44 protein-coding genes (1 of these 44 cut by a window edge) are annotated in these 57,671 nt (G+C 59.5%); 21 read left to right on the top strand and 23 right to left on the bottom strand.

Features of this window, described 5'->3' with window-relative positions; genetic code table 11:
* A protein-coding gene (locus tag BSF40_RS33530; protein WP_371918094.1) for a methyl-accepting chemotaxis protein crosses the window boundary here: on the top strand, positions 1 to 832 show its 3' portion. Its footprint begins 98 nt before the window's first position; only the last 832 of its 930 coding nucleotides appear in the window; the start codon falls outside the window, past its left edge; its stop codon occupies positions 830 to 832.
* Between the two features lie 124 nt (positions 833 to 956).
* Here BSF40_RS33530 and BSF40_RS17005 read toward each other — a convergent pair whose 3' ends face one another.
* Entirely contained in the window at positions 957 to 1,736 is a 780-nt protein-coding gene (locus BSF40_RS17005; protein WP_095965937.1) for a TatD family hydrolase, read from the bottom strand.
* Positions 1,737 to 1,739: 3 nt separating this feature from the next.
* Positions 1,740 to 2,735: a catabolite repressor/activator gene (cra, locus tag BSF40_RS17000; protein WP_095965936.1), complete on the bottom strand. Its 996-nt coding sequence runs from the start codon at positions 2,733 to 2,735 to the stop codon at positions 1,740 to 1,742.
* Between the two features lie 290 nt (positions 2,736 to 3,025).
* On the opposite strand from cra, the gene ptsP reads away from it, so the two are divergent.
* The 6 genes from ptsP (at position 3,026) to BSF40_RS16970 (ending at position 13,884) form a co-directional block, all read left to right on the top strand.
* Positions 3,026 to 5,887 (top strand): phosphoenolpyruvate--protein phosphotransferase, encoded by a 2,862-nt coding sequence (gene ptsP / locus BSF40_RS16995; protein ID WP_095965935.1) that lies wholly within the window; start codon positions 3,026 to 3,028, stop codon positions 5,885 to 5,887.
* Positions 5,887 to 6,828 carry a 1-phosphofructokinase gene (gene pfkB, locus BSF40_RS16990; protein ID WP_095965934.1) on the top strand — a complete coding sequence of 314 codons (942 nt, stop codon included), beginning with the start codon at positions 5,887 to 5,889 and terminating at the stop codon, positions 6,826 to 6,828. Before ptsP ends, pfkB begins: the two co-directional genes overlap by 1 nt.
* 11 nt (positions 6,829 to 6,839) lie before the next feature.
* Complete coding sequence (locus BSF40_RS16985; protein WP_095965933.1) at positions 6,840 to 8,579, top strand: PTS fructose-like transporter subunit IIB; 1,740 nt, start codon at positions 6,840 to 6,842, stop codon at positions 8,577 to 8,579.
* Positions 8,580 to 8,759: 180 nt separating this feature from the next.
* Positions 8,760 to 10,349 carry an alkaline phosphatase gene (locus tag BSF40_RS16980; protein WP_095965932.1) on the top strand — a complete coding sequence of 530 codons (1,590 nt, stop codon included), beginning with the start codon at positions 8,760 to 8,762 and terminating at the stop codon, positions 10,347 to 10,349.
* A 283-nt stretch (positions 10,350 to 10,632) separates the two neighbouring features.
* A complete protein-coding gene (locus BSF40_RS16975; protein ID WP_095965931.1) occupies positions 10,633 to 12,879 on the top strand; it encodes an alpha-xenorhabdolysin family binary toxin subunit A in 2,247 nt (748 codons plus the stop codon).
* 105 nt (positions 12,880 to 12,984) lie between these two features.
* Positions 12,985 to 13,884 (top strand): hypothetical protein, encoded by a 900-nt coding sequence (locus BSF40_RS16970; protein WP_095965930.1) that lies wholly within the window; start codon positions 12,985 to 12,987, stop codon positions 13,882 to 13,884.
* A 38-nt stretch (positions 13,885 to 13,922) separates the two neighbouring features.
* Here BSF40_RS16970 and BSF40_RS16965 read toward each other — a convergent pair whose 3' ends face one another.
* The 3 genes from BSF40_RS16965 to BSF40_RS16960 are packed head-to-tail and all read right to left on the bottom strand — an operon-like array spanning position 13,923 to position 19,035.
* Positions 13,923 to 16,451, bottom strand: coding sequence for a sulfite reductase flavoprotein subunit alpha (locus BSF40_RS16965; RefSeq protein WP_095965929.1), 2,529 nt, complete (start codon positions 16,449 to 16,451; stop codon positions 13,923 to 13,925).
* 43 nt (positions 16,452 to 16,494) lie between these two features.
* Positions 16,495 to 16,662, bottom strand: a complete 168-nt coding sequence (locus tag BSF40_RS33085; RefSeq protein WP_158247842.1) for a hypothetical protein — start codon at positions 16,660 to 16,662, stop codon at positions 16,495 to 16,497.
* Positions 16,663 to 16,710: 48 nt separating this feature from the next.
* A complete protein-coding gene (locus tag BSF40_RS16960) occupies positions 16,711 to 19,035 on the bottom strand; it encodes a TonB-dependent siderophore receptor (protein WP_095965928.1) in 2,325 nt (774 codons plus the stop codon).
* Positions 19,036 to 19,241: 206 nt separating this feature from the next.
* Between BSF40_RS16960 and BSF40_RS16955 the strand changes: the two genes are divergently transcribed.
* A complete protein-coding gene (locus BSF40_RS16955) occupies positions 19,242 to 19,922 on the top strand; it encodes a Fe2+-dependent dioxygenase (protein WP_007973074.1) in 681 nt (226 codons plus the stop codon).
* Positions 19,923 to 20,684 carry a tetratricopeptide repeat protein gene (locus tag BSF40_RS16950; protein WP_256589542.1) on the top strand — a complete coding sequence of 254 codons (762 nt, stop codon included), beginning with the start codon at positions 19,923 to 19,925 and terminating at the stop codon, positions 20,682 to 20,684.
* A 157-nt stretch (positions 20,685 to 20,841) separates the two neighbouring features.
* On the opposite strand, the gene BSF40_RS16945 is transcribed toward BSF40_RS16950, so the two are convergent.
* From BSF40_RS16945 to BSF40_RS16925, 5 genes are all read right to left on the bottom strand, one after another.
* Positions 20,842 to 22,005 carry a type III PLP-dependent enzyme gene (locus BSF40_RS16945; protein ID WP_015093460.1) on the bottom strand — a complete coding sequence of 388 codons (1,164 nt, stop codon included), beginning with the start codon at positions 22,003 to 22,005 and terminating at the stop codon, positions 20,842 to 20,844.
* A 654-nt stretch (positions 22,006 to 22,659) separates the two neighbouring features.
* Entirely contained in the window at positions 22,660 to 23,817 is a 1,158-nt protein-coding gene (locus BSF40_RS16940; RefSeq protein ID WP_095965926.1) for a betaine/proline/choline family ABC transporter ATP-binding protein, read from the bottom strand.
* Positions 23,814 to 24,467, bottom strand: coding sequence for an ABC transporter permease (locus tag BSF40_RS16935; protein ID WP_095965925.1), 654 nt, complete (start codon positions 24,465 to 24,467; stop codon positions 23,814 to 23,816). The genes BSF40_RS16940 and BSF40_RS16935 overlap by 4 nt, the downstream gene beginning before the upstream one ends.
* Positions 24,468 to 24,479: 12 nt before the next feature.
* On the bottom strand, positions 24,480 to 25,373 hold the full coding sequence (locus tag BSF40_RS16930; RefSeq protein WP_095965924.1) for a glycine betaine ABC transporter substrate-binding protein: 894 nt from the start codon (positions 25,371 to 25,373) through the stop codon (positions 24,480 to 24,482).
* Between the two features lie 20 nt (positions 25,374 to 25,393).
* Entirely contained in the window at positions 25,394 to 26,083 is a 690-nt protein-coding gene (locus BSF40_RS16925) for an ABC transporter permease (RefSeq protein WP_172435721.1), read from the bottom strand.
* Positions 26,084 to 26,549: 466 nt separating this feature from the next.
* Here BSF40_RS16925 and BSF40_RS16920 point away from each other — a divergent pair, with 466 nt between their 5' ends.
* The 3 genes from BSF40_RS16920 (at position 26,550) to BSF40_RS16910 (ending at position 30,139) form a co-directional block, all read left to right on the top strand.
* The gene (locus tag BSF40_RS16920) at positions 26,550 to 28,133 is read left to right on the top strand and encodes a peptide chain release factor 3 (protein ID WP_007973058.1); all 1,584 of its coding nucleotides are present in this window, start codon (positions 26,550 to 26,552) and stop codon (positions 28,131 to 28,133) included.
* Positions 28,134 to 28,505: 372 nt separating this feature from the next.
* A complete protein-coding gene (locus BSF40_RS16915) occupies positions 28,506 to 29,741 on the top strand; it encodes an MFS transporter (RefSeq protein WP_095965922.1) in 1,236 nt (411 codons plus the stop codon).
* A gap of 146 nt (positions 29,742 to 29,887) precedes the next feature.
* Complete coding sequence (locus BSF40_RS16910) at positions 29,888 to 30,139, top strand: hypothetical protein (RefSeq protein WP_095965921.1); 252 nt, start codon at positions 29,888 to 29,890, stop codon at positions 30,137 to 30,139.
* Positions 30,140 to 30,326: 187 nt separating this feature from the next.
* On the opposite strand, the gene BSF40_RS16905 is transcribed toward BSF40_RS16910, so the two are convergent.
* The 10 genes from BSF40_RS16905 to BSF40_RS16860 all read right to left on the bottom strand — a co-directional run bounded on the left by BSF40_RS16905 (position 30,327) and on the right by BSF40_RS16860 (position 43,684).
* Positions 30,327 to 31,514, bottom strand: coding sequence for a hypothetical protein (locus BSF40_RS16905; protein ID WP_095965920.1), 1,188 nt, complete (start codon positions 31,512 to 31,514; stop codon positions 30,327 to 30,329).
* A gap of 230 nt (positions 31,515 to 31,744) precedes the next feature.
* Entirely contained in the window at positions 31,745 to 32,725 is a 981-nt protein-coding gene (locus tag BSF40_RS16900) for a peptide ABC transporter ATP-binding protein (protein ID WP_007973052.1), read from the bottom strand.
* Positions 32,725 to 33,693 (bottom strand): ABC transporter ATP-binding protein, encoded by a 969-nt coding sequence (locus tag BSF40_RS16895; RefSeq protein WP_007973051.1) that lies wholly within the window; start codon positions 33,691 to 33,693, stop codon positions 32,725 to 32,727. Before BSF40_RS16895 ends, BSF40_RS16900 begins: the two co-directional genes overlap by 1 nt.
* A gap of 10 nt (positions 33,694 to 33,703) precedes the next feature.
* Positions 33,704 to 34,615 (bottom strand): ABC transporter permease subunit, encoded by a 912-nt coding sequence (locus BSF40_RS16890; RefSeq protein ID WP_095965919.1) that lies wholly within the window; start codon positions 34,613 to 34,615, stop codon positions 33,704 to 33,706.
* Between the two features lie 10 nt (positions 34,616 to 34,625).
* Complete coding sequence (locus BSF40_RS16885) at positions 34,626 to 35,636, bottom strand: ABC transporter permease subunit (protein ID WP_015093471.1); 1,011 nt, start codon at positions 35,634 to 35,636, stop codon at positions 34,626 to 34,628.
* Positions 35,637 to 35,709: 73 nt separating this feature from the next.
* Positions 35,710 to 37,305 carry an ABC transporter substrate-binding protein gene (locus BSF40_RS16880; RefSeq protein ID WP_095965918.1) on the bottom strand — a complete coding sequence of 532 codons (1,596 nt, stop codon included), beginning with the start codon at positions 37,303 to 37,305 and terminating at the stop codon, positions 35,710 to 35,712.
* A 78-nt stretch (positions 37,306 to 37,383) separates the two neighbouring features.
* On the bottom strand, positions 37,384 to 38,817 hold the full coding sequence (locus BSF40_RS16875; RefSeq protein ID WP_095965917.1) for an OprD family porin: 1,434 nt from the start codon (positions 38,815 to 38,817) through the stop codon (positions 37,384 to 37,386).
* Positions 38,818 to 38,990: 173 nt separating this feature from the next.
* Positions 38,991 to 40,592, bottom strand: a complete 1,602-nt coding sequence (locus BSF40_RS16870) for an ABC transporter substrate-binding protein (protein ID WP_095965916.1) — start codon at positions 40,590 to 40,592, stop codon at positions 38,991 to 38,993.
* Between the two features lie 303 nt (positions 40,593 to 40,895).
* The gene (locus BSF40_RS16865; RefSeq protein WP_007973045.1) at positions 40,896 to 42,521 is read right to left on the bottom strand and encodes an ABC transporter substrate-binding protein; all 1,626 of its coding nucleotides are present in this window, start codon (positions 42,519 to 42,521) and stop codon (positions 40,896 to 40,898) included.
* Between the two features lie 446 nt (positions 42,522 to 42,967).
* Positions 42,968 to 43,684 (bottom strand): SIMPL domain-containing protein, encoded by a 717-nt coding sequence (locus BSF40_RS16860; protein ID WP_095965915.1) that lies wholly within the window; start codon positions 43,682 to 43,684, stop codon positions 42,968 to 42,970.
* A 230-nt stretch (positions 43,685 to 43,914) separates the two neighbouring features.
* Between BSF40_RS16860 and BSF40_RS16855 the strand changes: the two genes are divergently transcribed.
* The 9 genes from BSF40_RS16855 (at position 43,915) to BSF40_RS16815 (ending at position 55,536) form a co-directional block, all read left to right on the top strand.
* The gene (locus BSF40_RS16855; protein ID WP_015093476.1) at positions 43,915 to 45,177 is read left to right on the top strand and encodes an ATP-binding protein; all 1,263 of its coding nucleotides are present in this window, start codon (positions 43,915 to 43,917) and stop codon (positions 45,175 to 45,177) included.
* Positions 45,170 to 45,730, top strand: coding sequence for a response regulator transcription factor (locus BSF40_RS16850; RefSeq protein WP_007973041.1), 561 nt, complete (start codon positions 45,170 to 45,172; stop codon positions 45,728 to 45,730). Before BSF40_RS16855 ends, BSF40_RS16850 begins: the two co-directional genes overlap by 8 nt.
* Before the next feature lie 97 nt (positions 45,731 to 45,827).
* Complete coding sequence (locus BSF40_RS16845) at positions 45,828 to 47,555, top strand: ABC transporter ATP-binding protein/permease (protein ID WP_095965914.1); 1,728 nt, start codon at positions 45,828 to 45,830, stop codon at positions 47,553 to 47,555.
* A 194-nt stretch (positions 47,556 to 47,749) separates the two neighbouring features.
* Complete coding sequence (locus BSF40_RS16840; protein ID WP_178081985.1) at positions 47,750 to 48,499, top strand: FadR/GntR family transcriptional regulator; 750 nt, start codon at positions 47,750 to 47,752, stop codon at positions 48,497 to 48,499.
* Between the two features lie 416 nt (positions 48,500 to 48,915).
* Entirely contained in the window at positions 48,916 to 49,827 is a 912-nt protein-coding gene (gene kdgD / locus BSF40_RS16835; RefSeq protein WP_007976489.1) for a 5-dehydro-4-deoxyglucarate dehydratase, read from the top strand.
* 61 nt (positions 49,828 to 49,888) lie between these two features.
* Positions 49,889 to 51,334, top strand: a complete 1,446-nt coding sequence (locus tag BSF40_RS16830) for an aldehyde dehydrogenase family protein (RefSeq protein ID WP_095965913.1) — start codon at positions 49,889 to 49,891, stop codon at positions 51,332 to 51,334.
* A gap of 168 nt (positions 51,335 to 51,502) precedes the next feature.
* Positions 51,503 to 52,870, top strand: a complete 1,368-nt coding sequence (locus BSF40_RS16825) for an MFS transporter (RefSeq protein ID WP_095965912.1) — start codon at positions 51,503 to 51,505, stop codon at positions 52,868 to 52,870.
* 11 nt (positions 52,871 to 52,881) lie between these two features.
* Positions 52,882 to 54,435: a galactarate dehydratase gene (gene garD, locus BSF40_RS16820; protein ID WP_095965911.1), complete on the top strand. Its 1,554-nt coding sequence runs from the start codon at positions 52,882 to 52,884 to the stop codon at positions 54,433 to 54,435.
* 159 nt (positions 54,436 to 54,594) lie between these two features.
* Positions 54,595 to 55,536, top strand: a complete 942-nt coding sequence (locus tag BSF40_RS16815) for an AEC family transporter (protein ID WP_095965910.1) — start codon at positions 54,595 to 54,597, stop codon at positions 55,534 to 55,536.
* A gap of 156 nt (positions 55,537 to 55,692) precedes the next feature.
* Here BSF40_RS16815 and BSF40_RS16810 read toward each other — a convergent pair whose 3' ends face one another.
* From BSF40_RS16810 to BSF40_RS16800, 3 genes are read right to left on the bottom strand one after another with little or no spacing between them, the layout of a single operon-like run.
* Positions 55,693 to 56,073, bottom strand: a complete 381-nt coding sequence (locus BSF40_RS16810) for a carboxymuconolactone decarboxylase family protein (RefSeq protein WP_095965909.1) — start codon at positions 56,071 to 56,073, stop codon at positions 55,693 to 55,695.
* Positions 56,070 to 57,131: a calcium/sodium antiporter gene (locus BSF40_RS16805; RefSeq protein WP_095965908.1), complete on the bottom strand. Its 1,062-nt coding sequence runs from the start codon at positions 57,129 to 57,131 to the stop codon at positions 56,070 to 56,072. Before BSF40_RS16805 ends, BSF40_RS16810 begins: the two co-directional genes overlap by 4 nt.
* Before the next feature lie 50 nt (positions 57,132 to 57,181).
* Positions 57,182 to 57,556 (bottom strand): septal ring lytic transglycosylase RlpA family protein, encoded by a 375-nt coding sequence (locus BSF40_RS16800; protein WP_008051680.1) that lies wholly within the window; start codon positions 57,554 to 57,556, stop codon positions 57,182 to 57,184.
* Positions 57,557 to 57,671: the final 115 nt, after the last annotated feature.

Below are 57,671 nucleotides of genomic sequence, written 5' to 3'. Positions count from 1 at the left end.
GGTGGGGCAGACCGTCAGTGAAGTCGAGCGCCAGGCCGGTCAGGTGCAAAACGTTTCCGCGCAAAGCAACCAGGCCGTCGCCGGGCAGCGCACACAGATCGAACAAGTGGCTACGGCGATGAACCAGATGTCGGCCACTTCCCAGGAGGTCGCGCGCAGTGCTGCGGCGGCGGTGAGCAGCGCCCACAGCGTCAACGACGAAACCATCAGCGGTCGCGGTCTGGTGGAGTCGCAGCAAGGCAGCATTGCCGCACTGGCCATCGAAATCGATCAGTCGGTGCGGGTGATCAATCAACTGGCCAGCGACAGCCAGTCCATCAGCCGTGTTCTGGAAGTGATCAAGAGCATCGCCGAGCAGACCAACCTGCTGGCACTCAATGCCGCTATCGAGGCCGCCCGGGCCGGTGAGCAGGGGCGCGGTTTCGCCGTGGTCGCCGATGAAGTCCGGACCCTGGCCAAGCGTACCCAGCAATCGACCGAAGAAATCGAGCAGATGATCGCCAAGCTCCATGGCGGAGTCGGCGCGGCGGTCAAGGCCATGGGCACCAGCCATGAAATGGCCAACGGCACGGTGGGGCAGTCGGAGAAGGTCCAGCGGGCGCTGGAAAATATTCTGGGAGCGGTCGGCATGATCGTCGACCAGAACCAGCAGATTGCCGCCGCGGTGGAGCAACAAACCGCCGTGGCCCACGACATCGACCAGAACATCGTCGAGATCAATCGTGCCGGCGAGCGTACCGCAGAAGGTGCGCACCAGACCGAAGACGCCAGTCGGGCGTTGTCGGCTCAGGTCGTGGAGTTGAAACAGTTGATCAGCGCATTCCGGGTCTGAAATTCTCCTCGGGACCCTGTGGGAGCGGGTTTGCCCGCGAAGACGGCGGCACATCTAACATTAATGTGACTGAAAGATCGCTTTCGCGAGCAAGCCCGCTCCCACAGTTGGCGGGTGCTGGCAGTTATGACCAGTTAAACAACTCGCAGGCATTGGCTGTACTGGTCGCGGCCAATTGCTCGGGGCTGATCACCATGATGCCGGCCAGCGTCGCGCAGATCGCCGGCAAGTGTGCCGGGCTGTTGCGCTGGCCCGGGAACATCGCGGGCGCCATGTCCGGCGAGTCGGTTTCCAGCACCACCGAATCCAGAGGCAGCTCAGCGAGCACGCGGTGCATGCGCAGCGCCTGTGGCCAGGTCGGGGCACCGCCAAGGCCGAGCTTGAAACCGAGCTTGATGTATTCCCGCGCCTCCTCCTTGCTGCCGGCAAAGGCGTGGATGATCCCGGCACGTTTCAGGCGAAACCGTTTGAGCGTGGCAATCGCCGCCGCGTGGCTACGCCGCACATGGATCAATGCCGGAAGATTGAAGTCCGCCGCCAGTTGCAATTGTGCCTCGAACAACGCCTGTTGGCGGTCGCGGTCGAGGGATTCGATGAAGTAGTCCAGGCCGATCTCGCCCACTGCACACAGTTGCCGATGGCCGGCCAGACGGGTCAGCCAGTCACCGAGTTCGCTCAGGTGTTGCGGGCGATGATCGTCCAGATACACCGGATGCAGCCCGAACGCGGCGTGCAGGTCGGGGTCACTCTGCACCAACTCCCAGACCCGTTGCCAATTGGCCTGGTAAACCCCCAGCACCACGATCCGCCGCACCCCGAGGGCGCGGCTTTCGGCCAGCAACGCCTGGCGGTCAGCGTCGAAGTCCGGAAAATCCAGATGGGTGTGGGTATCGATCAGCTCCACGGTTCAGTCCTGGCGAATACGCTGCTTGAACGTGCGCGCAATGGCTTGTACGCCGGGCCGGTAATCCGACTGCTCAATGGCCGCCAGAGCGAGTGCGAGGGCTTTGTCGGCGATCAACTGGTGTTGTTGCGCCATGGCATTGACCGGCAATGGCAGGAAGTCCAGCAACTGGGTGTCGCCAAATGTGCCGAGGCGCAGCGGGCGGTTTTTCAACGGGAAGTCGTGCAGTGCATCGAACACGCCCTGAAGCAGCACGTAGGAGGTGGTCACCAACGCATCGGGCAAATGGCCCAGGCGCAGCAGCAACTCTTCCATCAATTGTTTGCCGCACTCGCGGCTGAAGGATTCGCCTTCTTCGATCAGTACTTCGCCGTTGAACCCGGTGAGGGCCTCATTGAAGCCCGCGGCGCGTTCCCGGCTGATGCTCAGTTCCGGGCGGGCACCGATCAGGGCGATCTGTTTGGGCTGCGGCTCCAGCAGGCTGCGGGTCAGTTGCAGGCTGGCCTCGCGGTCGTCGCTGATCACGGAGCAGAAGTGCTCGGGCTCCATGACCCGGTCGATGGCAATGATCGGTATGCCCTTGGCTTGCAACTGATGATAGCTGTCGTCGCCGGCCGGCAGGCAGCTGGCAACGATCAGCGCGTCGCAGCGCCGGGCGCGGAACAGTTGCAGCAATTGCCGCTCGCTGTCCGGGGCATCGTCGGAACTGGCGATCAGCAGCTGATAACCGCGGGCGCGTGCGCCTTGTTCGAGCAATTTGGCGATTCGCGCGTAACTGGGGTTTTCCAGATCCGGCAGAATGAACCCCAACGTGCGCGTGTGTCGGCTGCGCAAGCCGGCGGCCTGTGGGTTAGGCGTGAAGCCATGTTGTTCGACGACCGCGCGCACGCGTTCGACGGTGGCGCTACTGATGCGCTGTTGTTCGGCCTTGCCATTGATGACATAGCTGGCGGTGGTGACGGACACACCGGCCAACTGGGCAATATCACTGAGTTTCAACCCGCTGTTTCCTTGTTTTTTCGAGATTGCCTCGACATTTTCGTCAATCCTAACCGATTAAGGCAGGCGACCATTGTCGCAACGCATCCGACAAGTTGGACTTCAAGGATGGGCCAATATCGAGTAACGTGCCAATCGATCTAGATTAAACGTTTCAGCAGGCGTATTTTCTACGTATTAGGTGCCTTTGGCCGGTTCTGCCGTGAAACCGCCAAAAGCGATGACCAAGCGCCTAAGCTGACTCATTCAAAACAATACCTGGTGCCCCAAGGCGCCAAAAAGGAGAAAGCATGCTCGAGCTCACTGTAGAGCAGATTTCCATGGGCCAGTCGGCTGTGGATAAATCCGCAGCGCTGCAATTGCTGGCTCGGCATCTGGTCGCCGACGGCCTGGTTGCCGAGGGTTATCTGGCCGGTTTACAGGCGCGGGAGGCCCAGGGCTCGACCTTTCTCGGTCAAGGTATTGCCATCCCCCACGGTACCCCCGAAACCCGCGACCTGGTGTTCACCACCGGTGTGCGCCTGATGCAGTTCCCTGAAGGTGTGGACTGGGGCGACGGTCATATCGTTTACCTGGCGATCGGTATCGCTGCCAAATCCGATGAGCATCTGCGCCTGTTGCAATTGCTGACCCGCGCCCTCGGCGAGACTGACCTGGGCCAGGCCCTGCGTCGCGCCGGTTCCGCTGAAGCGCTGCTGAAATTGCTGCAAGGCGCGCCGCAGGAGCTGGCGCTGGATGCGCAGATGATCGGCCTCGGTGTGGCGGCCGAAGATTTCGAGGAGCTGGTGTGGCGTGGCGCACGTTTGTTGCGCCAGGCCGACTGCGTGAGCAATGGTTTTTCCGCCGTGCTGCAACAGGTTGAAGCGTTGCCGTTGGGCGATGGCCTGTGGTGGCTGCACAGCGAGCAAACGGTGAAGCGTCCCGGCCTGGCCTTCGTCACCCCGGACAAACCACTGCGCTATCTCGGCCAGCCGCTCAATGGACTGTTCTGCCTGGCCAGCCTCGGTGAAGCCCATCAAGCCCTGCTCGAGCGCCTGTGCGCGTTGTTGATCGAAGGCCGTGGCCATGAGTTGGGGCGGGCCACCAGCAGTCGCAAAGTTCTCGAAGTGCTCGGTGGTGAAGTGCCCGCCGACTGGCCCAGTGCGCGCATTGCCTTGGCCAATGCCCATGGTTTGCATGCGCGGCCGGCGAAGATCCTCGCGCAACTGGCGAAAAGTTTTGAGGGTGAAATCCGCGTGCGGATCGTCGACGGCCACGACAGCGCGGTGTCGGTGAAGAGCCTGAGCAAACTGCTCAGCCTCGGCGCCCGTCGCGGGCAGGTCCTGGAATTCATCGCCGAACCGGGCATCGCGGCTGATGCATTGCCGGCCCTGTTGGCCGCCATCGAAGAAGGCCTCGGTGAAGAAGTCGAGCCGCTGCCGCCAGTCAGCCAGGTACGGGAAGTCGTTGCCGATATGGCCGAAGTGATCCTCGCCCCAATATCCGGCAGCGTGGTCCAGGCCATTGCCGCCGCCCCGGGCATTGCCATCGGTCCGGCGCATATTCAAGTCCTGCAAAGCATCGATTACCCGTTGCGCGGTGAATCCGCCGCCATCGAGCGTGAACGTCTCCAGCACGCGCTGGCGCAGGTGCGCCGGGACATCCAGGGATTGATCGAACGCAGCAAAAGCAAAGCCATTCGCGAAATCTTCATCACCCACCAGGAGATGCTCGACGACCCGGAACTGACCGATGAGGTCGATACGCGTCTCAAGCAGGGCGAAAGCGCGGAGGCTGCGTGGATGGTCGTGATTGAAGCGGCGGCCCTGCAGCAGGAAGCGTTGCAGGATGCCTTGCTCGCCGAGCGCGCTGCCGACTTGCGCGACATTGGGCGTCGGGTTTTGCTGCAACTCAGTGGTATCGAAATCCCGAGTGAACCGGATCAGCCGTACATTCTGGTGATGGACGAGGTCGGCCCGTCCGACGTCGCGCGTCTGGACCCGGCTCGCGTGGCCGGGATTCTCACCGCACGGGGCGGCGCTACGGCGCACAGTGCGATTGTTGCCCGGGCCCTGGGAATTCCGGCATTGGTCGGCGCCGGCCCCGGCGTGTTGCTGCTGGCGTCGGGTACGCCATTGCTGCTCGATGGCCAGCGTGGGCGTCTGCATGTGGACGCTGACGCGATGACCTTGCAGCGCGCCACGACCGAACGCGATACCCGCGAGCAGCGCTTGAAGGCAGCCGCCGAGCAACGCCACCAGCCGGCACTGACCACCGACGGCCATGCCGTCGAAGTGTTCGCCAATATCGGCGAAAGTGCCGGCGTCACCAGTGCGGTGGAGCAGGGCGCCGAAGGTATCGGCCTGTTGCGCACCGAACTGATTTTCATGGCCCACCCGCAAGCGCCCGACGAGGCGACCCAGGAAGTCGAGTACCGCCGCGTCCTCGACGGTCTGGCCGGGCGACCGCTGGTGGTGCGTACTCTCGATGTCGGTGGCGACAAACCGCTGCCGTACTGGCCGATTGCGAAGGAAGAAAACCCCTTTCTCGGCGTGCGTGGCATTCGCCTGACCTTGCAGCGCCCGCAGATCATGGAAGCGCAACTGCGTGCCTTGCTGCGGGCTGCCGACAACCGTCCGCTACGGATCATGTTCCCGATGGTCGGCAGCGTTGACGAGTGGCGCCAGGCCCGTGACATGACCGAACGTCTGCGCCTGGAAATCCCGGTTGCCGACCTGCAACTGGGGATCATGATCGAAGTGCCGTCGGCGGCCTTGCTGGCGCCTGTACTGGCCAAAGAGGTCGACTTTTTCAGCGTCGGTACCAACGACCTGACCCAATACACGCTTGCCATTGACCGTGGCCATCCGACGCTGTCGGCCCAGGCCGATGGCTTGCATCCGGCGGTGCTGCAACTGATCGACATCACCGTACGCGCGGCCCATGCCCACGGCAAATGGGTCGGCGTGTGCGGCGAGCTGGCAGCCGACCCGCTGGCGGTGCCGGTACTGGTCGGCCTCGGGGTGGATGAGCTCAGTGTGGGCGCGCGCAGTATTGCCGAGGTCAAGGCGCGGATTCGCGAACTGGGCTTCACTCAGACTCAAACCCTTGCCCGACAGGCCTTGGCCGTGGGCAGCGCCAATGAAGTGCGCGCACTCGTGGAGGCCCTGTAATGGCACGGATTCTCACCCTGACCCTCAACCCGGCGCTGGACCTGACCGTGCAGTTGCCGCGCCTTGAAGCCGGCCAGGTCAATCGCAGCGATGTCATGCACACCCACGCCGCCGGTAAAGGTGTGAACGTGGCGCAAGTGCTGGCCGACCTCGGGCATCAGTTGACCGTCAGTGGTTTTCTTGGCGAAGACAACCTGCAAGCGTTTGAAACGCTGTTCGCCAAACGCGGTTTTGCCGACGCCTTCATCCGCGTTCCCGGTGAAACCCGCAGCAACATCAAACTGGCGGAAAGCGACGGACGCATCACCGACATAAACGGACCGGGGCCGCAGGTCAGCGAAGCGGCGCAGCAGGCCTTGATCGATCGACTGGAGCAGATTGCCCCGGGGCACGATGCGGTGGTGGTCGCCGGAAGCTTGCCCTTGGGCGTCAGTGCGCAGTGGTTGCAGGCACTGATTTTGCGCTTGAAGGCGCTGGGTCTGAACGTTGCCCTCGATACCAGCGGCGATGCGTTGCGTGCAGCGCTCAAAGCGGGACCCTGGCTGATCAAACCCAACGCCGAAGAGCTGGCCGAGGTGCTGGACTGCGAGGTCGTGTCGGTCAGTGCCCAGGCCTTGGCAGCGGAGCGTTTGCACGTCCAAGGCATCGAGCATGTGGTGATTTCCCACGGCGCCGAAGGCGTGAACTGGTTCAGCGTCGGCTCGGCTCTGCATGCCACGCCACCCAGGGTCAGCGTCGCCAGCACGGTGGGCGCAGGTGATTCGTTGCTGGCGGGGATGCTTCACGGTTTGCTCAGTGCCGATACGCCGGAGCAAACCTTGCGCACCGCCACGGCGATTGCCGCGATGGCAGTGACCCAGATCGGATTCGGCATTGGCGATGCAGCGCAACTGGCGCAGCTCGAACAGGGTGTGCGCGTGCGTCCCCTGACAGAACAATAAGAGGGTTTGTCATGAAGTTAGCCATCATCACGGCCTGCCCGAACGGCATGGTCACCAGTGTGCTGTGTGCCCGGTTGCTTGATGCCGCGGCCCAGCGTCAGGGCTGGAGCACCAGTGTCGAAATCACCGATGTCGCACATCCGGAAAAGCAATTGTCGGCGGCCACCCTCGATGCGGCCGAGTGGGTGCTGCTGGTGACCAGCGCGCCCGTGGACATGGCGCGGTTTGTTGGCAAGCGAGTGTTCCAGAGCACCCCGGCCCAGGCCCTGCAAGACGTGGAAGCCGTGCTGCAACGTGGTGCGCAGGAAGCGCAGGTTTACGCCGCTTCTGAAGCGGTCATCGAGCCAGTGGCTGTAGCCCGGAACGCGCCGCGACTGGTGGCCGTCACCGCATGCCCGACGGGCGTCGCTCACACGTTCATGGCCGCCGAGGCTTTGCAGCAAGCGGCCAAACGCCTGGGCTATGACCTGCAGGTGGAAACCCAGGGCTCGGTCGGTGCGCGCAATCCACTGAGCGCAGCGGCGATTGCCGAGGCCGATGTGGTGCTGCTGGCGGCCGATATCGAAGTCGCCACCGAGCGTTTCGCCGGCAAGAAGATCTATCGCTGTGGCACCGGCATTGCCCTCAAGCAAGCCGAAGCAACCTTGAAAAAAGCCTTGGCCGAAGGCCAGCAGGAAAGCGCATCAAGCGCTGCCAATACAACGGTCAAACAGGAAAAAACCGGCATTTACAAACACCTGCTGACCGGCGTGTCGTTCATGTTGCCGATGGTGGTCGCCGGCGGCTTGCTGATCGCCTTGTCGTTCGTGTTCGGCATCACCGCGTTCAAGGAAGAGGGCACGTTGGCGGCGGCGTTGATGCAGATCGGTGGCGACACTGCGTTCAAGCTGATGGTGCCGTTGCTGGCAGGCTATATCGCCTATTCCATCGCCGACCGTCCCGGCCTCGCGCCGGGGATGATCGGCGGACTGCTGGCGAGCACCCTGGGCGCGGGTTTCATCGGCGGAATCATCGCCGGGTTCCTCGCCGGTTATGCGGCCAGGGCGATCAATAAATACGCGCGTTTACCCCAGAGCCTTGAGGCGTTGAAACCGATCCTGATCATTCCGTTGCTGGCGAGTCTGTTCACCGGTCTGGTGATGATTTACGTGGTTGGCAAACCGGTGGCCGGGATGCTCGCCGGACTCACGCATTTCCTCGACAGCATGGGCACCACCAACGCGATCCTGCTCGGTGTGCTGCTGGGTGGAATGATGTGCGTCGACCTCGGCGGGCCGATCAATAAAGCGGCCTATGCCTTCTCGGTCGGCTTGCTGGCATCGCAGAGTTACGCGCCGATGGCGGCGACCATGGCCGCCGGCATGGTGCCGCCGATTGGTCTGGGCATCGCCACGTTCATTGCCCGACGCAAGTTTGCGCAGACTGAACGCGAAGCCGGCAAAGCGGCGCTGGTGCTGGGGCTATGCTTCATCTCCGAAGGGGCGATTCCGTTTGCCGCAAAAGATCCGTTGCGGGTGATTCCGGCGAGTATCGCCGGCGGTGCGCTGACCGGTGCGCTGTCGATGTATTTCGGCTGCAAACTGATGGCGCCCCACGGCGGTTTGTTCGTGCTGGCGATCCCGAATGCGATCAACCATGCGCTGTGGTATCTGCTGGCGATTGTCGCGGGGAGTCTGTTGACGGCGGTGGTGTATGCGTTGGTGAAGCGTCCGGAGACGGTGGAGCTGGCACTGGAGCCAGCCAAGGCCTGACACCAATAAGTGTGGGAGCGGGCTTGCTCGCGAAAGCGGAATGTCAGTTGACATCAACTTCGCTGACACTCCGCTTTCGCGAGCAAGCCCGCTCCCACAGGGTGGTAGGGTGTGGGAAGGATTTGTGTCATGTCTGGGTCATAGGGCCATGCATTGGTTTTCCATTTCAGGGAGAACACCATGAGCGATTTCAACCTCGGGCGCCGTCGTGTCGTGCAAGCGGTCGGCGCCGGGTTGTTGTTGCCGGGGCTGGCGCCGGCGGTGATCGCTTCGGTCAAGGATCGGCCGCAACTCACCGACGGCGTGCAGTCCGGCGACCTGCTGGGTGACCGGGCGATCATCTGGAGCCGCTGCGACCGCCCCGCACGGATGGTGGTGGAGTGGGACACCCGCAGCCTGTTTCCCGACCCTCGGCGATTCGTCTCGCCCCTGGCCGATGCGCGCACCGATTTCACTGCCCGGGTCGAACTCACCGGGCTGCCCGCCGACCAGGCGATTTTCTATCGAGTGCAATTTGAAGACGCCCAGAGCGGTGTTGCCAGTGAACCCTGGTTCGGTCACTTGCGCAGCGTGCCGCAGACCCGGCGCGACATCCGGTTTGTCTGGAGTGGCGACACGGCCGGCCAAGGCTTTGGTATCAACCCGGACATTGGCGGCATGCGCATCTACGAGTCGATGCGCCGGCGCCTGCCGGACTTCTTTATCCACAGCGGCGATACCATTTACGCCGACAACCCGATCCCGGCGCAGCTCAGCGCGGAAGGCGGCCGGGTGTGGCGCAACATCACCACAGAGGCCAAGAGCAAAGTCGCCGAGACCCTCGATGAGTATCGCGGCAATTACCGCTACAACCTGATGGACGAAAACATTCGCCGCTTCAATGCCGAGGTCCCGCAGATCTGGCAGTGGGACGACCACGAAGTGATGAACAACTGGTCGCCGGGCAAAAAGCCGGATGCACGGTACCAGAGCAAAGATATCCACAGCCTGGTGGACCGCGCACGTCAGGCCTGGCTCGAATACGCGCCGATGCGCTTGCAGAGTGCCGAGGGTGGCGGGCGGATCTATCGCAAGCTCGGTTACGGGCCGCTGCTGGATGTGTTCGTGCTGGACATGCGCAGTTATCGCGGGGCCAACGACGACAACCTTGGCGAAGCCAGGCCGTATCTCGGGCGTGAGCAACTGGACTGGCTCAAGCGCGAAATGCAGGCCTCGAACGCGCAATGGAAAGTGATCGCTACTGACATGTCCATCGGCCTTGGCGCGCCTGACGGTGAAGTCAGCCCCGGTGTCACGCGGTGGGAAGCGGTGGCCAACGGCGACCCTGGACCTGCCCGGGGTCGCGAACTGGAAATCGCCGAACTGCTCGGTTTCCTGCGGGCGCAGCAGGTGCGCAATTTCCTGTTTCTGACGGCGGATGTGCATTACTGCGCGGCCCATCATTACCACCCGGATCGGGCGGCGTTCCAGGACTTCGAACCGTTCTGGGAGTTTATTGCCGGGCCGTTGAATGCGGGCAGTTTCGGGCCTGACTCGCTGGATATGACCTTTGGCCCTGAAGTGGTATTCGAGAAGGCCTCCCCTGTGCATAACGCCTCGCCGTTTGCCGGATTTCAGTTTTTCGGCGAGGTGAATATCGATGGACAGACGGGGGAGTTGAACGTGGTGTTGCGCGATCTGGATGGCGTGTCGGTATTCGAGCAAAAACTGTCACCGTGTGACTCGGCAGTTGCTCGCTATGTGGGAAGTGATTTTTGCACAAAAAGCTGATACTGGAAGTTGCGGGGTTTTATTTGTCATTACTGTCAAATGCATGGCTCTGGGTATTGGTGTGTAGATGTTGATTGAAGTTTCAGTGACTCTCGTTAGTCGCTGAGTTTGATGTTTTTTGCTGGGGTTTTATCCCGGTTTTCTAGCTATCATATTTTCATATATTTAATCGCTTGATCGACATAGGTGGGTTGCTTACTTTCTTTTCTCAATTTTATGGCGATAAGCAGGCTATGAAAGTTAAATGGTCTGGTTAAGCGTCAAATTTTAGAAAGGAGTCGCTATGTCCGCTATATTGTGGGAAAAGAGCCTGGAAGGCAAAAATCACGAAGAAATTGCAGATCTTGCAGCCGTTGTCCCCCAATCACTAATGTCCTTGTCGACCGGGGGCACGAGTGACATTACTCGCCCAAACGGTTTGATACTGACCAAAGCCCAAATTATTTCCCTGCGAAAGTACGAAGCCGTAGGGCTGGCACTTCCGACCAACGAGCGATCCCTTGCGACCTATCTGAACTTTGGCGACGAAGACGGTGGCAAGGGCTTCACAACCGAAGACTTTCTCGCCTCTTTTACGAAGATAAACTCGCATGCCAGTTTGTGGTCCCCCCTGCGCTCTCGCATCATGCTGACGGGAGCCCACTTGAAAATGTTTGCTTTGAGCATGGAGGTATACCTTACTTCGGTTGAGGAAATTTTCGCTGACATCAAGCTGGCCAAGACGCTGGGCACGCACAAAATCACCAACTACAAGGAATTGCGTGACTGGGAAGTGAAAGAAGGGAAACCGTTCCCGGATCTTGCGTTGGAAGAGGACACCATCCCGAATCTGGGGGATGTTCTGGATCTGATCTTCGAACAGGTCAAGGAGCATCTGCAGACGGCCGTTGAAATCAAAACCGATCTAAATACGTTTAGTCGACAACTGACTAACGATATCATTCCCACGATCAAGTTGCTGGCACTGGCTCTTGAGAGCAATACGTACGCGGCGGATATCGAGAGTTTGAATAACGAGATCAAGGAACGCGCTAATCAGATTGATGAGTTGAATAAAGAGTACAAGGCGCTGGTCATGAAATCGCTTGAGTCGGCGAGCAAACTTTCGCCCATAGGATTGGGGGTTGCCATCTATATCGGAGTCGAAGCCGAAGGTGTTCGATCCCGGCGCAATGATCTGAGGCGCCTCCAGGAAGCAGCCATCAAGAACCTTGAGAGCAAGTCCAAGACCCTGGGCTCGATCGCACGGATCAGAGGTGACATGCAGGATATGCAGACGGTCGCTCTGGATGCTGAAGTGGCGACAAATAACGTGGTTCATACCTGGAATGTGCTCCATACCTATATCGAAAGCTCCGGAAAAGCGATCTCGAAGATCGAAGGCGGCGTTCGGTTGTTCGGCTTCATTACCCAATTTCGTTTGGTCGCTGCGCCATGGCGCGCAATCTACGACAGTGCGGATGAACTTGTTGAATTATTCCGCGAGGCGGAAATGGAATACATGAGGGAGTACGGTTTTCAAGGAAAAAGATCAAGGAGGTCTTTAATGCAAAGTGATATGTACCCTGGCGTGCAAACCGATATCTTGCAGGGCAGCAGTTCGAAGCTGCGTAACATTGCAGTGGAAGCAAAGTTGTTGTTTATGAAAACTGATTATCTTCCGGACTTGAGCGAAAGGTTTAAAACACTTTCGGTCGACATTTCGAGCTGCTCCAATGTGGTCAGGGAAAAGGCTCTGAAAACCGAATTTTTACTTAAATCCACACTTGGACAGTTGATGTCGCTCGATGAAGAGCTGCAAGAAGGTTCCGAAGAGGTCGATGAAATTCATGGCGAGCAGGCTGTGTTGTTGAATGAGGCACAGGCATCCGTCAGTGAAGTCTCCAGCTCGTTGAGTGAGAGCCTCAAGAATATCAACGCAGACTACGATGAGACGACCGTACAGGGATTCAAAGCCTCGTTGATTAATGACGTTTCAGAGCGTGAAGTCGTACTGGAACGTTTGGATTCCAGCCTGACTGATCTTGAAAAAAAACGTGCAGTCATCAACGAAGCTGTGGATGAGCTCAATAAACTCGGAATTTCCGGTATTACAAAAAATATCGAATTGAGTGTTGAAACGGTCAAGAAGCTTGGTGCAAAGCCATCTCAGGTTGATCTTGTGCTGGCAGCGATCGAAAAAGTGAAACAGGACCTGGAGGGCGCAGTTAAGAGTGTTTCCTTTGTCTTGATGGTAAAACAGAATCAGGTACTTCGTGATAAGACTTTGGAGGTGCAGGCGCAAATCGCTGCCGAAAAGCGCAGCGCACGAATCACTGCCGACAAGATCAAGCTGATCGAAGTGTTTGGCGAGATGAATGAGCAGCGCAAGCTCTACGTGGCGGAGTTCGAAAAAATCGACAAAACAGTGTCGGGTTTCTTGAGCTCGATGAAGGCTCATCAGGCTATGCCCTTGAATAAGCAGATTTCAGAATTTTTCTCTACCGCCAATGGTTTTGTCGGTTACCTGAATCAGCTTTCTTATCTGTAAGTATTACATTTCACACCACCCTTGAATGGCCGTGCGTCGAGCCACTCGATGCACGGTTATTTAATGACTCTATGACTCTGGATTGAATGTTCACAGGAGGCGCCTATGAGCGAGGAGAGCAGGGATGCCCTGTTTTTTCAGGAAGATGATTTTATTTCGTTGCGCGCATACAAATTGTTCTTGAACGAGGTGCTCCACAGGGATTTCATCACTCACTCCACCCCTGAGACATCAAAGGTGCTAGGTGCCTATGCGCAAAAGTTGACTGAAGAGGCTGACGCCGATCTCTCCAGATTTCAGTCCTTGGTGGATGGTGTGGAGTCGGTACGGGCGGGAGTGCTTGCCTGCGTCGATCAAGCCCGAGACCTTCGGCAGGTTTTCATTGAGGCCAAGCCAGGCGTGACGCGTTATCGACGGGTGGCTGTTGATACTTTGGGGTGCGCTCCTTTCGACTTCCACCAACCTCACTTTGCCATTTGCAGCTTTTACAACGTTTCCGGAGTCGTCAGCTATTTCATTGACCAGTGCCGCACCAACCTGAAAACAGTTGAACGGTACAGATTGAACGTCTCCTCGATGGAGCGAGGGATTCATCCAATGTTCTACCGCATCGTTGCAGCAAGAAAACAAAAAATAGAGGCGTATGGCTACTCACCGCAAAAGCCTCCTTCGGGTTCCGGGACCTCCCCCTTCGATTTCAGGAGACCGTACAGAGGAAATCCTGAACCGCAAACGCTGGAGCTGTATCGTTTGACAGGCATATACGCGTCCTCCGCTTCCGCACTCTTCAACTTCGGCAATTTTCTGAACAGGATTCAGCTGTTATTGACGGTGATGATTGACAGGCTTTCCTCAATAACAGCTTCCACGACGTATTCGACATTGCTCTTGGTGCTGAACCTGGTTGCCAGCTTGCTGAACCCGCTGCAACTGCGGATAGACAGGTTGCAGGAGTGGTCAGACTTCATGCGCCATAAAGGTAAGTATGCTGTTGAAGAACAATGAGCAACGTGGAGTGGTAGCCGGATGAGATCCGGCTGCACTCAGTAGACGTCGCGGCGATAACGGTTTTGTTCGATAAGCGTTTCTACCTGCGCTGCTCCCAGGACTTCCTGCAACACTTGATCAACCCCGCTGGCCATCCCATGCATACTGCCGCAGATATAAATCACCGCCCCCTCTGCCAGCCATTTTTTCAGTTCCTCGGCCGACTCCTTCAAGCGATCCTGCACGTAGATCTTCTCGGCCTGATCCCGCGAGAAGGCCAGGTCGAGACGCGCCAGATCACCGTTGATCAACCATTCTTCCAGTTCCGCGCGGCAGAGGAAATCGTGCTCACGATTTCGCTCGCCAAACAGCAGCCACTGACGCTGTTGACCGTCAGCAATCCGCGCCTTGAGCAAACTGCGTAACCCGGCCAGACCCGTGCCGTTACCCAGCAGAATCATCGGCACCGGCTCGTTTGGCAAATGGAAACCGCTGTTGCGCCGTACCCTCAGGCTGATGCTGCCACCCACCGGCGTATGTTCGGTTAACCAGCCGGAACCAATGCCGAGACTGCCGTCGGCATGCCGCTCCTGGCGCACGATCAGCTCCAGCACGCCGTCTGCTGCAATTGAGGCGATCGAGTATTCACGCACAGCCAAAGGCACCATCGCATCGACCAATGATTGAGCATGCAGACCTACCAGATGCGCGCGGTGTTCCGGCAGTTGACGCGAGGCCAGCGCTACTTCAAGCGGCTCTTCGAGGCCGTTGATTTTCACTATGGTCTCGCCACGAATACCGAGGCCGTCGAGGAAGTGTTCGATGGCCCACGGGCAGTTGCGCGGCAGCACTTCGACGAGATCGCCGGCCAGCCAACTGCTGGTGTTCGGAGCAATCAGGCCCAACAGATAAACCGGCGAACCGCTGCTGTCAGGGTTCATCAGTTCGCGACGCACCAGTGTCCAGTTGTCGTAGCTCGGTGCCTGCCAGGTATCGACCGGTGCCTGCCCGGTGAGCAGACCGAGCTGGGTTTGCCAGTGACGCAGGGCGTAGGGATCACCACTGTCGACTTCCACTGGCGCGAACAGCGTCTTGCCGCCGTGTTCGTTCAGCCACTGATGCAGGCGTTTGGCGAACCCGCAAAAGTGTTGATATTGACGATCACCGAGACCGAGCACGGCGTAGTTCAGGCTGTCGAGCGTCGAAGTCTTACCCAGTACCTTGCGCTCGAAACCGCGAGCATTGTCCGGTGCATCGCCGTCGCCGAAGGTGCTGACCACGAACAGCGCATTACTGGAGTCACGCAAATCCTGTTCGCTGACATTTGCCAGTGGCTGCACCTTCACCGCTAATCCGGCGGCCTGTAATTGGCCGGCAGTCTGCCACGCCAGCTGCTCGGCAAAACCACTTTGGCTGGCGAAGCCGATCAGCCACGCTGGCACATCGCTGGCGGTTTGCACGAGGTCTTTGCGCGCATCCTTGATCTGGCGTTTTTTGCGACGACGATCCAGGTACAGCATCCAGCCGGTGACGAAGAACAGCGGCATGCTCAGCGCCGTGAGGGTCAGGATGATGCGCCCGACGATGCCGAAGTAACTGCCGACATGCAGTGCATAGATGCTGGTCAGCAATTGCGCCTTGAGGCTCTTGTCGCTATAGCGGTCAACCCGTTTGACCACGCCCGTGGCCGGGTCGAGGGTGATCTGGTTCAGCGCCCGGTCGTGGGGCGAGGTTTTCAGCAGGAAGTAAACGGTCGCTGGCTGGCCGGCCACTGGCGGCATGCGCACGTTATAGGAACTGAGTTGCGGGCCGGCAGCGCTGTAGATGCTGCTCCACATTGCCGCGTAATCGGCTGTTGGTGCCGGACCTTGCGGCGCAGGGCCACGTCCGCCGCGAACGCGTTCGTTCTGCGGTGAGTCGGAGAGCAACCGGGTCAGGCCCTTGTTGTACCACTCGTAGGACCAGGACAACCCGGTCAGTGCTGCCAGGAGGTAAAACACCAGGCACCAGGTGCCGGCCACCGAGTGCAGGTCCCAGTTGAAGCTGCGACCCTTTTTCTTCCAGTCCAGGGTCAGCCAGGCGCGCCAGCTTCTCCACTGGCGCGGCCAGCGCAGGTACAGGCCGGACAGGCAGAAGAACACCAGGATCAGCGTGCACGCGCCGGTGATCTGCCGACCCGTGTCGCCCATGGCGAGGAAGCGGTGAAGTTGCAGCATCAGGCCGAAGAAGCCTTGGCCTGAGGCATCGCCAAGGAGCTCGGCGGTGTACGGGTCGAAGTAGCGCATCTCGCCACGGCGTTCACCCGGCGGCGGGGCGAACCACACTTTGGCGGCGTTGCCGCTGTCGGTTTCCACGGTGAGCATCGAGACTTTTTTGCCCGAAGCGGCTTCGATGTGCTCCACCAGTTCGGCAGGCGGCAGCACACCGGCGAGCTGTTTTTCGACCTGCAACACAGAAGGGTTGAGTGTGCTCAGGATTTCATCCTGAAACGACACCGCCGCCCCGGTAATGCCCATCAGGGCCAGGACCAGCCCGGCGCTGATGCCGAAAAACCAGTGCAACTGGAACAGGGTTTTCTTCAACACGTCACTCGCCTTGTTCGTTCAAGTTGATTCATCACGGCGCGCATTATGCCGTGGGGTTGTCGAGAAGCATTTTTTTACGCGCAAAAGCCCCGTTCATCTGGATGAACGGGGCTTTTGCGCCAACACCGACCTCTGTAGGAGCGAGCTTGCTCGCGATGAACTCAAGAACGACGTGGGGTTTCAGGCTAACCGCGTCATCGTTGACGACCATCGCGAGCGAGCTCGCTCCTACAGAAGAGGTTGCGTATTCAAATGTCCATCAGAAGTGGAAGTTGGTGCTCAGCAACGCGGTGCGACCGGCCGCCTGGTTGGCGAAGTGAGTCGAGAACGCCTTGTCGTAGTAGGTTTCGTCGGTCAGGTTCTGCACGTTCAGTTGCAGGTCGACGTTTTTGCTCAGCTTGTAGGCTGCCATCGCGTCGTAACGAACGTAGGAGTCAACCATGGTGGTGTTGGCTACGTTGCCGAACACGTCATCGACATAGAACGCACCGCCGCCGATGGTCAGCTTCGGCGTGACCTGATAGGTCGTCCACAGGCTGGCGCTGTTTTTCGGCGTGTTCGGCAGTTCGTTGCCGTCGTTGGCTTTGTTGGCCGGCATATCACCGCCATCGAGTTGTTCACTGTCCATGTAGGCGTAACCGGCGAAGACCTGCCATTTGTCGGTGAGCTTGCCGCTGGCCGACAGTTCGATACCTTGAACGCGGGTTTTGCCGGCGTTCTCGTAAGTGGTGGTGTTGGTTTGCACCCGAGCGTTGTCTTTCTCGGTGCGGAAGATATCGGCGGTCACGGACAGACGATCGTTCAACAGGTCCCACTTGGTACCGATTTCGTAGTTCTTGGTGGTTTCCGGCTCCATGTCGCTTTTCAGCAGGTTGCCGTTGCGATCCGGCGTGCCACCCAACGGGTTGCCCTCCGAACCTTCACCCAGGGTGTTGCCCGGTGGAGTGGCAGACGTCGCGTAGGACGCATAGATGCTGCCGTTTTCCGCAGGTTTGTACACCACGCCGAACTGACCGGTAACGAATTCGCTGGTGTCATCGCCCTTGGACGTGGTCACGCTGGAACCGTTGAAGGTTTTGTAGCTGGTATCGAAATGGTCGTAACGCAGGCCCATGTTCACCAGCCACTGTTCGGACAACGTCAGGGTGTCGAACACATACAGTGCGTAGGTGTCGGCCTTGGTGTCGGTGCCGGCGTAGTTACGCGAGATTGCGCCGTTCCACGGGTCGTTCGGGGTCGGGTTGGACAGCGAGGTGCAGTTGTAGCCACTTGGCGCGCCGATCAGGGCTGGCGAGCAGGTGTTGGTTACCGCGGCTGTTCCCGGGGTGGTGTCCGTGTTGACGTTGTACGAGGACTTTTGGTTTTCCTCATGGGTGTACTCGACACCAGTGGAGAAACTGTTCTTGAAGCCGGCGATGTAGACATCACCAAACAGGTCGGTCTGGTTGGTGGTGGTCTCGGTGTTGCTCACGCGGGTGTTCGCGCGGCGCCAGACGGTGCCATTGTTGACGTTGCCTTTACTGTCATCCGGCTGGGTCAGGATGTAATCCTGCATGCTGGTGCCGTGACGCAGGGTGTTCTTGATGGTCAGCGCGTCGCTCAGGTCGTGCTCGATGGCGAAGGTCGCCGTATCGACGCGGGTCTTGCGGAAGTCGCGGTCGTTCAGGCCATAGAAGTTGCTGCTGTCGCCGCCGTCATTCGGCTTGTCCGGATTGGCTTTGGTACGCGCAGCCGAGCCACCGGCCGGGATCGAATACGGAATGCCCGAATCCGGCGTGTCGTTGCTTTCGAGGTGGTAGTAGTCGAGGTTGACGCGAGTGTCCGTACCCAGGCCGAAGGCCAGGGACGGTGCAACACCCCAGCGGTCGTAGTCGACGCTGTCACGCCCGGCGACGTTGCTCTCGTGGCTCAGCAGGTTCAGACGGCCAGCGGCGGTGTCGGTGAACTGGTAGTTGCCGTCGAAGGTGTAGCGCTGGGTCTGGTCGGAACCCCAGGTGAAACCACCGTCGAGCGAATCGCCCAGGTGCGCTTTCTTGCTGACCAGGTTGATGCTGCCGCCTGCTGCGCCACGGCCGCCGATTGCGGAGTTCGGGCCTTTGCTGACTTCAATCGATTCAACGGCGAAGATCTCGCGGCTCTGGGAGCCGGTATCGCGCACGCCGTCCAGATAGGTGTCGCCCTGGGCGTCGAAGCCGCGGATGAACGGACGGTCGCCTTGCGGATTACCGCCTTCACCGGCACCGAAGGTGATGCCTGGAACAGTGCGCAACGCGTCCTGCAGGTTGAGCGAACCGGTGTCTTTCAAGACTTGCTGCGGAACAACGGTCACCGAGCGCGGTGTGTCGATCAGCGGCGCGGTGTACTTGGGCGAGGAGGCTTTCTCTACGTTGTAGCTTGTCTCGTCCTGGGCTTCGCCGGTAATGGCGGTGGCGCCCAGCGAAATCACATTGTCCGGTGCTTTCCCGTCGGTTTTCTCCGCCGCGAAAACCATGTGGCCCGCAGAGCCGGCAGTAATCGCCATGCCGATGGCCGATGCGAGCAGACGTGGTGAACTGACCGGTACTTGTGGTTGTTGACGCGACATTTGAATTCCCCTCCCCAAGGATTTGAGGCCGCGGAATATAGGGTAAATAGGTATTCGTAACAATTGCGAAACATTACTATTCGCACTGAATTTACAATCTTTACAATTTAACCTTACGGTTTCTGCTGACTCATTCGTCAGATGTGTTTTACACAGGCAATAAGAATCAATACCATTGGCACCCCTTTGTATTCAGGTATCTTGTCATGCTGCTGCACATTCCAGGCCTGTTCGAGAAAGACGAGGTGCAGCGCATTCGCGAGGCTCTGGAACAGGCCGATTGGGCCGATGGCAAGATCACCGCCGGCTTCCAGTCAGCCAAGGCCAAGCACAATCTGCAACTGCCGGAAGGCCACCCGTTGGCCAAGGAGATCGGCGCGGCGATGCTGGAGCGGCTGTGGAAAAATCCGCTGTTCATGTCGGCTGCACTGCCGCACAAAGTCTTTCCTCCGCTGGTGAACTGTTACACCGCCGGTGGCAGTTTCGATTTCCATATCGACAACGCGGTGCGTCAGCCCAAAGGCAGCATCGAGCGGGTGCGCACGGATTTGTCCGCCACGCTGTTCTTCAGCGAGCCTGAGGATTACGACGGCGGCGAGCTGGAAATCCAGGACACCTTCGGCACCCAGCGCGTGAAACTGCCCGCCGGCGACATGGTGCTGTACCCCGGCACCAGCCTGCACAAGGTCAACGCGGTGACGCGCGGAACGCGACTTGCCTCGTTTTTCTGGACGCAAAGCCTGGTGCGCGAAGACAGTCAGCGCGCCCTGTTGTTCGAGATGGACGGGGCCATCCAGCAACTGACTCGCGATGTTCCTGATCATCCATCGCTGATTCGCCTGACCGGCACCTATCACAATCTGTTGCGTCGCTGGGTCGAGGTGTAAGTGGCGGATTTTCGTTTACGCCGAGAGGAAATGCTCGACGGCGAACGCCTGCGCTCCATGCTCGACGAAAGTCCGGCCCGCGCCGCCCAGGCCATCCTGATCGCCGCACGTGAAGGTGAAGTCGAGGCCCAGGCCTTGCTCGGGCAGATTCTGCTCGACGGCCAGGGAATCGCGCAGGACCAGCCGCTGGCGATGCGCTGGTTTGGCATCGCCGCGCGCCAGGGGCACCTGATGTCACGCAATATGCTTGGCCGTTGTCATGAGCATGGCTGGGGTTGCGTTGCCGACGCATCGCTTGCTGCACGGCATTATCGAGTCGCGGCGCAGGCCGGACTGGATTGGGCGATGTACAACTACGCCAACCTGCTGGCGACCGGGCGTGGGTTAAACAAGGATCCAGTGCTGGCGTTCAGCTTCTATCAACGCGCAGCACACTTGGGTCATGCCAAGTCAATGAACCTGTTGGGTCGATACCTGGAAGAAGGGCGGGTGTGTCCCATGGATTTGCGCGCGGCCCGCGACTGGTATCGACGTTCGGCCGAGGGCGGGGATTTTCGCGGGCAGTTCAGCTTTGCAGCGGTCTTGACCGACGAAGGGAATATCGAGGATGCGTTGGTCTGGCTACGCAAGGCGTTGGCCGGTGGCAACCTGAATTTTCTGCGGGTGGCGAGTCAGGCGTTGTCGAGCGCGACCGATCCAAGGATTCATGCGCTGGCCAACGAATTTCATCATCGAGTCGTCGAATTGACCCCGGTCTCTTGAATCTTTGTGGGAGCGAGCTTGCTCGCGATGACGTCATGACATTCAACATCAATGTTGACTGACCTGTCGCCATCGCGAGCAAGCTCGCTCCCACAGGGGGTTGCGTAAACAAAAAAGCCCACGACATGTCGTGGGCTTTTTGTTTTCTACGCAGTATTTACACGTAGAACGATTTCAGCGGCGGGAAACCATTGAACTCGACAGCGCTGTAACTGGTGGTATACGCACCGGTCGACAGCCAGTACAGGCGATCACCGATGGCCAGGTTCAGCGGCAGGCCGTACTTGTAGTTTTCGTACATGATGTCGGCGCTGTCGCAGGTAGGGCCGGCGATGACCACTTCTTCCATCTCGCCCTTTTTCTCGGTCCAGATCGGGAACTTGATGGCTTCGTCCATGGTTTCGATCAGGCCGGAGAACTTGCCCACGTCCGTGTACACCCAACGCTCTACCGCGGTGCGGGATTTGCGTGCGACCAGCACCACTTCGCTGACCAGGATGCCGGCGTTGGCGATCAGCGAACGGCCCGGTTCCAGGATGATTTCCGGCAGGTCATCACCGAAGTCTTCCTTGAGGAAGCGGATGATTTCTTCCGCGTAGGTTTCCAGGCTGTTGGTGCGGGTGATGTAGTTGGCCGGGAAGCCGCCGCCCATGTTGATCAGCTTCAGGTGGATGCCGTCTTCTTCTTTCAGGCGCTCGAAGATCACTTTGACCTTGGCGATCGCCGCGTCCCAGACGCTGATGTCGCGCTGCTGCGAGCCGACGTGGAAGGAGATGCCGTAAGGCACCAGGCCCAGGTCGCGGGCGAGGATCAACAGGTCCATGGCCATGTCGGTCTGGCAACCGAATTTGCGCGACAACGGCCAGTCGGCGGTGGTCGAGCCTTCGGTCAGGATACGCACGTAGACTTTCGAACCCGGGGCGGCCTTGGCGATGTTGCGCAGGTCGGCTTCGGAGTCGGTGGCGAACAGGCGCACGCCCTTGTCGTAGAAGTAGCGGATGTCCTTGGATTTCTTGATGGTGTTGCCGTAGCTGATGTGCTCGGCGCTGACGCCACGGCCCAGCACTTTGTCCAGCTCATAGATCGAGGCGATGTCGAAGCTCGAGCCTTTCTCTTTGAGCAGGTCAATGATTTCGACGGCCGGGTTGGCCTTGACCGCGTAGTAGACCTTGGCGAATTCGAAACCGGCGCGCAGGTCGTCGTAGGCCTGGGCGATCATCGCGGTGTCGATCACCACGAACGGGGTTTCCTGTTTGTCGGCGAACGCCTTCATTTTCTGAAAGGTTTCACGCGCGAAATAGTCTTCGACCTGGATCGACATGCTGGGAACTCCTACTGGCAAACTAAAATTATCAATGGGTGCAAATGAACGTCCTCCGTATCCCCACTTTGGTTCGCCTACTTCCCAAGGCATGTCGCCGAAAGCAAAAAGGCCATGGGAAGTGCAGCTTTCCCTTGGCCTTGCTGTCTCGTCGTCAGTACTTGAGCCGGATGGATCGTTTCCAGCATGGACGTTCGGCGCGAACTTTAGGGCGTGAGGGGCTTGAGATCAACAAAAAATGTCGCGTTTTTGCACTCTTCTGACGCGCGTTGCGGGCATCACTCTTTGTAACCGACTCAGATGACAGTCGGATGTTCCCGAAGAATTGCGAAGTGTTAAAAATACCTGCACGTTCGATGCTGTTGTGCGCCAAGTCATAGATAAGTGTGATGGCGTCAACATCGGCGACGTTAGCTGCGAGAAGGTGGGCTGAGGGGGGATTTGGCTATTTCAAAAGGTATGTTCGGATAGCTTTTGCATCCGCTGCTGTTGATATTTTTTTCCGACCTGCGAATCCCTGAAAAATTGCACATAAACTGTGGGAGCGAGCTTGCTCGCGATAGCGTTATGTCAGTCAACTACGATGTTGGCTGTGAAAATGCCATCGCGAGCAAGCTCGCTCCCACAGGTTTTGTATTTTTACCGAGCAAGCTGTCAGGCGACTACTGCCTCGGCCGGCGAGACAATATTGGTTTTCATCCCTCGCGAACGTCCCGAACTCAGGTAGGCCGCAATCGACTCCTGCGTCACCTCACCCAAAAACACCCGCTCGGCATCCATCACCGGCAACCACGACCGGTTGAACTCGTACATGCGCGACAGCAGGATGCGTAAATGCTCGTCGTACGCCGCCGTGGCGTTGAACTCGCGTTGGTATTGCGCGCAGGTGCCGGTCTGACGGTGCAGGTCGCGACGTCTTACGTAACCCAGGGCCTTGTTCTCTGTGCAGGTCACCACCACGTAGCGACGGTCATGTTCGTCCATCAACTCCAGCGCCTCGGCCACCGGGGTTTGCGGGCTGACGGAGGGCGCGTTGTCCGCCGCGTCTTCGGCTTTCACCAGCAGCAGGCGTTTCAGCGTGCTGTCCTGGCCGACGAAGTTGCTGACAAACTCATCCGCCGGGTGCGCGAGCAAGGTGTCCGGGTGATCGATTTGCAATAGCTTGCCGGCGCGGAAGATCGCGATCTTGTCGCCGAGCTTGATCGCCTCGTCGATGTCATGGCTGACCATGATCACGGTCTTGTTCAGCGCCCGCTGCATCTCGAAGAATTCGTTCTGGATCATCTCGCGGTTGATCGGGTCGACCGCGCCGAACGGTTCGTCCATCAACAGCAATGGCGCATCTGCCGCCAGGGCGCGAATCACGCCGATCCGTTGTTGCTGACCACCGGACAACTCCCGTGGATAGCGATGCAAGTACTGCTTGGGTTCGAGCTTGATCATGCTCATCAATTCGCGAGCGCGGTCGTGGCATTTCTGTTTGTCCCAGCCGAGCAGTTTCGGTACGACCACGATGTTCTCTTCGATGGTCATGTTCGGGAACAGGCCGATCTGCTGGATCACGTAGCCGATGTTGCGGCGCAGCGTCACTTCGTCGAGGCCGGTGGTGTCTTCGCCGTTGATCAGGATCTTGCCCGAGGTGGGTTTGATCAGGCGGTTGATCATTTTCAGCGTGGTGCTTTTGCCGCAACCCGATGGCCCGAGGAACACGCAGATTTCGCCTTCATTGACGGTCAGGCTCACCGAGTCCACGGCATTCACATCCTTGCCGTTGCTTTGGAAGGTCTTGCTGAGGTTTTGAAGTTCGATCATTTGAGCAGTCCTTTTGGAGTCAGCGAGCGTTGCAGCATTTGCAGGATCAGGTCGGCGATGATCGCCAGCACACTGACCAGCACGGCGCCGACGATCAGCATCGACATGTCGCTGCGGCTGATGGAAGCGAGGATGAGTACACCGAGGCCACCGGCACCGATGGTGGCGGCGATGGTCATGACACCGATGTTCATGACCACGGCGGTGCGTACGCCGGCAAGGATCACCGGCACGGCGATGGGCAGCTCAACCATGCGCAGGCGCTGGCCGAACGTCATGCCGATGCCGCGCGCAGCTTCGCGGATGCCCGGTTCGACGCTGGTCAGGGCCAGGTAGGTGTTACGCATGATCGGCAACAGTGAATAGAGGAACACTGCGGTGATTGCCGGCATCGGGCCGAGGCCCTGGCCGAATCTGGAGTAGAACGGCAGCAACAGGCCGAACAGGGCAATCGACGGCACCGTCAGCAGCACCGTTGCACTGGCCTGCAAAAGCCCGGCGAGGCTCGGGAAGCGCGTCATCAGGATGCCCAGTGGCACGCCGACCAGAATCGCCAGGGTCACGGCAATGCCGACCAGCGTGATGTGTTGCCCGGTCAGATACATCACCTGTTGCCAGTCGAGATGGGAAAAGGCGTTCAAGAATTCCATGACTTCTCCTTCTCAGTTCAATGGATGCTGGCGCAGGAAATCGGCGGCCACGGCTGAAGGGCTCTGGTGATCGACATCCACCCGCGCGTTGAGCTCGCGCATGGTCTTGTCGTCGAACAGTTCCGCCAGTGGCTTGAGCTGTGCGGCCAGTTGCGGATGCGCATCGAGGCAGGCCTGACGCACCACGGGCGCGGCGGTGTAGTCGGGGAAGTAGTGCTTGTCGTCTTCCAGCAATTTCAGCTTGAAGGCATTGAGGCGACCATCAGTGGTGTAGACCAGGCCGGCAAACACCTGGCCATTGCGCAGCGCGGTATAGACCAGCCCGGCGTCCATCTGCCGGATGTTGTTGCGGGTCAGGTTCATGTCGTACAGCTGCACCATGCCTGCGAGTCCGTCCGAGCGGTTGGCGAACTCGGTATCCAGTGCCACCAGATTGTTGGTCTTGGCCTCCTGGTGCAGCACCTTGTTCAGCTCACTGATGGTGTTGATCTGCGGGTATTGGTCAGCGACGTTTTTCGGCAGGGCAAGGGCGTAGGTGTTGCTGAATTTCGACGGAGTGAGCCAGACCAGGCCTTTTTGTGCGTCGAGTTCTTTCACCCGCGCGTAGGACTGTTCGCTGTCGAGTTTTTCGGTGACATGGTTGTAGGCCACCAGCGACACACCGGTGTACTCCCAGAGCATGTCCAGTTGACCGCTTTCATGAGCGCTGCGGGCGAGGTTGCTGCCGAGACCGCCGGTCACTTGCACGTCGTAACCCTTGGTGCGCAGGTATTGCGCGGTGATTTCCGCCAGCAGGGTCTGTTCGGTGAACACCCGGGCGCCGATGCGGATCAACGGTTTTTCCACGGCCTGGGCAAATCCTGCGCACAGCAGAACGCAGCCTAGTAAAAAGCTTGTTGTTTTCATGAGAGTTCCTTTGCCGAGGCTTAAGACGGGCGCAGGCCGCGTTCGAGCCAGAGGCGACTGCCAAGTGTGACCATGCCGTCCAGCAACAGGGCCAGCAACGCGGTGCAGGCGGCACCGAGCAGCAACTGCGACTGATTGTTCAGGGCAATGCCGGGGAATATCAGGCTGCCAAGACTGTTGGCGCCGATCAGGAACGCCAGCGGCGCCGTCCCGACATTGATCGCCAACGCCACGCGCACGCCACCAATGATGATCGGCACGGCGTTCGGCAGCTCGACTTTCCACAGCACCTGGCGTGGGGTCATGCCGATGCCGACGGCGGCTTCCTTGAGCGAGCCCTGAACGTTTTTCAGGCCCTCATAAGTGTTGCGCACGATGGGCAGCAAGGAGGCGAGGAACAGGGCGAAGATGGCCGGGCCGCTGCCGATGCCGAGGATGCCCAGGGCAATGGCCAGGACGGCCAGGGGCGGAACGGTGTTGCCAATGTTGAAGAACTGCATGAAGCGTTCAGCGCGGCCCACCATGCTCGGGCGGCTGAGGAAGATGCCGGCGGGGATGCCCACAACGAGGGCGGCCAGCATGGAAGCGAGGACGAGAATCAGATGAGCTTGCAGGTAAAACAGCAAATCGTCGCGGTAGTGTTCGATCGTGTTGATGCCGATCCATTGGATCAGCAGGGCCAGAAGGGCGATTACCAGCGCGCCTCCCATCAGCCCTTTGCCATAGCGGATAGCCACAGGCGGACTCCTTTTTTTCAGTCGGCGAACACTTTTTCGCGTGGCAACGCCATTCCTGGCTGCCGAAAAAATGATCGCGAGAAGCAGCTCATGCCGAGCGCGTTCCACTGTAGGAGCGAGCTTGCTCGCGAAAAACGTCCAGGCAACGCATACATTCGGTACCCAGCGTTATCGTTGAAGTCCATCGCGAGCGGGCTCGCTCCTACAGGGGGTTGGCGCAGGGCAATCGAGCCATGAGCACAGCCTCGTCAGGCTGAAATGCGGGTGTTTCAGGCCCCCGACGAGTGGTCGTTACGGGGGAGTGGACGTCTCCGTGCTTTAAAAGGTTCCCATCCAAGGCAGCGTTTGGCCACCCCTGATGTGCTCAACGGTTCGGTTATTGACTCAACTTGGGCTATAATCTGCGCCCTTTTTTGAATCACCTGCCAGGCGATTTCCCATGACCAAACAGGCCGCCGAAGTCGCGAAACGCCGCACTTTCGCCATTATTTCCCACCCCGATGCCGGTAAGACCACCATCACCGAGAAGCTCTTGCTGATGGGCAAGGCGATCGCGGTAGCCGGTACGGTGAAATCTCGTAAATCCGACCGCCATGCCACCTCCGACTGGATGGAAATGGAAAAGCAGCGTGGTATTTCCATTACCACCTCGGTCATGCAATTCCCGTATCGCGAGCACATGATCAACCTGCTCGACACCCCGGGCCACGAAGACTTCTCCGAAGATACCTACCGCACCCTGACGGCAGTGGACTCGGCGTTGATGGTTCTCGACGGCGGTAAAGGTGTAGAGCCACGGACCATCGCCCTGATGGATGTCTGCCGTCTGCGTGACACGCCGATCGTCAGCTTCATCAACAAACTCGACCGTGACATCCGCGACCCGATCGAACTGCTCGACGAAATCGAAGCCGTCCTCAAGATCAAGGCCGCGCCGATCACCTGGCCGATCGGTTGCTACCGTGACTTCAAAGGTGTGTATCACCTCGCCGATGACTACATCATCGTGTACACCGCCGGTCACGGACATGAGCGCACCGAAACCAAGATCATCGAGAAGCTCGACTCCGATGAAGCTCGTGCGCACCTGGGTGACGAGTACGAACGTTTCCTCGAACAGCTTGAACTGGTGCAGGGCGCCTGCCACGAGTTCAACCAGCAGGAATTCCTCGACGGTCAGCTGACCCCGGTGTTCTTCGGTACGGCGCTGGGCAACTTCGGTGTCGACCACGTCCTCGACGCCGTCGTTGATTGGGCTCCGCGCCCGTTGGCCCGGGTGGCCAACGAGCGCACCGTGGAACCGGTGGAGGAGAAGTTCTCGGGCTTCATCTTCAAGATCCAGGCGAACATGGACCCGAAACACCGCGACCGCATCGCCTTCATGCGTATCTGCTCCGGCAAGTACGAAAAAGGCATGAAGATGCGCCATGTGCGCACCGGCAAGGACGTGCGGATCGGCGACGCGCTGACCTTCTTCTCCTCCGAGCGTGAGCAACTGGAAGAGGCGTTTGCCGGCGACATCATCGGCCTGCACAACCACGGCACCATCCAGATCGGCGACACCTTCAGCGAAGGCGAAGTCCTGGGCTTCACCGGCATCCCGCACTTCGCCCCGGAACTGTTCCGCCGCGTGCGCCTGAAGGATCCGCTGAAATCCAAGCAACTGCGCCAGGGCTTGCAGCAGTTGGCCGAAGAAGGCGCGACCCAGGTGTTCTTCCCGGAACGCAGTAACGACATCATCCTCGGCGCCGTCGGTGTGCTGCAGTTCGATGTGGTCGCCAGCCGTTTGAAAGAGGAATACAAGGTCGAGTGCTCCTACGAGCCGATCACTGTTTATTCCGCGCGCTGGATCGAATGCAGCGACAAGAAGAAGCTTGAGGAATTCTCCAACAAGGCTGTGGAAAACCTGGCACTGGACGGCGGCGGTCACCTGACCTACCTCGCGCCTACGCGGGTCAACCTGGCACTGATGGAAGAGCGCTGGCCGGACGTGAAATTCCGCGCGACCCGCGAGCATCATTAAGCGCTGAATGGCGACACCCGAAAGCCCACTGTGAAAGCAGTGGGCTTTTTTTGCTCTTCTCTCTTCTGTAGGAGCGAGCTTGCTCGCGATGGACTTTAACGATGACGCGCAAACTGGATAAACGTGGCGCACTTGAGCCCATCGCCAGCAATCGAGCGTCGACCGGCCGCTCCTACAGTTTCCCGGGATTGCGTGATGAACATTTTTTGGATTGATTTCGCGCTGGAGGCGAATATGTAGGTCTTTTCCTTCGCATTTGTAGCCTGCCTCTGGTTTTTCCCTATGGGGAGATTTGCCCGCGACAAGTCAGTCGTTGGCGTTTAGTGTCCAAGACACATTTCGCAATCAGCGGCCATCTTGATGATCAAGGGAATGACGCATCGGCTGACTCATCTACTGAGGCTGGACGGCTATTTCGGCGTGATGGCCTGGGTGCTCGCGGCGCTGTTGTTCATCAATCGACTGAGCAGCATGGTCAAGTTGTTCATGGCGCTGTACCTGCGTCAGGAACTGGGGCTGGCTATTGAAACCGTTGGCTGGCTGTTGTCAGCCTATGGCGCTGGATTGCTGATCGGCTCGATGCTCGGTGGTTTGCTCAGTGACCATGTGCGCACGGCACGGCTCACCGCGGCGCTGTTCTTTGTGTCGATGTGGGTGCTGATCCTGCTCGGGCTGGTTACGCAGGTGCCGCTGCTGGCCGGGCTGCTGTCGCTCAGCGGGGCCGTCGACGGGGCGATCCGTACGCTGCATCAGCGGCTGATCATGGAGTATTGCGAGGTTGTGCAGCGTTCCCGGGCACAGGCCTTGAGCCGGGTAGCCCGGAACCTCGGAATGGCCGCTGCCGGGGTGGCCGGCGGCGTTTTGGCGCAGACCGATTTTCGCTGGGTGTTCTTCGCCAGTGCAGCCATGACCCTGTTGGCCTTGCTCTGGTTTGTCCGCACGACATGGCGCCGACCGGTGCTGGTGTCTGACGAGAAACCTGATACCGGTTCAGGCTCATGCGTGCCGTATCGCGACAAACCCTTTCTCTGGTTATTGGCGACGACGGTCTTGCTGGGGATGGCATTCGACACGGTCTACAGCACGCTGGGTAACTACCTGCGTGATTACTATCGCCTGAGCACCGAAGCGATCGGCTGGCAGTTCGCATTGAATGCCGTATTGGTGGTGTCGTTACAGATTCCGTTGACCCATTGGGGTGAACGCTGGGGTACGCGTCGCCAACTGGTGGCGGGCAGTCTGTTGCTGGCCTGTGGGCTCGGTATGTTGCCGTTGGGTTCCGGGCTGTTCTATGCCTGTCTGTCGACGGTGGTCTGGACATTGGGCGAGGCGCTGTTCATGCCACCACTGAATGCACGGGTCATGCAGCATGCGCAACGTGGAAAAAGCGGACAGTACTTCGGCGTGTTTTTCATGAGCTGGAGTGCGAGTGCGCTGTTGTCGCCGATGCTTGGCGGTCAGTTGTACGGTCACTTTGGCGGGCACAGTGTGTGGCTGGTCAGTGCGGCACTGGCGCTGCTGTCCATACCCATGATTTATCAGGCTACCCGCCCTCGCGCTCCAGACAGTCTTGAAGGGCAGCCTCGGCGGACTGTTTCGCTTAGTTGATCCGGCTATTGGGTTTATTTGAAACCAGTCTTTCTACCGAGCGCATTTCTGCTCGCTCGTGAGCGTCCAATCTGGAGAACCCGGCTGATCGGAACTAGATTTCACTCAGCGCCAGACAGGCACTCCACGAAAGGAAGGAATCGGCTATGAACAGGTTGTTTCGCGTTTTACTGCTGTTGAAGGTGTTGGTGATGCTATCGCTCGGGACGTCGACGGCGTGGGCCGAGTGCATCGATCACGGGGAGCAGGCTTCGAGCGGGCAAGCGGGATACGCGGGGTTGATGCTTGCCAAATCCGAATCGGAACCGGGAGATCTGGGGCAGGGTGGTGCTGACAACGACGATGACTCGACCACCGACGAGCCGGACTCCGATGAAGAAGGCGACAGCCAGACGTAATCGCTCGATGGGGAGCATGACTGATAGGCAATCGAGGTAGAAGGGGGTTCTGGTTACAACTCCAACCCTGTGGGAGCGGGCTTGCTCGCGAAAGCGGTCTGTCAGTCGACATTGATACTGACTGGCATGACGCCTTCGCGAGCAAGCCCGCTCCCACTGTTTTTATGCCGCGCCGTCGAGAGCGGGATCAGGCCTGAAGCCCGTAGACGACCGGGCCGCGATTCCCTGCTTCGATGAAAGCCTCGCCGCCCACGATAATGCGAGCACCGCTCTGGACCTTCACATCCCACGGCAATCCTCCTGAAGGACCAAAAGAAACCCACCCGGCCCCAGTCCCGCCGAAGTGGGTGTCATAGTCTCCATTGGGCAACAACCTGCCAGCGATAATATGGAGTGCCCGGTTGTAACCAACCACGACAATCTTGCCGTCCGGCTGCTGGGCCAGGGATCGCCAGAAGGTTTCAGGACCGGTGTTGGTGAATACAGGAAGTCCGCCATTCCACTCCTTATCGGGGTGACCGTCCGCGGTAAACCTCATCGCCATGCCCAGGCTCTCCTGGAAACCGCCGGCACATACCAGCTTGCCATTTGCCTGTGCGATGAGTTGACTCATTTTGAGTGAGCCATCCGTTGATGCCAGGAAAGTAAAACCATCGACACCAAATTGGCTATCGACCTGCCCCTCCAGATCAAATCGTGCAAGAACGAGCTGACCGGACGCGGTGGTTCCGCCAACAACGATTTTTCCCTCTTGAATCACTACGCTGCAAAGCCGGATGAAGTCGCCCCCGGTTTCGATCTCGACAAAACCGTTGTTGCCGAAACCGGTATCGAGTTCGCCGTTACTGTGCAGGCGAACCAGCAGTGCCCCTTCGGAGTCACTGATGAAATAGCTGAACGCCACAAGCACTTTTCCATCCCCCTGCAGACAGCCGTCGATCAACGCCACTTGGGAATAATCATGCTGTGCTACAGGAATGACGACACTGCCGAAGTCCAGGTCAGGGCTGCCGTTGGCATGAAAACGTCTCAGTGCTGCCCGGCCAATACCGTCGGGTTCCCGGGTATCACCGATCACCAGGATCTTGCGATCCTCTTGCAGTAGCAAACGCGACGGACTTGCCTTCTTGCCGCTGACGAACTGCCACTCCCCCGTGTTCCCGTCATTGCCAAACGCCTTGTCCTTGATACCGTCAGAATCGGTGCGGTACACAGTGAAACCCTCTCCCTGCCGAGTGGCGTAGGTCAGTTCACCTTCACCCGATAACACAACGGCCCTGACCGAGCCGGCCAGAAAATTGGGCCGGATCTGGCCAACAACACCAAATGCCGGGTCTAGTTGACCAGCGTTTTCGTCTGTTGCTTGAATTTCCATGATGCTTGCACCTGTCCCTGTAGTTTGAATGTTTCCGGGTCTACGCCTTGTGTCACGTGACACATGACTCTCCGACAGGATTCAAACAAAGCAGCTGGGCGTGCGTAACTGTCAGAAATGGCCGTGCGCTTGTGCAAACAAAAGAAAACCCCTCCTCCGTCGATTGATGCGCAATCGCAAGAGAAGGGGTTTGCCTGATTCAAGCGCGCCCCAATGACCGAGGCGTTTTTTTATGCCGCGCCGTCGAGGAATTGCTCGGCGTAGTGGCAAGCCACCTGGCGGTTGTCGAGCAAGCGCAGGGCCGGCTCTTCAGTGCTGCAACGCGCGGTGGCGTAGGGGCAGCGCTTGTGGAAGGCGCAGCCCGGTGGCGGGTTCAGCGGATTGGGCAACTCGCCGACGATCTTGATTTTCGGCTTGTCCGGATCCGGGTGGATGGCTGGCGTCGCCGACAACAGTGCCTGGGTATAGGGGTGCAGGGGACGGGAGTAGATGTCCTCCTTCGTGCCCATTTCCACCGGGCGACCCAGATACATCACCATCACATGGTCGGCCACGTGGCGAACTACCGCCAGGTTGTGGGAGATGAACACGTAGGCGGTGTTGAACTCTTGCTGCAGATCCATGAACAGGTTGAGCACCTGTGCCTGAATCGACACGTCCAGCGCCGAGGTCGGTTCGTCTGCCACCAGCACTTTGGGTTGCAGCATCATCGCGCGAGCCAGGGCGATCCGCTGGCGCTGGCCGCCGGAAAACATGTGCGGATAACGCTGGTAGTGCTCGGGACGCAAGCCCACCTGCTTCATCATCGCCTGGACTTTCTCACGACGTTCCGCAGCGCTCAGGTTGGTGTTGATCAACAGTGGCTCGGCCAACTGATCACCGACTTTCTGCCGTGGGTTCAACGAGGCGTAAGGGCTCTGGAACACCATCTGCACGTCTTTGCGCAGTTGCTTGCGCTGAGCCTTGTCTGCACCGGCGACTTCCTGGCCGGCGATTTTCAGGGAACCCGAGGACGGCTCTTCGATCAGGGTCAGGGCACGGGCCAGCGTGGATTTGCCGCAACCGGATTCACCGACGACAGCGAGGGTCTTGCCGGCTTCCAGTTCGAACGACACGCCGTTGAGGGCGCGCACGGTGGCGTGACCCTTGAACAGGCCTCGGGACACCTCGTAGTGACGGGTCAGGTCGCGGGCGGTAAGAACGACGGCCATTACGCCACCTCCTGGTTCAGCGGGTAGAAGCAGCGAGCGAGGCTGTTGCTTTTCTGGTCAAGGGCCGGACGTTGTTGACGGCAGTTGTCTTTCACGTACGGGCAGCGTGGCGACAGCAGGCAACCCTGCGGGCGGTCGTAGCGACCGGGAACGATGCCCGGCAGGGTCGACAGGCGAGAGGCCCCCAGGCTGTGTTCCGGAATCGCCTTGAGCAGCGCTTCGCTGTACGGGTGTGCCGGAATGTCGAACAGTTGCGGCACCTGACCGACTTCGACCGCCTGGCCGGCGTACATCACGCACACGCGCTGGGCGGTTTCGGCCACGACGGCGAGGTCGTGGGTGATCAGCACCAGGCCCATGTTCTGCTCTTTCTGCAACGCCAGCAGCAGGTCCATGATCTGCGCCTGAATCGTCACGTCGAGTGCTGTGGTCGGTTCGTCGGCGATCAGCAGTTTCGGTTCGCCGGCAATCGCCATGGCAATCGCGACACGCTGGCTCATACCGCCGGACAGTTGATGCGGGTAGGCGTCCATACGACTGGCTGCACCCGGAATTTCAACTTTTTCCAGCAGTTCGATGGCACGCTTGCGGGCCGCCTTGCCGGACATTTTCAGGTGCAGGCGCAGCACTTCTTCGATCTGGAAGCCCACGGTGTAGCTTGGGTTCAGCGCGGTCATCGGGTCCTGGAAGACCATGGACAGGTCTTTGCCGACAATCTGTCGACGCTGGCGATTGTTCAGCTTGAGCATGTCCTTGCCGTCAAAGCTGAGCGAGTCGGCGGTAACGATGCCGGGGTGCTCGATCAGGCCCATCAGCGCCATCATGGTCACGGACTTGCCGGAACCGGACTCGCCAACGATGGCCAGCACTTCGCCCTTGTCCACTTTCAGGTCGAGGCCGTCGACCACGGGCGTGGCGTTCTTGTCGCCGAAGCGAACGTTGAGATTCTTGATTTCTAACAGTGACATGGGAATCTCCTCAGGCGGCGTTCTTGAGTTTCGGGTCCAGCGCGTCGCGCAGGCCGTCACCCATCAAGTTGATTGCCAGCACGCTGAGCAAAATGGTCAAACCAGGCAGGCTCACCACCCACCAGGCGCGTTCGATGTAGTCGCGGGCCGAAGCCAGCATGGTGCCCCACTCAGGGGTTGGCGGTTGTACGCCAAGGCCGAGGAAGCCCAGTGCGGCGGCATCGAGGATCGCCGAAGAGAAACTCAGGGTGGCCTGAACGATCAGCGGCGCCATGCAGTTGGGCAGCACGGTGACGAACATCAGGCGCGGCAGACCGGCACCGGCCAGGCGCGCAGCGGTCACGTAGTCGCGGTTCAGTTCGCCCATCACCGCGGCGCGGGTCAGACGAACGTAGGACGGCAGCGACACCACGGCGATGGCGATCACGGTGTTGATCAGGCCAGGGCCGAGGATGGCGACGATCGCCACGGCCAGCAGCAGGGACGGCAGGGCCAGCATGATATCCATCAGGCGCATGATGGTCGGGCCGAGCACGCGGGGGAAGAACCCGGCGAACAGACCCAGCAGGATCCCCGGGATCAGCGACATCACCACCGACGACAAACCGATCAGCAGCGACAGGCGCGAGCCGGTAATCAGGCGCGACAGCAGGTCGCGACCCAGTTCATCGGTACCGAGCAGGAACTGCAGTTGCCCACCTTCCAGCCAGGCTGGCGGAGTCAGCAGGAAATCGCGGTACTGCTCGCTCGGATCGTGTGGGGCGACCCACGGGGCGAAGATGGCGCAGAAAATCACCAGCAACATGAACATCAGGCCGGCGACGGCGCCTTTGTTCTTGGAGAACGCTTGCCAGAATTCTTTGTACGGAGACGGGTACAGCAGGCTTTGATCGACTGCTACCGATGGAATTGGAGTGGTCATGGTCATGATCTCAGCGCTGATGACGGATGCGTGGGTTGGCAAAGCCGTAGAGGATGTCCACTACGAAGTTGACCAGAATCACCAGGCAGGCGATTAACAGGATGCCGTTTTGCACGACGGGATAGTCCCGGGCGCCGATGGCTTCGATCAGCCATTTGCCGATGCCGGGCCACGAGAAGATGGTTTCGGTCAGGACCGCACCGGCCAGCAGGGTGCCGACTTGCAGGCCGACCACGGTCAGTACCGGAATCAGCGCGTTACGCAGACCGTGCACGAACACCACGCGCGACGGCGACAGGCCCTTGGCCTTGGCGGTGCGGATGTAGTCTTCACGCAGTACTTCGAGCATCGAGGAGCGGGTCATCCGCGCGATCACCGCCAGCGGAATGGTCCCCAGCACGATGGCCGGCAGGATCAGGTGGTGCAGGGCGTCGAAGAAGGCGTCCGGCTCGTTGGCCAGCAGCGTATCGATCAGCATGAAGCCGGTGCGTGGCTCGATGTCGTAGAGCAGGTCGATCCGTCCGGATACCGGGGTCCAGCCCAGGCTCACCGAGAAGAACATGATCAGGATCAGGCCCCACCAGAAGATCGGCATCGAGTATCCCGCCAGGGAGATACCCATCACTCCATGGTCGAACAGGGATCCTCGCTTGAGTGCCGCGATCACCCCGGCCAGAAGGCCCAAGATGCCGGCGAACAACAGGGCGGCCATGGACAGCTCCAGGGTCGCGGGGAACAGGGAAGTGAATTCGTTCCAGACGCTTTCACGGGTACGCAGGGACTCGCCGAGGTCGCCGTGGGCCAGTTTGCCGATGTAATCCAGGTACTGGGCATACAGGGGTTTGTTCAGACCTAGGCGTTCCATTGCCTGAGCGTGCATTTCCGGGTCGACTCTGCGTTCGCCCATCATGACTTCCACGGGGTCGCCAGGGATCATGCGAATCAACGCGAATGTCAGCAAGGTGATGCCGAAAAACGTGGGGATCAGTAACCCCAGTCGGCGGGCAATAAAACTAAACATCGTAAGGTGTACCTCATCAGCCGGTTAGGCGTGCCCGGCATCCCTGCGTCAGGAATGCCGGGAGTTTTCTTATCTACTTCACCTGGGTGGTGGCGAAGTTGTTCGTGGTGAGGGGGCTAATGTGATAGCCCTCTACGTTGTTGCGCATCGCGGTAAACATTCTAGTGTGCGCCATGCTGATCCATGGCTGGTCCTGGTTAAAAATAACCTGGGCCTGCTCGTAGAGTGCTGCACGTTCGGCCGGATCGGTTTTTTCCCGGGCCTGGTCGATCAGCGCCTGGAATTTGTCATTGCACCAGCGCGCGTAGTTTTCTCCGTTCTTGGCCGCTTCACAACTGAGCATAGGCGTCAGGAAGTTATCCGGGTCGCCGTTATCGCCCGCCCATCCGGCGGAAACCATGTCGTGCTCGCCGTTTTTGGCGCGTTTGAGCATCTCGCCCCATTCCATCACACGGATGTCGATCTTGATCCCGACCTTGGCCAGGTCGGCTTGCATCATCTGCGCGCCGAGCATCGGGTTCGGGTTGGTGGCACCACCGCCGTTACGGGTGAACAGGGTGAATACCGTGCCTTCTGGTACGCCGGCTTCCTTGAGCAGGGCGCGGGCCTTGTCCAGGTCACGGGGCGGGTTCTTCAGGTCGTGGTTGTAGCCCAGCAGAGTGTCCGGGAACGGGTTGACCGCCGCGGTCGCATTGCCTTTGCCGAACAGCGCGTTGACGGCTGCTTCCTTGTCGAAGGCGATGTCGATGGCTTTACGCACACGCACGTCGCTCAGGTATTTGTGAGTGGTGTTGATGGCGATGTACGCAACGGTCATCGCGTTCAGTTCGTCGACTTTGAGGTTGGTGTCTTTCCTGATGCTCTGGATGTCGTCCGGTTTCGGGTACAGCGCGACCTGGCATTCGTTGGCCTTGAGCTTCTGCAGGCGCACGTTGTTGTCGGTGGCGATGGCGAAGATCAATGAGTCAGCCGGTGCCTTGCCACGGAAGTAGTCCGGGTTGGCCTTGAAACGCACCTGGGCATCCTTGTTGTAGCGCTGGAAGACGAACGGGCCGGTGCCGACGGGCTTGTTGTTCAGATCGCCGGTCTTGCCGGCCTTGAGCAACTGGTCGGCGTATTCGGCGGAGTAGATCGAAGAAAACGCCATGGCGATGTCGGCCAGGAACGGCGCTTCGCGACGGGTCAGGGTGAACTTGACTGTGTTGTCGTCGACTTTCTCGACGCTTTTGAGCAGCTCTTTGAAGCCCATGCTTTCAAAGTACGGGAAGCCCACGCTCGACAGTTTGTGCCACGGATGATTCGGGTCCAGCTGGCGCTGGAAGCTCCAGACCACGTCGTCGGCATTCATGTCGCGGGTCGGCTTGAAGTATTCGGTGGTGTGGAACTTGACGCCTTTACGCAGGTGGAACGTGTACGTCAGACCGTCCTCGCTGATGTCCCAGGATTCGGCCAGTGCCGGAATCACATCAGTGGTGCCGGGCTTGAAGTCCGCCAGGCGATTGAAGATGGTTTCGGCCACCGCATCGGCTGTGACTGCAGTGGTGTACTGGACCATGTCGAAGCCTTCGGGGCTGTTTTCGGTGCAAACCACCAAGGGTTTGGCCGAGACGCCGACAGCGACACTGAGCAAAGCAGCCGCGATGGCCGCACGTAGGGGAAGCATTTTCATCAAGAACCCTCTGCAATCAGTTAAAGGACAAAAGCCGAACGGCCGATTCGTCATTGAATCAGCCGTCAGGCGCGCGCATTACAGGATGTTGAACGGAACCGTGGTCACGAGACGGAACTCGTTGATGCTGCCGTCAGCCTGGTTTTCGCTGGCACGGTGAGCGGTGTAGGTACCGCGGATCGTGGTGGCCTTGAGTGGGCCGCTCTGCACGGCGTAGGTCGCGCCGATGCCGTATTCATAGTGGTGTTCGCCATCCTGGGACTGGATGCCGTCGTAACCCTTGCCAGGCACGCCGCCGTTGCCGGTGTAGTGAGTGCCGTCGATACCCCAGCCACGCGCCTGGTAGATATTGAACTTCAGGCCTGGCACGCCGTATTCGGCCATGTTCAGACCGTAGGCAACCTGGAACGATTTTTCGTTCGGGCCGTTGAAGTCCGACAGCAGGGAGTTGGCCAGGTAGATACCGTTGGTTTCGTGCAGGTAGTCGAAGTACTCGTTGCCGTTCACTTCCTGGTACGAGAGGGTCAGGGTGTGCGCCTGGTGGGTCAGGCCGAACGACAGGGAATAGGTGTCGTTGTCGATAGAGCCGATCAGGGCCTTACCGGTGTCCTGGGTTTTGTAGTAGTTCAGGCCGGTGGTCAGGCTCAGTACCTGGCTGTCGCCCAGTACGTGGGAAGCGCCGAAGTAGTACTGGTTCCAGATGTCTTCCGCCTGGGTCGCCCAGAGGCTGGTGGTCAGGCTGGCAAATGGGGTGTAGGTCAGGCCGCCGGTGTAGACGTGATCGGTCTCGACGATGCCGTTGGCGTATTCGGTGCGGAATTTACGCTGGCTTTCTTCGGTACGCGGTGAGTTGCGATCGAAGGTGGCCAGGTCGAAGGCCAGGTTGTTCAGCTCTTCGCTGTGGATGGCCACACCTTCGAAACTCGAAGGCAGTGCGCGGTTACCGATCACGTCGACCATCGGGCTGCTGAAGTTCATGCGGCCGGCGGTCAGGGTGGTGTTGGAGACACGGGCCTTGACGTTGGCCAGGCCCAGTTTGCTCCACTGGCCTTGAGCGTCGCCGCCTTCTTTGGTCAGGGTCCGGTTGTTGCCTGCGCTTGGACGAGTGCCCGGTGCGCCACCGTTGCCGGATGCCAGGTCTTTACGATCCTGGTCCAGTGCGATGGCGTTGTAAGCCGCCACTTCGGTGCTGAAACCGACTGTCCCTTCGGTGAAACCCGAGTTGTATTTGACGATGGTGCCCTGGACCCAGTTGATACGACGATCGGTATCGGTCAGCGTGCCGTGATCGTTGTATTTGAATTTTGCACCACGTTTCAGTTGTTCATTGGCGTACCAGTTGCGCGTGGTGCCGGTGATCGACTGGCCTTCGACAAAACCGGTGGCTTCGCTTTGGGCGTTCTTCTCGTTCACGGTAACCGGGGTGAAAGCCTGGCTTTGGGTTTCTGCGTAAGCCGTGGCGGTTACGCTGCTGATGGCCAGGGCCAATAACGCGGTACTGCTCAGTTTCATGGGTAAAGCTCCTTACTTTCTTTTTTTATGCCGGTCTTTTTTTGTGATCCGGCTATTGGTTTAGAACTCATTCACGGCATCGCAAACGTTTGCTGTCGGCCAAATTGGCAAAAGACGGCAAAGCGTCTGCGTGAGGGCGGAAAATCCGCCCCCCTGCATTTCTGGCTAATCGGTTATTTTTCTATGCTGACACCCGAGAACACATTGCGGCCGAACGGGCTCACCTTGAACCCTTCGATTTTGGCGCTCAGCGGCTGGTTGACCGTTGAGTGGGCGACTGGCGTGATCGGCACCTGCTGCTTGAGGTACTGCTGTGCCTGTTTGTAGAGCAGGGTGCGCTGGTCTCGGTCGGTGACGACCTTGGCCTGCTTGATCAGCTTGTCGTAGGCAGGATCACACCACATCGAGTAGTTGTTGCCGCCAATGGCGTCGCAGCTGTAGAGCGTGCCCAGCCAGTTGTCCGGATCCCCATTGTCACCGGTCCAGCCGATCAGGCTGATGTCGTGCTCGCCATTTTTGGTGCGCTTGATGTACTCGCCCCACTCATAGCTGACGATCTTGACCTTGAGGCCGATCTTCGCCCAGTCAGCCTGGAGCATTTCGGCCATCAACTTGGCGTTGGGGTTGTAAGGACGCTGGACCGGCATGGCCCAGAGGGTGATTTCAGTGCCTTCCTTGACGCCGGCAGCCTTGAGCAATTCCCTGGCTTTCTCCGGGTTGTAGGCGGCGTCCTTGATCGTGTCGTCGTAGGTCCATTGGGTCGGCGGCATGGCGTTGACCGCCAGTTGTCCCGCGCCCTGGTAAACGGCATTGAGAATGCCCTGCTTGTTTACCGCCATGTCCAGCGCCTGACGCACTTCAAGTTGGTCGAACGGTTTGTGGCGCACGTTGTAGGCGATGTAGCCGAGGTTGAAGCCAGGCTTTTCGATCAATTGCAGGGCCGTGTCGTTCTTCAGTGCGGGCACATCGGCAGGGCGCGGATGCAGGGTGATCTGGCACTCGCCGGCCTTGAGTTTCTGCACGCGCACCGAGGCGTCGGTGTTGATGGCGAAAATCAGGTTGTCGAGCTTGACCCGGTCAGGAGCCCAGTAATGCTTGTTGCCGGTGTAGCGGATGTTCGAGTCTTTCTGATAGCTCTTGAACACGAATGGCCCGGTGCCGACCGGCTTCTGGTTGATGTCGCTCGGCTTGCCTTCGGCCAACAGCTTGTCGGCGTATTCGGCCGACAGGATGGCGGCGAAGCTCATGGCGATGTTCTGGATGAACGCGGCGTCCACGCTGTTGAGCGTAAAGACCACGGTCAGTGGCCCGGTCTTTTCGACCCTGGCGATGTTCTTGTTCAGGCTCATGCCGTTGAAGTACGGAAACTCTGTCGGATAAGCCTTACGGAATGGTTGTTGCGGATCGAGCATGCGATTGAAGGTGAACAGCACGTCGTCTGCGTTGAAGTCGCGGGTCGGCGTGAAGTATTTGGTAGTATGAAACCTCACCCCTTCGCGTAGGTGAAAGGTATATTTGAGGCCGTCCTCGGAGATGTCCCAGCTCGTGGCCAGGCCTGGTACGACGTTGGTCGCACCTTTTTCAAACTCTGCCAGCCGGTTGTACAGCGGTTCGGCGGCGTCGTTGTCGGTCGCGGTGGTGTACTGCGCCGTGTCGAAACCGGCGGGGCTGCCTTCGGAGCAGAATACCAGGCTGTTGTTGGCGGCCTGGCTGATGGAAGTGGCGGCCAACAGGCCGGTGCCCAGCAATGCGGATAAAACCAATGTATGGCGCATAACGCTCCCTTTTCTCTCAAAGTGTTGTCAATGAGCCGTCGTCCCGTCCGTAGACGTAGAGGCATCATTGAGTTCAAGCCATGCACGCAGCATTAACCGATGACCCACGCATGCACTGGTCGGATCCCGACGGTATGAGCCGCGGGTCCGGCAGTAAATGCGTAGAGTCCTAAAGACTCGTAGGAAATGGCGACGCGTCCTCACCCGATGCTGTAATCAGCTGCGGATTTGGATGTAGGCAAATTCCTGCTTGCTCGGTAGATAAAGCAACGGCGACGTCAGAAACGTCGCCGTTGCAAAACCTTATTTGCTGACGCTGACGCCGTAGAAGGAGTTCAAGCCAAATGGGCTGATCTTGAAGTCCTGCACGTTGGCGCGCATAGGTTGGAACACCGTCGAGTGAGCGATAGGTGTCATTGGGACTGCATCTTTGAGGACGTGTTGCGCCTGCTTGTACAGTTCGGTGCGTTTGGCCTGGTCGGACGTGCGCTTGGCCTGCTTGACGATGTCGTCGAACTTCTTGTCGCACCACTTGGAGAAGTTGTTGCCTTCCAGCGAGTCGCAGCCGAACAGCACGTTCAGCCAGTTGTCCGGATCACCATTGTCACCGCTCCAGCCAATCAGCATCGCCTGGTTCTCGCCACCTTTGGAACGCTTGATGTACTCGCCCCACTCGTAGCTCTGGATCTTGACCTTGAGGCCGATCTTGGACCAGTCGGACTGCAGCATTTCTGCCATAAGCTTGGCGTTCGGGTTGTATGGACGCTGTACCGGCATCGCCCAGAGCACGATTTCGGTGCCATCTTTCACGCCCGCTTCCTTGAGCAGCTCTTTGGCTTTCTCAGGGTTGTACGGCGCATCCTTGATGGTGGTGTCGTAAGACCACTGAGTCGGTGGCATGGCGTTGACGGCCAGTTGGCCGGCGCCCTGGTACACGGAGTCGATGATCTGTTGCTTGTTGACCGCCATGTCCAGTGCCTGGCGAACTTTCAGCTCGGCCAGCGGGTTGGCATCGGTTTGACCCTTGACCTTGGGCATCACGTTGTAGGCGATGTAGCCCAGGTTGAAACCGGCCTGGTCAGGCAGTTTCAGGTCCTTGTCTTCTTTCAGCGCCTTCAGGTCGGCCGGACGAGGGAACAGGGTGACCTGGCACTCGTTCTTCTTCAGCTTCTGGATACGTACCGACGGGTCGGTGGTGATGGCGAAGATCAGGTTGTCGATCTTCACGTCGTCAGGCTTCCAGTAGTCCTTGTTCCCGGTGTAGCGGATGTTGGAGTCTTTCTGGTAGCTCTTGAACACGAACGGGCCAGTGCCGACCGGCTTCTGGTTGATGTCGGCGGCCTTGCCTTCCTTGAGCAGTTGGGCGGCGTACTCGGCGGACTGAATCGAGGCGAAACTCATGGCCATGTTCTGGATGAACGCGGCATCAACGTCCTTGAGGGTGAACTTGACAGTTTTGTCGTCGACTTTATCGATCTTGGTGATGTTGGTGTCCATCCCCATGTCGGTGAAGTACGGGAATTCGGTCGGGTACGCTTTGCGGAACGGGTCATCCTTGTTAATCATGCGATTAAAGGTGAACAGCACGTCGTCGGCGTTGAACTCACGAGTCGGCTTGAAGTACGGGGTCGTGTGGAACTTCACACCTTCACGCAGATGGAAGGTGTAGGTCAGGCCGTCATCGGAGACGTCCCAGCTGGTCGCCAGACCTGGAATGACAGCGGTGCCGCCGCGCTCGAACTGGGTGAGGCGGTTGAACATGGTTTCTGCAGAGGCGTCGAAGTCGGTTCCGGTGGTGTATTGACCTGGATCGAAACCGGCCGGGCTCCCTTCGGAGCAGAACACCAGGTTAGTCGCAGCTTGAGCGAACGGTGCACTAGCCAACAGGCTGGCGCCGACTAAAAACGGAATGACCGCTTGTTTAAGCATGGTGGCCTCATGATTTGTTGTCATTTTTGGAATTAGAGGACGACCTCGTGAGTCGTGCCTGCGGATACTTATGCAGGGGCCATACCCAATGCAAGATCCAGAGTGACTACAAGCCTTAAACGGTGGCACGAACGTACCTTAATGTCGCATTTGTGTAATTCCTGACGCATTTGACCGTTTGCGCGGCGTTTTTACGGTGCAAGTGACGCACTTTTACAGTGCGCGCCTGACTCGGGTTGCTCCCGCGTGGGGCGGGGTGTTACTTATTCATACCCCGGATTGCGGGGTGGGCATGGCGTGAATAAGAGTGGTTATTGTTGCACCGATAGTGGCCAATCGACGGCATTTCTCGGGTGGACCTATCCAGTTATAGCTCATGCCTGAAAACTGCCAAAAAAAACGGCGATCGTTTTAATGATCGCCGTTTTTGTCTACGGGCTATCGATTCAAGGCATCAGCACTTCAATCGAGCCATCGGCGGTCATGCTGACCTGGCTGGTGCCGGCTTCGACATCCGGTGTCACGGGGGCGGCGTCCATGGCGGCCGCTTTCATCATCATCGGCGCGCGCAGGTAAGGCTGTGGATAACCGTTGCTGTTGAGGTTCAGGTTGACGATTTTGTAGCCCTTGCCGCCTAGGGCATCGGTGGCCAGTTGGGCGCGGGCCTTGAAGGCAGCCACGGCGTCCTTGAGCAGGGCATCTTCGCTGGCCTTGCGGGTCGGGGTAGCGATGGCGAAGTCCATGCCGCCCATTTTCAGGTCGGTGAGCAGCTCGCCAGTCAGCTTCGAGAGCGCGGCGAAGTCCGGGCTTTCCAGGCGCAATTCGGCGCGCTCACGCCAGCCGGTGATTTTCTGGCCCTTGGTGTCGTAGATCGGGTAGCTGTTGCGACTGCCCTGGCGCAGGGTGATGTCCTTGACCTGCTTGGCCTGGGCCAGCGCCTTGTTCATGGTGGTGCTGACGTCGGCGGCGAGTTTGGCCGGGTCGCTGTTCTGTTCTTCGGTGTAGAGCGTCACGATCATCAGGTCGCGAGCCACTTCCTGACTGACTTCGGCGCGCAGGGAAATCTGGTTGTAATGCAGTTCGTCGGCGGCCAGGACCGGGAGGCTGGCGACGGTGCCGAGACTCAGGGCGAGGAGGGCGGCGCTGCGGCGGAATGTGTGCATGAAGGCTCCTTGAAAGGTGCGCAGGGGTATGGTCCGGACCTGCGTGAAACCATCAGACTCTATGGAGCAGCGGCAAGTTTCAAGCTACAAGCTACAAGCTTTTATCTTGTGGCTTGCAGCTTGAAACTTGTAGCTGCTTCTCTGTGTCCTTTTGCCGCACTTTTGCCTGTCAGCCCCCGCGCTTGGTTATACTCCCTGCGATCCGCCTGGAGCGCTCATCAGGAGAGCTCATGCTCGCCCCCGTTCAAATCACTTCCGCCACTCGCCAGAACCTCTGGCGGCTGACATTCATCCGCACATTGGTGCTGGCCGCCCAAGCCGGTTCCGTGGGCCTGGCCTACTGGCTCGAATTGTTGCCTCTGCCCTGGTTTCAACTGGCGGCGACCCTCGCTTGCTCGATGCTGTTGTGCGTGTTCACAGCGATTCGCCTGCGTACCTCGTGGCCGGTGACCGAGCTCGAATACGCCGTGCAACTGGCTTGCGACCTGTTTATCCACAGCGCATTGCTGTACTTCTCCGGTGGCTCGACCAACCCCTTCGTCTCCTATTACCTGGTGCCGCTGACCATTGCCGCCGTGACGTTGCCATGGCGTTATTCGGTGATCCTCTCGGGTATCGCGCTGACAATGTACACACTGCTGCTGGCGCAGTTCTATCCGCTGCAAACCTTCCCCATCGCCCGGGAAAACCTGCAGGTGTACGGGATGTGGTTGAGTTTTGCCCTTGCGGCTGCGGTCATCACGTTTTTCGCCGCGCGCATGGCCGAAGAACTGCGTCGTCAGGAAGAGCTGCGCGCCATTCGTCGCGAAGAAGGCCTGCGCGATCAGCAACTGTTGGCCGTCGCCACCCAGGCCGCTGGCGCCGCCCATGAACTGGGCACGCCGCTTGCGACCATGAGTGTGCTACTCAAGGAAATGCGTCAGGACCACCCTGACCCGATGTTGCAGGATGACCTGAGCGTGCTGCAGGATCAGGTCAAGTTGTGTAAAGAGACCTTGCAACATCTGGTGCGCGCCGCAGAGGCCAATCGCCGGTTGGCGGTGGAGATGCAGGACGTCACCGACTGGCTTGATGAAGCCCTCAATCGCTGGCACCTGATGCGTCCGGAAGCCAGTTATCGCTTCCAGCGCCTCGGTCAGGGCGCAGTACCTCGTATGGCGCCGCCGCCGGATTTGACCCAGGCGTTGCTGAATCTGCTGAACAACGCCGCCGATGCCTGCCCCGAAGGGCTGCAGGTGACGCTGGACTGGGATTGGGAAAACCTCACCATCAGCATCCGTGACCATGGCGCCGGTGTGCCGCTGGCCATCGCCGAGCAAATCGGCAAACCGTTTTTTACCACCAAGGGCAAAGGTTTCGGCCTGGGCCTGTTTTTGAGCAAGGCCAGCGTGACACGCGCCGGCGGCTCAGTGAAACTCTACAGTCATGAGGAAGGCGGCACACTCACCGAGCTGCGCCTTCCCCGTGTCGCCCGAGGAGACGAACATGAGTGAAGAGATCCAAGTCGAAGGCGAAGAACTGCCGCATTTGTTGCTGGTCGATGACGACGCCACATTCACCCGCGTCATGGCCCGCGCCATGGCCCGTCGCGGTTTTCGCGTCAGCACCGCCGGTTCCGCCGAAGAAGGCCTGGAACTGGCCAAGGCCGATCTGCCGGATTACGCCGCCCTGGACCTGAAAATGGACGGCGATTCGGGCCTGGTGCTGTTGCCCAAGTTGCTGGAAATGGACCCGGAAATGCGCGTGGTGATCCTCACCGGTTATTCGAGCATTGCCACCGCCGTCGAGGCGATCAAGCGCGGTGCCTGCAACTACCTGTGCAAACCGGCGGATGCCGACGACGTGCTGGCGGCGCTGCTGTCCGAACACGCCGACCTCGACAGCCTGGTGCCGGAAAACCCGATGTCCGTGGACCGCCTGCAGTGGGAGCACATCCAGCGCGTGCTGACCGAGCACGAAGGCAATATCTCCGCCACTGCCCGCGCCCTGGGCATGCACCGCCGCACCCTGCAGCGCAAACTGCAGAAGCGCCCCGTTCGCCGCTGAACCTGCGCTGAACGAATGCGGGCCGTATCTCGCGACAAACCGGACCGATCATCTATGATCGGTCCGTGCGTGTTCTTTTCTTTATCGAGCCTTATCCATGAATCAGAACGCTGAGTATTCCGCGGTCAACGACGCCGTGCGCGGGCAGTTTTTTCGCAAAGTGTGGGCGATGATCACGCCTTACTGGCGCAGTGAAGAGAAGGTCAAGGCCTGGACACTGCTGATCGCGGTGATTGCGCTGTCGCTGATCAGCGTGGGGATCTCGGTGTGGTTCAACACCTGGTACAAGGACTTCTACAACGCCCTGCAAAAGAAGGACGAGGCAGCGTTCTGGCAACTGATCCTGTATTTCTGTGCGATTGCGGCGGTGGCGATCATCGGCGCGGTGTATCGGCTCTACCTGACGCAGATGCTGACGATCCGCTGGCGGGCGTGGCTCACCGAAAAGCATTTCAGCCGTTGGCTGGCGGACAAAAACTACTACCAGCTGGAGCAGGGCGGTTACACCGATAACCCGGACCAGCGGATTTCCGAAGACCTCAACAACTTCACCTCCAACACCCTTGAACTGGGTATCGGGCTGCTGCGCAATATCGTCAGCCTGGTGTCGTTCTCGATCATCCTGTGGGGCGTGTCGGGCAGTATCGAAGTGTTCGGCATCACCATTCCCGGCTACATGTTCTGGTGCGTGCTGGTCTACGCCGTGGTGGGCAGTTGGCTGACGCATTTGATCGGTCGTCGCCTGATCGGTCTGAACAACCAACAACAACGCTTCGAAGCCGACCTGCGTTTCTCCATGGTGCGGATTCGCGAGAATGCCGAAAGCATCGCGTTGTACAACGGCGAGCCGAACGAAAATCGTCGGTTGAGCAGTCGCTTCGGGATGGTCTGGCATAACTTCTGGGACATCATGAAGGTGTCCAAGCGCCTGACGTTTTTCACCGCCGGTTACAGCCAGGCAGCCATCATCTTCCCGTTCATCGTTGCCTCGCCGCGTTACCTCTCCGGCAAGATCGAACTGGGCGAACTGATGCAGATCAGCTCGGCGTTCGGCAATGTGCAGGAAAGCTTCAGCTGGTTCATCAGTGCCTACCAGAGCCTCGCTTCCTGGCGCGCCACCTGCGATCGTCTGCTGAGCTTCCACCAGGCCATGCGTGACAACGAAGAGCGTGCGCCAGCGATCGACGTGCAGAATTCGGGCTCCGTCCTGAAGGTGCACAACCTCGGCCTCGACCTGGCGGACGGTCGTCACCTGCTGACCAACACCGACATGACCGTGGAGGAGGGCGAGCGTGTGATGCTCAGCGGTCGTTCCGGCAGTGGCAAGTCGACCCTGCTGCGGGCAATGGGACATCTGTGGCCGGCCGGCCACGGCAGTATTCGCCTGCCATCGGCGCGTTACCTGTTCCTGCCGCAAAAACCGTATCTGCCGATTGGCACCCTGCGTGATGTCCTCAGTTATCCACAGCCCGGCGATACCTATCCGAACGAGCGCTACGTGCAGGTGCTGGAAACCTGTCGCTTGCCGCACCTGATTGCCCGTCTCGACGAAGCCAACCACTGGCAGCGCATGTTGTCTCCGGGTGAGCAACAGCGCCTGGCCTTTGCCCGTGCGCTGCTTTATGCACCGCAATGGCTGTACATGGACGAAGCGACCTCGGCGATGGACGAAGAAGACGAGGCCACGCTGTACCAGGCGCTGATCGATGAATTGCCGGGGCTGAGCATTGTCAGCGTCGGCCATCGCAGCAGCCTCAAGCGCTTCCATCCGCGGCACGTTCGTATCGAGAATGGCCATCTGGTGGACCAGGCCGTGACCGCGTAAATACCCCCGATTCCTTGTAGGAGCGAGCTTGCTCGCGATGGACTTGAAAGCGCCGCGTTTATTCAGAAAGCACGCGTTATCGTTAGCCTCCATCGCGAGCAAGCTCGCTCCTACATGGGGCGGTGGTGATCGTACAACCGCGTTGCGCTATGATGCGCTTTCAGCCGCCGAACTTTTCGAGACCGATGTTCACCATGGAAAACCCGATCAACACACCACGCCTCCCACGCAAGCGCCGCAGCCTCGCTCAGGAACTGGTGACGGTGCTGTCCGAGCAGATCCGCGACGGTCATCTCAAGCGTGGCGACAAGTTGCCCACCGAGTCGGCCATCATGGATGCCCATGGTGTCAGCCGCACGGTGGTGCGCGAAGCGATATCCCGTCTGCAGGCGGCCGGCCAGGTGGAAACCCGCCATGGCATCGGCACCTTCGTGCTCGACACGCCGAGCCCGAGTGGCTTTCGTATCGACCCGGCGACCGTGGTGACCTTGCGTGATGTGCTGGCGATTCTGGAACTGCGCATCAGCCTGGAAGTGGAGTCCGCCGGCCTGGCGGCGCAACGCCGCAGTCCGGAACAACTGGCCAACATGCGCGCCGCCCTCGATGCGTTGAATGAAAGCGCCGCCCACGCCAGTGACGCCGTGGCTTCGGACTTCGCCTTCCACCTCGAAATAGCGCTGTCCACAGGCAACCGTTATTTCACCGACATCATGACCCACCTGGGCACCAGCATTATCCCGCGCACACGGTTGAATTCCGCGCGCCTGGCCCATGACGACCAGCAGCACTACATGGGGCGTCTGAGCCGTGAGCACGAGGAAATCTACGACGCCATTGCCCGTCAGGATTCCGATGCGGCCCGGGCCGCCATGCGTCTGCACCTGACCAACAGTCGTGAACGGTTGCGCCATGCCCATGAAGAGGCTGAGGCGCAGCGGGGCTGAGTGTGCTGATCCAATCCTGTGTTGGACTGACAGATTGCCTTCGCGAGCAAGTCCGCTCCCACACTTGATCTGTGTCGTTCACAAATTGTGAGTTCGCAGAAATTCAAATGTGGGAGCGGGCTTGCTCGCGAAGAGGCCGTAAGCCATCCCACAAAATCTACAGTCAGCCTCCATCCCTCGCCAGAATCTTCCGACAACGTATCTCCTGAACACCTGTTTTTCGAGATGTGATCATCCCTGTTCTCTTCCGCGTAAGCTCTCTAAAACAAGGGTTTTGCGTATTCGTGTCGAACAATTTTTACCCCCTGCGATGAAATGCAGTTGACGGTTGTATTTTAAGTTGTACGATGACCTACAACTTCAGCGCAGGCTGAACGGTTTTCTCACACAACGTCGCTATCCAGGGTGTTCGAATAATGAATCCACAAGAACTGAAGTCCATCCTCTCTTCCGGTCTGCTGTCTTTCCCGGTCACCGATTTCAATGCTCAGGGCGACTTCAATCGCGCGGGTTATATCAAGCGTCTCGAATGGCTGGCCCCATACGGCGCCTCGGCGCTGTTCGCCGCGGGCGGCACCGGTGAGTTCTTCTCTCTGGCGGCCAGCGAATATTCGGAAATCATCAAGACGGCGGTCGACACTTGCGCCACCAGCGTGCCAATCCTGGCCGGCGTGGGCGGTTCGACCCGTCAGGCCATTGAATACGCACAGGAAGCCGAGCGCCTGGGCGCCAAGGGCCTGTTGCTGCTGCCGCACTACCTGACAGAAGCCAGCCAGGACGGCGTTGCCGCCCACGTTGAAGCCGTGTGCAAATCGGTCAACATCGGCGTGGTGGTCTACAACCGTAACGTCTGCCGCCTGACCGCGCCGCTGCTGGAACGCCTGGCCGAGCGCTGCCCGAACCTGATCGGCTACAAGGATGGCCTGGGTGACATCGAGTTGATGGTGTCGATCCGTCGCCGCCTCGGTGATCGCTTCAGCTACCTGGGTGGCTTGCCGACCGCCGAAGTCTACGCCGCGGCCTACAAGGCACTGGGCGTGCCGGTCTACTCCTCGGCGGTGTTCAACTTCATCCCGAAAACCGCGATGGACTTCTACCACGCGATCGCTCGCGAAGATCACGCCACCGTCGGCAAGATCATCGACGACTTCTTCCTGCCGTACCTGGACATCCGTAACCGCAAGGCCGGTTATGCCGTGAGCATCGTCAAGGCCGGGGCAAAAATTGCCGGCTACGACGCGGGTCCTGTTCGTGCACCGCTGACCGATCTGACCGGCGAAGAGTATGAAATGCTCGCCGCGCTGATCGACAAGCAGGGTGCGCAGTAACACATCCGATTAAGTAAGGCCGCTGAGCAATCAGCGGCTTTTTGCGTGAGGAGATCTTAAAGTGGCAGATGCAAAGCGTTTCGATAACTACATCAACGGCGAGTGGGTTTCCGGCGGCGATTACTCGACCAACATCAACCCGTCCGAACTGACCGATGCCATCGGCGATTACGCCAAGGCTGACCTGGCCCAGGTCAACGCAGCCATCGATGCCGCCCGTGCCGCGTTCCCGGCATGGTCCACTTCCGGCATCCAGGCGCGCCACGATTCCCTGGATAAAGTCGGCACTGAAATCCTCGCCCGTCGCGAAGAACTCGGCACCCTGCTGGCCCGGGAAGAGGGCAAGACCCTGCCCGAAGCCATCGGCGAAGTGACCCGCGCCGGCAACATCTTCAAGTTCTTCGCCGGTGAATGCCTGCGTCTGTCCGGCGACTACCTGCCGTCGGTACGTCCGGGCGTCAACGTTGAAGTCACTCGCGAAGCCTTGGGCGTGGTCGGTCTGATCACCCCGTGGAACTTCCCGATCGCGATCCCTTCGTGGAAAATCGCCCCGGCCCTGGCCTACGGCAACTGCGTCGTGCTCAAACCCGCGGATTTGGTACCGGGTTGCGCCTGGGCCCTGGCGGAAATCATTTCCCGCGCAGGTTTCCCGGCCGGCGTGTTCAACCTGGTGATGGGCAGCGGTCGCGTAGTCGGCGAAGCGCTGGTCAACAGCCCGAAAGTCGATGGCATCAGCTTCACCGGTTCGGTCGGTGTCGGTCGTCAGATCGCTGTGAACTGCGTGTCGCGTCAGGCCAAGGTGCAGCTGGAAATGGGCGGCAAGAACCCGCAGATCATTCTCGACGATGCCGACCTCAAGCAAGCGGTCGAGCTGTCGGTACAGAGCGCGTTCTACTCCACCGGCCAGCGTTGCACGGCTTCGAGTCGCTTTATCGTCACTGCCGGCATCCACGACAAGTTCGTCGAAGCCATGGCCGAGCGCATGAAGTCGATCAAGGTCGGCCACGCGTTGAAGGCTGGCACCGATATCGGTCCGGTGGTCTCGCAAGTGCAACTTGAACAGGACATGAAGTACATCGACATCGGCCAGTCCGAAGGTGCACGACTGGTCAGCGGCGGTGGTCTGGTGACCTGCGACACCGAGGGCTACTTCCTCGCGCCGACCCTGTTTGCCGACAGCGAAGCGTCGATGCGCATCAGCCGCGAAGAGATCTTCGGCCCGGTGGCCAACATCGTCCGCGTCGCCGATTACGAAGCCGCGCTGGCCATGGCCAACGACACCGAGTTCGGGCTGTCGGCGGGTATTGCCACCACCTCGCTGAAGTACGCCAGCCACTTCAAGCGCCACTCCCAGGCCGGGATGGTGATGGTCAACCTGCCGACCGCCGGTGTGGATTACCACGTTCCGTTCGGTGGGCGTAAAGGTTCATCCTATGGATCACGTGAGCAAGGTCGCTATGCGCAAGAGTTCTACACGGTCGTGAAGACCTCTTACATCGGTTCGTAACGCAACATCCCTGTTGTAGGAGCGAGCTTGCTCGCGATGGTCGTGAGGTCGCGGCGGTAAACCTGATGCCCCGCGTCATCGTTGACCACCATCGCGAGCAGAGCTCGCTCCTACAGGGGAAACAAAGATTCACCCGCGCATAAAAATAATCAGTGGGAGTACATCTACATGCAATCGACCAAGCCGACTCACGTCCGCTATCTGATCCTGCTCATGCTGTTTCTGGTGACCACGATCAACTACGCCGACCGGGCTACCATCGCCATCGCCGGCTCCAGCCTGCAGAAAGACCTGGGCATCGACGCCGTTACCCTTGGCTACATCTTCTCCGCATTCGGTTGGGCCTACGTGGCCGGGCAAATCCCCGGTGGCTGGTTGCTGGACCGTTTCGGTTCGAAAAAAATCTATGCACTGAGCATCTTCACCTGGTCGCTGTTCACCGTGTTGCAGGGTTATGTCGGCGAGTTCGGCATGTCCACCGCAGTGGTCGCGCTGTTCATGCTGCGCTTTTTGGTCGGCCTGGCCGAAGCGCCATCCTTCCCCGGCAACGCGCGCATCGTCGCCGCCTGGTTTCCGACTGCTGAACGCGGCACTGCCTCGGCGATCTTCAACTCGGCTCAGTACTTTGCCACCGTGTTGTTCGCACCGCTGATGGGCTGGATCGTCTACAGCTTCGGCTGGCAGCACGTGTTCATCGTCATGGGCGTGATCGGCATCATCTTCTCCGGGATCTGGCTGAAAGTGATCTACAGCCCGCGCCAGCATCCGATGATCAACGATGCCGAGTTCAAGCACATTGCCGACAACGGCGGCATGGTCGACATGGACCAGGACAAGGGCAAAGGCAAGAAGAGCGACGGTCCGAAGTGGGACTACATCCGCCAACTGCTGACCAACCGCATGATGCTCGGCGTGTACCTGGGCCAGTACTGCATCAATGGCATCACTTACTTCTTCCTGACCTGGTTCCCGGTGTACCTGGTGCAGGAGCGTGGCATGACCATCCTCAAGGCCGGTTTCATCGCGTCCTTGCCGGCGATCTGCGGCTTCATCGGTGGTGTGCTCGGCGGGGTGATTTCCGATTACCTGTTGCGCAAAGGCCATTCCCTGACTTTCGCCCGCAAGGCGCCGATCATTGCGGGCCTGCTGGTCTCCAGCAGCATCGTGGCCTGCAACTACGTGGACGTAGAATGGATGGTCGTCGGCTTCATGGCTCTGGCGTTTTTCGGCAAAGGTGTTGGTGCACTGGGCTGGGCCGTGGTGTCCGATACTTCGCCCAAGCAGATCGCCGGTCTGAGCGGTGGCCTGTTCAATACCTTCGGCAACCTGGCTTCGATCACCACCCCGATCGTCATCGGCTACATCATCAGCTCCACCGGTTCGTTCAAGTGGGCGCTGGTGTTCGTCGGTTGCAACGCGCTGGTCGCGGTGTTCAGCTACCTGGTGATCGTGGGTCCGATCAAGCGTGTGGTGCTCAAAGAGCCTCCCGCGAATGGTACTGAAGCCCCTGGCAAATTATCTCAAGCGCATTCCTGAGGAGCGGCGTCATGCAGTTGATTGAACATTCCGACTCGCCGCGCTACATCCGCCTGCACGAGCGGGATAACGTAGTGATCGTGGTCAACGATCAGGGCGTACCGGCCGGTACCGAATTTGCGGACGGCCTGGTGACCGTGGACTTCGTGCCACAGAGCCACAAGGTCACCCTGGAGGACATTCCCGAGGGTGCCCAGGTGATTCGTTACGGCCAGGTCATTGGCTATGCCTTGCAGCCGATTCCCCGCGGCAGCTGGGTCAAGGAAGATCAACTGTGCATGCCGACCGCGCCACCGCTGGACAGCCTGCCGCTGTCCACTGACGTGCCCGCCGCACAAGCACCGCTGGAAGGCTTCACTTTCGAGGGCTATCGCAACGCTGACGGCACCGTCGGCACGCGCAACATTCTCGGCATCACCACCACCGTGCAATGTGTGACCGGCGTGCTCGATCATGCGGTCAAGCGCATCAAGGCCGAGTTGCTGCCCAAGTACCCGCACGTCGATGACGTGGTGGCCCTGACCCACAGCTACGGCTGTGGCGTGGCGATCACCGCCACCGACGCGTACATCCCGATTCGCACGGTGCGCAACCTGGCGCGCAACCCGAACCTGGGCGGCGAAGCGCTGGTGATCAGCCTGGGCTGCGAGAAAATGCAGGCCGGGCAGGTGATGCACGAGAACGACAGTTCGGTGGATTTGAGCGAGCCATGGCTGTACCGCTTGCAGGACGCCAGCCACGGCTTCACCGAGATGATCGAGCAGATCATGGAACTGGCCGAAACCCGTTTGAAGAAGCTCGATCAACGTCGCCGGGAAACCGTGCCGGCGTCCGAGCTGATTCTCGGCATGCAGTGTGGCGGCAGTGATGCGTTCTCCGGCATCACCGCCAACCCGGCGCTGGGTTACGCATCGGATCTGTTGCTGCGTGCGGGTGCGACGGTGATGTTCTCCGAAGTCACCGAAGTGCGCGACGCGATCTACCTGCTGACGTCCCGCGCGCAGACCAAGGAAGTCGCTCAGGAGCTGGTGCGGGAAATGGACTGGTACGACCGTTACCTGGCCAAGGGTGAAGCGGATCGCAGCGCCAACACCACGCCGGGGAACAAGAAGGGCGGGCTGTCGAACATTGTCGAGAAGTCGTTGGGCTCGATCGTCAAATCCGGCAGCAGCGCGATCACCGGCGTGCTCGGCCCTGGCGAGCGCTTTAAGGAAAAAGGCCTGATCTTCTGTGCGACGCCGGCCAGCGACTTTGTCTGTGGGACGTTGCAGTTGGCGGCGGGGATGAACCTGCACGTGTTCACCACCGGTCGCGGCACGCCTTATGGGCTGGCCATGGCACCGGTGGTCAAGGTCTCGACCCGGACTGAATTGGCGCAGCGCTGGCCGGACCTGATCGACATCGACGCCGGGCGCATTGCCACCGGCCGCGCTTCCATTGAAGAGCTGGGCTGGGAGCTGTTCCACTACTACCTGGACGTGGCCAGCGGCAAGAAGCAGACGTGGGCGGAGCAGCACAAGCTGCATAACGACATCACCCTGTTCAACCCGGCGCCGATCACGTAAGACCGCGTTATCGTTCTCCGCGAGCAAGCCCGCTCCCACAAGGATTGCGCTGAACCTGTGGGAGCGGGCTTGCTCGTGAAGGCGGTCGACCAGACACCGAAGGACTTGGTGGCTTATCATTAGCTCCCTAACGACGCCCACCCCAAGGTCCTCTCCGGCATGCTGGCAATTTTCCTCGAAACCCTGAACATCACCGCGCCGGTATTTGCCATGCTGTTTCTGGGTGTGCTGCTCAAGCGCATCGACTGGATCAACGACAATTTCATCCACACGGCGTCGGCCCTGGTGTTCAACGTCACCATGCCGGCGCTGCTGTTTCTGGGCATTCTGCATGCCGACCTGCACGCGGCGTTGCAGCCGGCGCTGCTGATCTATTTCTCCCTCGCGACCCTGGTCGGCTTTGCCATCGCCTGGGGCTGGGCGATCTGGAAGTGTCCGCGGGAAGATCGGGGGATCTACACCCAGGGCGCCTTTCGCGGTAACAACGGGGTGATCGGCCTGGCGCTGGCGGCCAGCATGTACGGTGACTACGGGATTTCCCTCGGGGCGATCCTCGCGGCGCTGGTGATCCTGTTTTACAACACGCTCTCGACCATCGTCCTGGCGGTGTACAGCCCGGTGATCAAGTCCGACCCGTGGAGCATCTGCAAAAGCGTGTTGAGCAATCCGCTGATCCTCAGCGTGATGGCGGCGGCGCCTTTCGCCTATTTCAAGATCGGCTTGCCAGGGTGGCTGGAGACCTCCGGCCAGTATCTGGCACAGACCACCTTGCCACTGGCACTGATCTGCATCGGCGGCACCTTGTCCATGGCGGCGCTGCGCAAAAGCGGCAACATGGCGCTGAGTTCAAGCCTGGTGAAAATGATCGGCTTGCCGGTGCTGGCGACGCTGGGCGCGTGGTTGTGGGGTTTTCGCGGCGCGGAATTGGGGATTCTGTTTCTGTACTTCGGCAGCCCGACCGCCGCTGCCAGTTTTGTCATGGCGCGGGCGGCCGAGGGCAATCATGAACTGGCGGCGGCGATTATCGTGATCACCACACTGATGGCGGCGGTCACCACCAACGTCGGGATCTTTTTGTTGCAGTGGGGTGGGTGGATCTGACCCTGGAGTTTGTGGCGTTCTTCAGGGCCTCATCGCGAGCAAGCTCGCTCCCACAGGTTTCGTTGTTGTTAATCAAACTCTGTTCACACCGAAGCCCCCTGTGGGAGCGAGCTTGCTCGCGATGGCGCCAGATCAGGCAACCTGAATTTCAATGATTCACTCAGGTTGCTGATAGCTGTCGATCACTTCCTGCGCCGCGCGAAACGCATCAATCGCCGCCGGCACGCCGGCATACACCGCGCAATGCAGCAACGCCTCGCGAATTTCCTCCACGGTGCAGCCGTTGTTCAAGGCCCCACGCACGTGACCTTTCAATTCCTGCGGGCACTTGAGCGCGGTCAGGGCGGCGAGGGTGATCAGGCTGCGGGTTTTCAGCGGCAGGCCTTCGCGATTCCACACGCCGCCCCAGGCGTGTTCATTGACAAAGTCCTGCAGTGGCTGGGTGAACTCGGTGGCGTTGCCCAGTGCGCGGTCGACGAAGGCGTCGCCCATTACTTGGCGACGAACTTCAACGCCGTTTTTTTTATTCTCGGTCATGGGACTTCCTTCTTATGGTGTTGGCGATGCCAGGCGCGTAGTGACGTGAACAGCAAAAACGCCACCAGCGCCGGCAGGACGAAAAACAGCATCAGGTGTTCCAGCTTGCCGGCCAGTGGCATGCCGGTGGTGAACGACACCACGTGCAGCCCGTACGCCAGGTACAAACCCAGAAACAGCAGGCCTTCGGCGCGGGTCACCCGGTAACCGGAGTAGAACACCGGCAGGCACAGCGCCGCGACGCCGAGCATCACCGGCAGGTCGAAATCCAGGGCATTGGGCGACACCGACAGTGGCGACGGTGCCACCAGCGCAGTAAAACCGAGCACGCCCAGGAGGTTGAACAGGTTGCTGCCAATCACGTTGCCCACGGCGATATCACGTTCGCCGCGCATCGCCGCGATCAACGAAGTGGCGAGCTCAGGCAGTGAGGTGCTGACGGCGACGATGGTCAGGCCGATGATCCGCTCCGACAAACCAAGATCGGTGGCGACCGCAACCGCGGCGCCCAGCAGCAAGTGCCCGGCGTACACCAGCATCGCCAGCCCGGCGACGATCATCAGCAGGCTGCTCAGCCATGGCGCTTGCGCATGATGGTCATGGCTCGATACCGGGCGTGCAGAGTGTCGTGACTGGCGCAGCAGCAACCCCAGGTAAATCGCCAGTGCCGTCAGCAGCATCATGCCGTCGACACGGGTCAGTTCTTCATTCCAGGCGAGTACGAACACCAGCAGGCTGGCACCGATCATCAGTGGAATATCCAGGCGCACCAGTTGCCGGGAAACCCGCAAAGGAATGATCAGGGCGGACAGCCCGAGGGTGACGAGGATGTTGAAAATGCTGCTGCCGATCACGCTGCCGACGGCGATGTCGGCATTGTGCGCCAGTGTCGCCTGCAAGCTGACCGCCATTTGCGGTGCGCTGCTGCCGAGGGCGACGATGGTCAGGCCGATGATCAACGGGCGTATGTGCAACCTCGCGGCAATGCGTACGGCGGCGCGCACCATCAATTCGGCGCCGACAATCAGCAGGAGCAATCCGCTGAGCAATTCGATCACGCTGATCAGGGGTAAATCGGCTAGTCCGAAAATGGTCGGGGCTCCATCGGTCAGTCGTCGAGGGCTTGCACGCGAACCCGCGCGGTGCCGCTGCGCAGCATGCCCAGGCGCTCGGCGGCTTCCTTGGACAGGTCGATCAGGCGGCCCCGGGTGTGCGGCCCGCGATCATTGATGCGCACCACGCAGGATTTGTCGTTATTCAGATTGGTGACCTTCACCCTTGTACCGAAGGGTAGCTGGCGATGGGCGGCGGTCATGGAATTCATGTTGAAACGCTCGCCGTTGGCGGTGCGTTTGCCTTGGTGTTTGGCGCCGTAGTACGAAGCCACGCCGGTTTTGTCGTAACCATGCGGATCGACGGTGTCGGTGCTGGCGCAACCGGCCAGGAGCGAGAGGAGGGCGCATAATCCAAGTAGACGCTTCATTTAAAGCTTCCAAAAACAAATGTGGGAGCGGGCTTGCTCCGGGCGGCGTTCCGACGAATGCATTCTGACAGTCAACTTTGTGTTGAGTGCCGAACAGCATTCGCGAGCAAGTCGA

Source organism: Pseudomonas sp. ACN5 (genome assembly GCF_002303975.1).
GTDB classification, from domain to species: Bacteria; Pseudomonadota; Gammaproteobacteria; order Pseudomonadales; family Pseudomonadaceae; genus Aquipseudomonas; species Aquipseudomonas laurylsulfatiphila.
This window is presented reverse-complemented; position numbering and strand designations above follow the sequence as displayed.

Bases quoted from the DNA above. Each gene is read 5' to 3' on its own strand.
- ptsP (WP_095965935.1), top strand. From the start codon at position 3,026: ATGCTCGAGCTCACTGTAGAGCAGATTTCCATGGGCCAGTCGGCTGTG.
- pfkB (WP_095965934.1), top strand. From the start codon at position 5,887: ATGGCACGGATTCTCACCCTGACCCTCAACCCGGCGCTGGACCTGACC.
- BSF40_RS16985 (WP_095965933.1), top strand. From the start codon at position 6,840: ATGAAGTTAGCCATCATCACGGCCTGCCCGAACGGCATGGTCACCAGT.
- BSF40_RS16980 (WP_095965932.1), top strand. From the start codon at position 8,760: ATGAGCGATTTCAACCTCGGGCGCCGTCGTGTCGTGCAAGCGGTCGGC.
- BSF40_RS16975 (WP_095965931.1), top strand. From the start codon at position 10,633: ATGTCCGCTATATTGTGGGAAAAGAGCCTGGAAGGCAAAAATCACGAA.
- BSF40_RS16970 (WP_095965930.1), top strand. From the start codon at position 12,985: ATGAGCGAGGAGAGCAGGGATGCCCTGTTTTTTCAGGAAGATGATTTT.
- BSF40_RS33085 (WP_158247842.1), bottom strand. From the start codon at position 16,662: ATGGTCGTCAACGATGACGCGGTTAGCCTGAAACCCCACGTCGTTCTT.
- BSF40_RS16960 (WP_095965928.1), bottom strand. From the start codon at position 19,035: ATGTCGCGTCAACAACCACAAGTACCGGTCAGTTCACCACGTCTGCTC.
- BSF40_RS16955 (WP_007973074.1), top strand. From the start codon at position 19,242: ATGCTGCTGCACATTCCAGGCCTGTTCGAGAAAGACGAGGTGCAGCGC.
- BSF40_RS16945 (WP_015093460.1), bottom strand. From the start codon at position 22,005: ATGTCGATCCAGGTCGAAGACTATTTCGCGCGTGAAACCTTTCAGAAA.
- BSF40_RS16940 (WP_095965926.1), bottom strand. From the start codon at position 23,817: ATGATCGAACTTCAAAACCTCAGCAAGACCTTCCAAAGCAACGGCAAG.
- BSF40_RS16935 (WP_095965925.1), bottom strand. From the start codon at position 24,467: ATGGAATTCTTGAACGCCTTTTCCCATCTCGACTGGCAACAGGTGATG.
- BSF40_RS16930 (WP_095965924.1), bottom strand. From the start codon at position 25,373: ATGAAAACAACAAGCTTTTTACTAGGCTGCGTTCTGCTGTGCGCAGGA.
- BSF40_RS16925 (WP_172435721.1), bottom strand. From the start codon at position 26,083: ATGGGAGGCGCGCTGGTAATCGCCCTTCTGGCCCTGCTGATCCAATGG.
- BSF40_RS16920 (WP_007973058.1), top strand. From the start codon at position 26,550: ATGACCAAACAGGCCGCCGAAGTCGCGAAACGCCGCACTTTCGCCATT.
- BSF40_RS16915 (WP_095965922.1), top strand. From the start codon at position 28,506: ATGACGCATCGGCTGACTCATCTACTGAGGCTGGACGGCTATTTCGGC.
- BSF40_RS16910 (WP_095965921.1), top strand. From the start codon at position 29,888: ATGAACAGGTTGTTTCGCGTTTTACTGCTGTTGAAGGTGTTGGTGATG.
- BSF40_RS16905 (WP_095965920.1), bottom strand. From the start codon at position 31,514: ATGGAAATTCAAGCAACAGACGAAAACGCTGGTCAACTAGACCCGGCA.
- BSF40_RS16900 (WP_007973052.1), bottom strand. From the start codon at position 32,725: ATGGCCGTCGTTCTTACCGCCCGCGACCTGACCCGTCACTACGAGGTG.
- BSF40_RS16895 (WP_007973051.1), bottom strand. From the start codon at position 33,693: ATGTCACTGTTAGAAATCAAGAATCTCAACGTTCGCTTCGGCGACAAG.
- BSF40_RS16890 (WP_095965919.1), bottom strand. From the start codon at position 34,615: ATGACCACTCCAATTCCATCGGTAGCAGTCGATCAAAGCCTGCTGTAC.
- BSF40_RS16885 (WP_015093471.1), bottom strand. From the start codon at position 35,636: ATGTTTAGTTTTATTGCCCGCCGACTGGGGTTACTGATCCCCACGTTT.
- BSF40_RS16880 (WP_095965918.1), bottom strand. From the start codon at position 37,305: ATGAAAATGCTTCCCCTACGTGCGGCCATCGCGGCTGCTTTGCTCAGT.
- BSF40_RS16875 (WP_095965917.1), bottom strand. From the start codon at position 38,817: ATGAAACTGAGCAGTACCGCGTTATTGGCCCTGGCCATCAGCAGCGTA.
- BSF40_RS16870 (WP_095965916.1), bottom strand. From the start codon at position 40,592: ATGCGCCATACATTGGTTTTATCCGCATTGCTGGGCACCGGCCTGTTG.
- BSF40_RS16865 (WP_007973045.1), bottom strand. From the start codon at position 42,521: ATGCTTAAACAAGCGGTCATTCCGTTTTTAGTCGGCGCCAGCCTGTTG.
- BSF40_RS16860 (WP_095965915.1), bottom strand. From the start codon at position 43,684: ATGCACACATTCCGCCGCAGCGCCGCCCTCCTCGCCCTGAGTCTCGGC.
- BSF40_RS16855 (WP_015093476.1), top strand. From the start codon at position 43,915: ATGCTCGCCCCCGTTCAAATCACTTCCGCCACTCGCCAGAACCTCTGG.
- BSF40_RS16850 (WP_007973041.1), top strand. From the start codon at position 45,170: ATGAGTGAAGAGATCCAAGTCGAAGGCGAAGAACTGCCGCATTTGTTG.
- BSF40_RS16845 (WP_095965914.1), top strand. From the start codon at position 45,828: ATGAATCAGAACGCTGAGTATTCCGCGGTCAACGACGCCGTGCGCGGG.
- BSF40_RS16840 (WP_178081985.1), top strand. From the start codon at position 47,750: ATGGAAAACCCGATCAACACACCACGCCTCCCACGCAAGCGCCGCAGC.
- kdgD (WP_007976489.1), top strand. From the start codon at position 48,916: ATGAATCCACAAGAACTGAAGTCCATCCTCTCTTCCGGTCTGCTGTCT.
- BSF40_RS16825 (WP_095965912.1), top strand. From the start codon at position 51,503: ATGCAATCGACCAAGCCGACTCACGTCCGCTATCTGATCCTGCTCATG.
- garD (WP_095965911.1), top strand. From the start codon at position 52,882: ATGCAGTTGATTGAACATTCCGACTCGCCGCGCTACATCCGCCTGCAC.
- BSF40_RS16815 (WP_095965910.1), top strand. From the start codon at position 54,595: ATGCTGGCAATTTTCCTCGAAACCCTGAACATCACCGCGCCGGTATTT.
- BSF40_RS16810 (WP_095965909.1), bottom strand. From the start codon at position 56,073: ATGACCGAGAATAAAAAAAACGGCGTTGAAGTTCGTCGCCAAGTAATG.
- BSF40_RS16800 (WP_008051680.1), bottom strand. From the start codon at position 57,556: ATGAAGCGTCTACTTGGATTATGCGCCCTCCTCTCGCTCCTGGCCGGT.